This window comes from Pseudomonas sp. 31 R 17 (genome assembly GCF_900004915.1).
Lineage (GTDB): Bacteria > Pseudomonadota > Gammaproteobacteria > Pseudomonadales > Pseudomonadaceae > Aquipseudomonas > Aquipseudomonas orientalis_A.
Genome location: NZ_CVTN01000081.1, coordinates 130,330 through 179,543, shown reverse-complemented (window position 1 = coordinate 179,543; position 49,214 = coordinate 130,330). Strand labels below are relative to the sequence as shown.

Below are 49,214 nucleotides of genomic sequence, written 5' to 3'. Positions count from 1 at the left end.
CACCGAGCCTGGGCGAGGTGCCGAGTGGTGGGGCAAGAGCGTTTTGCTTACTTTTGCGCTTTTCAAAAGTGAGCCGCTGTAAAAGCGGAACCATCAGCAGCCGTTACCGCAGAAACGGATATGTACTCGGTCCAATCCAACACCCCAGTCGGCCATGAGGCCGCCATCGGGGGCAAGTCGAATCGTCGCACCGCCCCTCCCACATTTGGACCGAGGTGTATCAGATGGGTTGTGTAGAGACCTATGGCTATCGGGGACAAGCCCTACCGCCGTCTGTAGGAGCGAGCTTGCTCGCGAAAAACTCACAGGCACCGCGCTCATTCAGAAAGTACGCGTTATCGTTGACGTTTTTCGCGAGCAAGCTCGCTCCTACAGGGTTATGCGGGGTCTTCAGATGGCGCCGCCGGCAATTGCGGCCTTGGAGGCCACGTGATCGAAGGTGGCTTCGTCCAGCGCATCTTCCTGTTGATCCAGCACATGACGTGGATGGTGTTCGCCTGGAATTGAGCTGTCGATCAGGGAAAGCAGGCTTGAACCGCGCGGGGTCAAAATAAAATTCTCGCCATTGCCGCCCTCTTCCTGCGGACGCGATTCGATAAACCCGCGCTTGAGCAACAGTGCTTCGTAATCCGCAGCCGTCTTTTTAAGCGTATCCAGGTTGCCCACGGGCTCGCCCGCCGTGGCCTTCTCGGCGGCTTCCTGCTCGGCGTACTTGCGCGGAGCGAAGCTGCCCTCACCGTTTTGCACTTCATGCAGCAGACGTTCGATCAGATCCCAGTTGTAAGTCGTCATCCTGATTCCTCCTGCAGGCCCACGGAAAAGTAGCCCGTCCAGGGGTGTGACACGCCAGCTCAGCCGCCGTTCAGCCTGATCGACGGACGTCATTTCGCTGAACTTTCCCGACGTTCGCCCCCTCAACCGTACACAATCGCCAAGGAGGTCGCCCATGAAAACCCTGATGAACCTGGCCGTCGTCGCCACGCTGCTGAGCAGCGTGCCCGCTTGGGCCTGCACGCCGGAAGAAGCCACCGCCAAGCGCGAGCAACTGGCGCGGGAAGTCACCCAGCTCACCGAGCAGAACCCGACCAAGGCCAAAGAGATGAATGACGAGCTGCAGAAAATGGACCTGGACACCGAAAGCGCGGAATTTCCCGACAAGTGCCAGTTGATTGATGCGCGCCTCAAGGAACTCAAGGAAGCGGCGGCTAAAGCCAAAAGCTGAATGCAGGCGTGGACGCGGAGCGTCCCGGGAGGCGTTCCCACGCGGAGCGTGGGAACGATCGGTCAGACGGATGTTACTCGGCAGCCGGCGCTTCTGGCTTGCGACGCTTGAGCGGGGCCATGCCGTCCTTGCTGACGAGCGACAGGTTGTCGGTCTTCGGCCGGTTGGCGATCTTGCGCTTGGTCGGCGACTTGGCGCCGGCCTTCTTCTTTTCGCCCTTGGCGTCGGTCTTTTTCTTCTTCACCCCAACGGCCTTGCCCGAGGCCTTGACCTTCTTCGGCCCGGTGTAGGTGCCTTTGACTTCCTTGATGGTGCGGCGCTCGAACGATTGCTTGAGGTAGCGCTCGATGCTCGACATCAGGTTCCAGTCGCCGTGACAGATCAGCGAGATGGCCAGGCCATCGTTGCCGGCGCGCCCGGTACGGCCTATACGGTGCACGTATTCGTCGCCACTGCGCGGCATGTCGAAGTTGATCACCAGGTCCAGGCCATCCACGTCAAGGCCGCGCGCGGCGACGTCGGTGGCGACCAGGATCTTCACGCCGCCCGCCTTGAGGCGGTCGATGGCCAGTTTGCGATCCTTCTGGTCCTTTTCGCCGTGCAGCACGAACGCCTTGTATTCCTGCGCCACGAGGCGCCCGTAGATCCGGTCGGCAGCGGCGCGGGTATTGGTGAAGACGATCGCCTTCTGATAGGTCTCGTTGGCCAGCAGCCAATTGAGGATCTGTTCTTTATGCACGTTGTGGTCAGCGGTGACGATCTGCTGACGCGTGGTCGCGTTCAGGTCGCTGACGTTGTTGACCTGCAGGTGCTCGGGGTCGTTCAGCACCTTGGCGACCATGTCGCGCAGGGTCGAGCCACCGGTGGTGGCGGAGAACAGCATGGTCTGCTGGCGGTTGACGCATTCGGCCACCAGGCGCTGCACGTCGTCGGCAAAGCCCATGTCGAGCATGCGGTCGGCTTCGTCAAGCACCAGCACTTCGACTTCCTTGAGGTCGAGGTTGCCGGCATTGAGTTGCTCGATCATGCGGCCCGGGGTGCCGATCAGGATATCCGGGACCTTGCGCAGCATGGCGGCCTGGACCTTGAAGTCTTCGCCACCGGTAATGATGCCGGACTTGATGAAGGTGAACTGCGAGAAGCGCTCCACTTCCTTCAGGGTCTGCTGGGCCAGCTCGCGGGTCGGCAGCAGGATCAGGGTCTTGATGCTGACGCGGACCTTGGCCGGGCCGATCAGGCGGTTGAGAACCGGCAGGACGAAAGCAGCGGTCTTGCCGCTACCGGTCTGCGCCGTCACCCGCAGGTCACGCCCCTGGAGCGCGAGCGGGATGGCCGCTGCCTGCACAGGCGTAGGCTCGACAAATTTAAGCTCGGCCACGGCTTTGAGCAGGCGTTCGTGCAGGGCGAATTGGGAAAACACGGGTGCTACCTCGAAGAAATACAAAATATCAGCTGCATAGGTTACCGGTTTCGGGCGTCCAAACCGAGTTTCTTTACGCGAACGGTGCTAATCAGCTGGTTTTTTGTCAGCGATTTTGTCCGTGGCGTCAACTTTGTTGCACTTAAATGCTCTAATCGGCCCGTGTTGTCTTACAGAAGAATCGGTTAATCCATGGATATCAAACAGCTCTGGCTCAACGTCCAAGACCTCTGGGGCGCCCTCGATGAACACCCGGTCCTGCATTCCAGCCTCGGCTTGCTGGTATTGCTGGTGGTGGCCTTCGTCGTGGGGCGTGTGGCGCGTTACCTCATCCTGCACGCGGTCAAATTACTCGGCCGGCAACCGGCGCTGCATTGGCTCAACGATCTGCGGCATAACAAAGTCTTCCATCGCCTGGCGCAGATGACGCCGTCCCTGGTGATCCAGTTCGGCCTGTACCTGGTGCCGGACCTGAGCAAGACCGCCATCCTGTTCATCGGCAACGTGGCCCTGGCGATCACCATTCTGTTCATGGTGCTGGCGATAAGTGCCCTGCTCAACGCGCTGCTGGATATCTACGCGCGCACCGAACATGCGCGCACCCGCTCGATCAAGGGCTATGTGCAGCTGGCGAAGATGGTGCTGTTCGTGTTTGGCGCGATCATCATCGTCGCCACCCTGATCGACCGCTCGCCGCTGTTGCTGCTGTCGGGCCTGGGTGCCATGTCGGCGGTGATCCTGTTGGTGTACAAGGACACGCTGCTGTCGTTCGTCGCCAGCGTGCAATTGACCAGCAACGACATGCTGCGGGTCGGCGACTGGATCGAAATGCCCCAGGTCGGTGCCGACGGGGACGTGGTGGATATCACCCTGCACACGGTCAAGGTGCAGAACTTCGACAAGACCATCGTCTCCATTCCCACCTGGCGCCTGATGTCCGAGTCATTCAAGAACTGGCGCGGCATGCAGGCCTCCGGCGGCCGGCGCATCAAGCGCAGCCTGTTCATCGACGCCAGCGGCGTGCGTTTTCTGCGCGATGACGAAGAAGAACGCATGACCCAGGTGCACCTGCTCACCGGCTACATCGGGCGCAAGCAGGCCGAACTCAAGGCCTGGAACGAGGCCCAGGGCCACAGTGCGCAACTGTCGGCCAACCGCCGCCGCATGACCAACCTGGGGACCTTTCGCGCCTACGCCCTGGCGTACCTGCAAAGCCACCCGGACATCCAGCCCAACATGACCTGCATGGTGCGCCAGATGCAGACCACCGCCCAGGGCGTGCCGCTGGAAATCTACTGCTTCACCCGCACCACGGCGTGGGCGGACTACGAGCGCATCCAGGGGGATATTTTCGATTATTTATTGGCGGTGTTGCCGGAGTTCGGCTTGAGCCTGTATCAGCAGCCGAGCGGCACGGACCTGCGCGGCGGGCTGTTTGCGATGACGCAGAATGCCAAGGCCGTGGAAACCCTGGAACACTGACAACCTGAGCTGCGAGGGGCCTGGCCGGTCCCTCGCAGTGGCCGCTACTTCAGTTGGAACTGCGGGTCACCGGTCAATTGGTAAAGGTATTCCACACCCTTCGGCCAAGGCCCGTACCCCGAGTCGCCGTTGATATGGCCGGCGCCATGCACCCACACCAGTTCACTGCCCCATGCCTCGCCGAATGCTTTCGCCCGTTCCGGGGTGACGTAGGGATCGTTGGTGCTCGCCACCAGGATCGTGCGAAACGGCAGGCGCTGCATCGACATCGGCGTAAAACCAGTGGTGCCCGACGCATACGATTCCGCCTCGGTATCGCTTGGCGCCACCAGCAAGGCGCCCTTTACCTTGTTCGACTGCGGATACTGCGCCGCCCAGCGTGTGATCAGGGTAATCGCCAGGCTGTGCGCGACCAGCACAACCTCGCTGTCAGCCGCCTCTATCGCCTGATTCAGGCGCGCCACCCAATCGGCAGCGACCGGCGTTTGCCAGTCCTGCTGCTCGACCCTCTGCAACCCGTGGAACTGACGCTCCCATTGCGATTGCCAATGGGCTTCACCGGAGTTGAACAGGCCCGGCAGGATCAAAACGCTGACTGTCATCTTCCTTCTTCCTCAAGACTTTATTAGCCCGCATGCCGGAAAAAGCCGGCGAACATGTCTAGTCGTCGCCCTAAAATAAATCAACTCACCCAAATCACAAAGCAGACTCCACCTATTGATTTAGTGAAATTCACTATCTACGCGCCCAATTTTCAATCTGTTTTTAGAAAAACCAAATCTATAGCATCTGGCCATCGAACAAATCAGCCAGAAGGCACTTCTTATGTTATGGACAACTAAGCTGTCAGATGACGCGCCCCACTTCGCACTCAGTTCGGATGCCGAGGCGCTTACGCACTACGGTGATGCCCAGGCTTTTGCCCAACCGCGCAGTTTTTATACCAACAGCCCCTTCCAGCGCCCTTCTCGGCCGCAGGATATTTCAGATGTCATTATCAGCACCCGCCTGACCAGCGACCAACTTTCAGACAGCCAGCATTTATTGGCGCAACGCTTGTTATTGAATATCTATGAGCAGGACTTGGTATTCCTGCCAAAGCCGCCCATGGAACTCGATCTCAAGGCGTTCAAACAATTCTACGACCCCGAGCACGCCGCCAGCGGCAAGAAGATCCGGCCGTTGCTTGAGCAGTACCTGTACGACTGGCTCAAGCAGGAAGTGCATATCAACGGTTCGTGGTGCCTGGATTCGTTTGTCGCCCACACCGACAAAGTCCTGGAGGAAGTCGCACAGTCCGAGTCCAGGTTGCACCAGGTACTGACCACCAGCCGCAACCCTGAACGGGCCGCGCGTTTTTTCATGACCCAATGCGCCGGCGACTTCCTCAGTGAAGCCTCGGCGATGGCGCGTAACGTGCTGGGCAACTGCGGTGTGTACACCAGCGAGCTGTTCAAGATCCTGATCGATGAATATGGCTACGGCGTCGATAAAAAGAAGCACAGCACCATTTTTGAAGACATGCTCAAAGACATGGGCATGTCGCACCACGTGCACCATTACTGGCAGTTCTACACCGCAGGTTCCTTGTCGCTGACCAACTACTTCCATTATGTGTCCGCCAACCACGGCGAGCTGTTCCGCTACATTGGCGCGATGTATTACACCGAGGCCACCCTGGCCCTCACCACCAAGCATCAGTCGAGCGCCATCAAGGCGATTTTCGGCGACAGCGTCTCCACCGACTATTTCGATGAACATTCACACATCGATGTCCATCACGGAAGAATGGCCCTGCAGCGCCTCATCCTGCCGATGATCAAGCAATTTGGCAGCAAGATCATTCCCGACCTGGTCCGCGGTTTCGAAGAGTTCAGGTTGCTGCAGGACATCGCCGATGAAGAGCTCTACGCCCATATCAAATGGCATGACGAGCTGGATGAACACCGTGCACTGGCTGCCGCCCACCACGGCCAGAAGCCGGTGGACCAGCGCATTACCGAGGCCGAGCACGAACTCTCGGTGCCGCACACCCACCCCAATGACGAGCTGTTCTGGGTTGAAACCGGCGAGCTGGATTTTGTCGCAAGCCCCGAACTCAGCGTGCGCCTGAAGGCCGGGGAAGGCGTGGTGATTCCCAAGGGCATGCTGCATGGCACCCGCGTCGTCAGCCCCTCCTGCACCTATACCGTCACGGCACTTTGAGTAGGCACCCCATGAAAGCTATCCGCCTGAACCTGACCGACGCCAACTACGTGGCCGTGGAAGACACCACTTATTTTCTCAAGCGCCACACCTATTCGACGCAGTTGCTGCCGACCACTTGCCCCCATCGCGGCGGCCCGTTGCACATGGGTGAAACCAGCGGCGACGGGCAGAGTGTGATCTGCCCCTGGCACGACAACGCTTACAAGGTGTGCAACCTGGAAAAGAAGTCGCCACCCACCGTTCGCGTCAGAAACCAGTTCAGTACCGTCGTCGGTGACACCCAACGGTGCGTGCCTTTACTCAAACTTTCTCGTTACGACTGAGCCCTATGACCACTAAATCAACACTGACAGCGTTCTACTCGATCGTGACCCTGTTTACCGGCCTGGACATGGCGATTGTGATTGCCATGGTCTGGTTCGGCCTGGAAACCACCGGCTCGACATTCCTGGTGGGCGCCACGCTGTGCGTAGCGACGGTGGTGCCGTATGTGTGCGAACAATACATCGGCAAGTTTTTCACCATTGAACTGAGCATGAAACGCCTGCTGTACATCCGCCTGACCGCGTTCGCCGCCGTGCTTGGCCTGTCGTTCACGAACGCCGCCGTGTTGCCCATCGGCTTCCTGGCAATCGCGTTCGTGGTCGGTGTCACCGACTATTTCACCATCAGCACCCTCGAGTCGAAAAATACCAAGCTGGTATTGGCCGGCGCGACCGACAGCGACACCTCGGCGCGGCTGATGCAAACGTCAATCCAGATCGGCGCCTTCGGCGGCGCGCTGCTGGGCGGGGTGATCGTGGACGTGTTCTCGGTCAGCCAGACTCTCCAGATCATCAGCCTGGCGGCGATTGTCTCGCTGGCGGCGATCCTGTTCGTACAGGCCACGCCCGGCGCCGACAACACCGAGCAGGCCGGTGACAGCCCCGTGGCCCAGGCGCTGAACCTGCCGCGAAACCTCTACGTGCTGATCATTGTGTTAAGCATGATCGGGTTCCATATCGGCGCCTTCAACAGCCTGGTGCCGATCGTGTTTCAAAAGCTCAATGAGTGGAACGCCACCCTGTTCGGCGTGGCCAGCGGCCTGGCGGGCCTGGGTGCCTTCAGTGCGGCGGTGCTGCCACGTATCAAGCTAAACAGCTACAGCGCCATCCTCCTGGTGCTGCTGGCCGACGTGGCAATCGTGTATTTCCAGAACCTCTACGTGATGATGGTGGCCGCGTTCCTGCTGGGCTTTTGCATCAACAGCCTGCGCATCCAATTGCGCAAGAACCTGATCGAGTCGGCGCCCAACGCTCGGGTGGCCGACGTGATCGCTGCAAAGAGTTCGCTCTACTACCTGCTGGTCAGCGGTTCGGCGCCCATGATCCTGACGTTTTTCACCACCGCAGGATTCCTCGGGCTGGAAGGTGCGCGCCTGTTGATGATCGTCTCCGCCGGCCTGTTGGCCGCCGCCGTGCTGGCGTGGAACCTCACACCGGCGGTCCCGGCCACCGCGACCCTTGAATAAGGAATGCCTCAATTGCAAACCGTACTGATCGTCGACCCGTTTTCCACCGGCAAACTCTACGCCCCGTTGTTCAAGGCCCAGGGCGTGAAGTGCATCGCGGTGATCTCCACCAACACCTTGCCCAGGCACTTCACCGATGACCTGATCCGGGAAGATTTCGAAGAGGTCTACCACTGGGAAGAGAGCCTGCTGGAAACCCTCGAGAAGCTGTCATTGAGCGCGGTGATCGCAGGCTGCGAGACCGCGATCTATCTCACCGATTACCTCACCGAAGTGCTGCGTATTGCGGGCAACAGCCGCATCACCAGCGACCTGCGGCGCAACAAGTTTTCCATGCAGCAAGCGCTCAAGAAACACGGATTGGCGAACATTGCGTCGCAACTGTTGAGTTCGCAAACCCGCATCCGGGAAGTCGTCGACTCGTTGGACGAAGCGGCCACCTACGTGGTCAAGCCGCTGAATTCGGCCGCCACCGAAGGCGTGGTATTCGCCCGGGGCAAGCACGGAGTGCAAACCGCCCTGAACAATGCGGCCTGGCGGCAGAAAAACGACCTTGGGGAATTCAACCTCGGGTTTATCGTGCAGCCATTCGTGGCGGGGCCGGAGTACGTGGTGGACATGGTCGCCTTTGATGGCGAGTACACCATCGCCACGGTGTGCAAATACACCAAGATCCACAGAAACGGCAGCAAGTTTGTCTATGAAAGCCTGGACACCCTCGACCCCCAGGCACAAGAGCTGCAACCCTTGATCGACTACGCGCGCCAGGCAGCGGCGGCCCTGAGCATCGAGATCGGGCCGATTCATATGGAAATCATCTGGTCCGATGCGGGCCCGGTGATGATTGAAGCGGGCGGCCGCTTGCATGGCGGTATCGCCCCGCTGCTGTTTCAACAGGTGTACCAGCCGGACCTGTTATCGCTGGCCATCGACAGCTACCTCGGCCGGCCTCGCCCGCCGGCCGGAGTTGCACGTGAGATCAGCCATGGTCGTATCGGCTTTTTCTGTTCCGACGAGCGCCGCACCTTTACCGCGCCTTCACCCCAGGCGCTGCAGAGCGCAATGCTCGATGAAGCCTATTGCGGCCATCGCTTCTTTCTCAGCCCGGGCGACACCACGCCGGTCACGATCGACTTCGCCACCTGCCCAGGGCTGTTCTGGTTGCAGCACCCCAGCCTGCAACAGCTCGATGCCAGCACCGAACTGCTGCGCAACAAGCTATGGAGCTAAGGGCATGAAAAGTCGTTTGATCATTCAACAGTCAGCCCTTGACCTGGGCCTCAATAATGCGTGCGCCGCCGTTGTCGAAAACATCCGGGTGTCTGACGACCAGAGTTTCGTCAGTCTCTTGCAGAGCAACCTGAATCATGTGGCCTCGCACCTCAACGAACTGGATGCCAATCCCGTTTACGAAGGGTTTGCCCGCCAGCTTGAAAAGCTCGGCTATACCAACACGGTCAGCGCCAACGAAAAACTGCTGCGGCGGTTCATCGCCAACGGTGTGCGCCCGATCAATAACGTCGTCGATGCCTATAACGCCGTGGCGATCCGACACGGCGTCAGTATCGGCGTACACAGCTATCATCAGCGGGACGATATCCACGTCATGCGCTCGCCGGCGCCGAGGGCCTTCCGCCCGTTGTTTGCCAAGAAGGACGTCATGATCCCCGCGGGCGACATCGTCTATACCTGCGGCGACGTGCCTTTGGCGAGCATCGGCAAAGTCGACGCCGATGCCCATGACTTCAGACTGACGAACGCATCGTCCAGCCTGCTGGTGGTGGTACTGGGGCATGACCACACCACGCTGGCATTCAACCAGACGGTCATCGCAGAATTCGTGGACACCCTGCGCCAGACAATGCCGGCCCTGAATCACTACTTTCTCGAAACCTTCCACGACCACGCACCGGCCTGATCGGGCACCAGCCGCTGCCGTCCCGGACGGCAGCGGCTAGCGCCAGGCCTTGAGCACCGGATTGACCACCACCTCATTCACGTGCTCGATCTTGAGCAGGTTTTCCTTCAATACCATCAACTCTTCAAAATGGCGGTAGCGCACGTCGAGCATCATGTCCACGTCGCCAAACAATGAATAGGCCTGCACCACCTCGCGATACTGGTGGATTTTCGGGAACACCAGGTGGCAGGTGCTCCCGTTGAGCTTGAGCATCAAAAATGCCGATTGCCGGGCCTCATCACCCTCAGCGACGCTGATGGTGAAGCCCAGGATAATGCCCTTTTCGATCAGTTTTTGAACCCGCGACTCCACGGCGGTTCGAGACTTGTGAACCTGGCGCGCCAGTTCGGCCAGGCTGACGCGGGAGTCATCCTTCAAGGCAGCAATTATCAGTTCATCGACCTTGTCCACTCTGCCACCCCCACACCGTTCCTTTCGATAACACACTCTCATTGCCGCTCACACATCGCTGGCACCTTCAGGTCGCAGACTTTACGCCAGCGGCGGGCTTGATACCCAATCGACTCACCCAAACCGCCGCCAGAATCACCAGGCCGCCCAGGGCCAGCCTTCCCAGCGGTTCATGCTGGTTCCAGATCAGCAGGTTCAGCAGCAGCCCCACCGGCACATGCAGGTTATTCATCACCGCCAGGGTGCCACCATTGACCAGGCACGCCCCCTTGTTCCACCAGTACATGCCCAGCGCGGTACTGATCAACCCCAGGAACACCAGCACACCCCATTGCAGCGGCGCCTGTGGCAGAAAGTCTGCCTTGCCGAACAGCAGGAACGCGGGCAGCACCACCAGCAAGGCACCCAGGTAGAAATAACCGAAGCGTCGGTAATGCGGCTGATCGCTCGGATAGCGTGCCACCAGATGCTTGTACATGACTTGCCCGGCGGCGTAGGTGAAATTGGCCAGTTGCAGCAGCAGGAAGCCCATCAGGAAATTCGGCGTGATCTGGTCGAAGCGAATCACCGCCGCACCCGCCACCGCCACCAGTGCGGCGACCAGTGCCCAGGGATTGAACCGCCGGTTGAGCGCGTCTTCGATCAGGGTCACGTGCAACGGTGTGAGGATCGTGAACAGCAACACCTCCGGCACCGTCAGTACGCGAAAGCTCAGATACAGGCACACGTAGGTCACGCCGAACTGCAGCGCACCGATGACCAGCATGCCGCGCATGAAGGCCGGTGCCACCGAGCGCCAGCGGGTCAGTGGGATAAAGATCAGCCCGGCCAGTACCACGCGCACCAGCACTGCGAAGTAGCTGTCGACGTGACCGGCGAGGTATTCGCCGATCAAGCTGAAGGAAAATGCCTGAATCAGGGTGACAACCAGTAGATAGCCCATGTGCGCCTCGTTTCGAATGGGCGCGACATTAAAGCTTTTCGATGCTCGAAGAAACTCGAGGCAAAAAAAACCCGACCTCGCTGAAGCGGCAGTCGGGCAGGAGCACTCAGGAGCAAACAGTGCAAAGGGAGGTTCGGTACGCGTACTTGAAGGGATTGCTTGGGGCCAGATAAACACCGGGGGATTATCTGGCGATTAAAGGATCACGCCACCTGCACGAGCAGGGCGTTGGCGGACAGGGCCATGTAGGCTCTATCGGTAAATGCTGTGAGTCGATGCAGAAAAGATTAACCGTGGCCGCTTCGATTAAAAAGCGCAAAAAACTGCTATAACCCATCTATAAATTTGTTTATAAGCGGAGTCTGCCTGTCGCCGTGCTCCGCGCTTGCTTTATTTCGGCGCACACGCCAGGGCGATTCGCATCTTGATGATCGCGCGGTTGAACTTGACCGTGGTGTGGGTGCTTTTGCCTGCGGGCACGGTGACGGTGCGACGACGCGGCGCTTCCGGGCCATTGGTAAAGATTACAGAACACAGGGCATCCTGGGTGCCGTAGTTATTGAGCTGAATCGAGCTGATATCGCCGTCCACATCGGACGCGGTGTAGTCGATGCTTACGCCGTCGATCTTTTTAGTCACGTCGATCGGGTAGGCAAACGCGATCATCGGCAGCAGCGCCAGCAACACACAACAGAATTTTCTCATTCGGCAGTCTCCAATAAGGACCGCCAGCTTAGGACAAGAGGAGCTCATCTTGAAAGCGCCCCGCGTGACCCTTGATCAATGGCGCACATTGCAGGCTGTGGTCGACCATGGCGGCTTCGCCCAGGCGGCCGAAGCGCTGCACCGTTCGCAGTCCTCGGTGAGCTACACCGTGGCGCGCATGCAGGACCAGCTCGGCGTGCCGCTGCTGCGCATCGACGGGCGCAAGGCGGTACTCACCGATGCGGGTGAAGTGTTGCTGCGCCGCTCCCGGCAACTGGTGAAGAATGCCAGCCAACTGGAAGATCTTGCCCACCATATGGAACAAGGCTGGGAGGCCGAAGTACGGCTGGTCGTGGATGCGGCCTATCCCAACGCGCGCCTGGTACGCGCCCTGACCGCCTTTATGCCGCAGAGCCGAGGCTGCCGGGTGCGCTTGCGTGAGGAGGTATTGTCCGGCGTCGAAGAGCTTTTGATAGAAGGCGTGGCTGACCTGGCGATCTGCGGCTTCAGCATTCCCGGTTACCTGGGCACCGAAATGAGCGATGTGGAATTCGTCGCCGTGGCCCATCCCGAGCACGGGTTGCACCGCATGCACCGCGAGTTGAGCTTCCAGGACCTGGAAAGCCATATGCAGGTGGTCATCCGCGACTCCGGTCGCCAGCAACCGCGGGATGTGGGTTGGCTCGGCGCTGAACAGCGCTGGACCGTCGGCAGCCTGGCCACCGCCGCCGCGTTCGTGGGCAGCGGCCTGGGGTTTGCGTGGTTGCCCCGGCACATGATCGAGCGCGAACTCGCCGAAGGCCTGCTCAAGCAACTGCCGTTGGAACAGGGCGTCAGCCGCCATCCCACGTTCTATTTGTATTCGAACAAGGACAAACCCCTGGGGCCGGCGACGCAGATTCTCGTGGAACTGCTACGCACTTTTGATACCGCTCCGCTGGACGCGCCCTTCGCGGCCCCTCGGCAAGCCTGAAACGCAGTGAACCCATGGTCCGGAAAGAAATCTATGTAAAACTGCTGCCCAACGCGCGACCGGTGGTGATTGAAGATTCCCGCCACGCCCTTGGATCAAACTCGACACCATTACCCAGGATCACTGACCCATGCTGAAAAAAATTGCCTTCCTTGCCGGTTCCGTTCTGTTCGCTGCCAACCTGATGGCGGCCGAACCGGCCAAGGCGCCCCACGTACTGATTTCCACCACCAATGGCGACATTGAAATCGAACTCGACCCGGTCAAGGCGCCGATCAGCACCAAGAATTTCCTCGCCTATGTCGACAAAGGCTTCTACACCAACACGATTTTTCACCGTGTGATCCCGGGTTTCATGGTCCAGGGCGGCGGTTTTACCCAGCAAATGTCGCAAAAGCCGACCGAAGCACCGATCAAGAACGAAGCCAGCAACGGCCTGCATAACGTGCGCGGCACCTTGTCCATGGCCCGCACCAATGACCCGAACTCGGCCACCAGCCAATTCTTCATCAACGTGGCCGACAATGCCTTCCTCGACCCGGGTCGCGATGCCGGTTACGCGGTATTCGCCAAGGTGGTCAAGGGCATGGATGTGGTGGATGTGATCGTCAACTCGCAGACCACCACCAAGCAAGGCATGCAGAACGTGCCAATCGATCCTGTCCTGATCAAGTCGGCCAAGCGCATCGACTGAGGTCTGCAGGAACTTCCGCACGTTGCCCACAAGGCGACGTGCGCATTTGAAAGGAGAGCCCGCACGGCGGGCGTCAAGCCTAATGCTCTATCGTCGTTTTGAACAACTGATCGACATCTTCCGCGATGCTCCCAGCGCGGCCCCGCCCGATAAAGTCCTGCCCTTCTACCTCTACTACCTGCGCCAGGTGTGGCCGTGTTTTGCCGCGCTGTTGGTGGTGGGCCTGGTCGGTGCGCTGATCGAGGTCGCGCTGTTCAGCTACCTGAGCCGCATCATCGACCTGGCCCAGGGCACGCCGCCCGCGAATTTCTTCCAGGTGCACAGCACCGAGCTGATCTGGATGGCCGTGGTCGCCCTGCTGCTGCGGCCGATTTTCAACAGCCTGCATGACTTGCTCGTGCACCAGACCATCAACCCCGGCATGACCAGCCTGATCCGCTGGCAGAACCACAGCTACGTGCTCAAGCAGAGCCTGAATTTCTTCCAGAATGATTTCGCCGGGCGCATTGCCCAACGCATCATGCAGACCGGCAACTCGTTGCGTGACTCTGCGGTGGCAACGGCCGAAGCCATCTGGCACGTGTCGATCTATGCCATCACCTCGCTGGTGTTGTTTGCCGAGGCCGACTGGCGACTGATGATTCCGTTGATCATCTGGATCGTCTGCTACTGCCTGGCATTGCGTTACTTCGTACCGCGGGTCAAGGAGCGTTCGGTGATCTCTTCCGAAGCGCGCTCCAAACTCATGGGGCGCATCGTCGACGGCTACACCAACATCACCACCCTGAAGCTGTTTGCCCATACGCAGAATGAGCAGGAATACGCCAAGGAAGCGATTGTCGAGCAAACCGAAAAAACCCAACTGGCGGCGCGCGTGCTCACCAGCATGGACGCGGTCATCACCGTCCTGAACGGCCTGCTGATCGTCACCACCACAGGCCTGGCCCTGTGGCTGTGGACGCAGTCGCTGATTTCCGTCGGCGCCATTGCCCTGGCCACCGGCCTGGTGATTCGCATCGTCAATATGTCCGGCTGGATCATGTGGGTGGTCAACGGCATTTTCGAAAACATCGGCATCGTGCAGGATGGCCTCAAGACCATCGCCCAGCCGCTCGCGGTGGTCGACCGCGCCGACGCCCCGCGCCTGGAAGTGCCCCGCGGCCTGGTGCGCTTCGAGCAGGTGGATTTCCACTACGGCAAGCAGAGCGGGATCATTGGCGGCCTGAACCTTGAGATCAAGGCCGGGGAGAAGATCGGCCTGATCGGCCCGTCCGGCGCGGGCAAGTCGACCCTGGTCAACCTGCTGCTGCGCCTCTACGACCTGCAGGGCGGCCGTATCCTGATCGACGGCCAGGACATCGCCGAAGTCGCCCAGGAAAGCCTGCGCGCGCAGATCGGCATGATCACCCAGGACACCTCGCTGCTGCACCGCTCGATCCGCGACAACCTGCTGTACGGCAAGCCGCAGGCCACCGACGAAGAACTCTGGGCCGCCGTGCACAAGGCGCGCGCCGACGAGTTCATCCCGCTGCTGTCGGATTCCGAGGGCCGTACCGGGTTGGATGCCCATGTGGGCGAGCGTGGGGTGAAACTCTCCGGCGGCCAGCGTCAACGGATCGCCATCGCCCGCGTGCTGCTCAAGGATGCACCGATCCTGATCATGGACGAAGCCACCTCGGCACTGGACTCCGAAGTGGAAGCCGCGATCCAGGAAAGCCTGGAAACCCTGATGCAGGGCAAGACCGTGATTGCAATCGCGCATCGACTCTCGACCATCGCGCGCATGGACCGACTGGTCGTACTGGAAAAAGGCCGGATCGCCGAAAGCGGCAGCCACGCCCAATTGCTGGCCCATGGCGGGCTGTATGCGCGGTTGTGGCAGCACCAGACGGGTGGGTTCGTTGGCATCGATTAATGAGAGCCGGCCTTGATCGTTCCCACGCTCCGCGTGGGAATGCATCCTGTGACGCTCTGCGTCACGACTTCAAGCGCGGACGCAGAGCGTCCAAGGCGGCATTCCCACGCAGAGCGTGAGAACGATCTTACGGTCAGGCCTGCCGGTAAGGCAGGGCGGAACTTTTAACGTGTTGATCAACCTTGATGAGCCTGCATGTATTGGCGCAAAAGCTGGTTAATACGAGTCTGGTAGCCAGTGCCTTGACCTTTGAACCACTCTAGAACATCCGCATCAAGTCGAATGGTAACCGCTTGCTTCACAGGAACACGCAGTTCAGCACGTCGAAAAAACTCAGCATCCAGTTCAGGAATTTCACTGGTATCAATGTCTTTGTCACTCATCTTGGCCAGGCGCTCCCAATCAGTTTTCGATGTTTGCGTCATAATATTTGGCCTCCTTCTTGGTTGCTTTTCGGGCGGAAATGATACGGATCACATCGCCACGCCGTTCGGTGTATACGACCACACCTATCAATCAATAATTTGATCCAGCCAATACTGATCCAACGCTCTTCGCCATAATCCGCTCGATAATCGCGCAAGGCCAGCATTGGATGGCGAAAGATATCCGGAACGTCGTTGAAATCGATACCGTGCTTAGCAATGTTGGCCTTGTTTTTTGAATCATCCCACTCAAAATACATGGCACGCCATGTATGTACTTTTGTACATACAGAATAGCGATTTCGGCTTCTTTGACCAGTTCTGCCAGACCAGTGGCTCAGGCCTGCCGATAAGGCAGCGCCGACCTCGCCTCTTCGGCATACGCCAGAATGCCCACACGCTCGCGCTCGAGGAAATCCTCCACGGCGTTTTTCAGTCCCGGATGGCGCAGGTAATGCCACGAGCGGGTAATCACCGGTTCAAAGCCACGAATCAATTTGTGCTCGCCTTGAGCGCCGGCATCGAAGCGTTGCAGGCCGTGGGCGATGGCGTAGTCCATGCCCTGGTAGAAACAGGTCTCGAAATGCAGCCGGTCGAACTCCGCCAGGCAGCCCCAATAGCGGCCGTAGAAGCTGTCACCGCCGATCAGGCTGAACGCCATGGCCACCGGGCGTGAGCCCTGTTTGGCCAGGACCACGCGAATCGCCTCGGGCATGCGCTCGGCCAGCAGGCTGAAAAACGCCCGGGTCAGGTAGGGCGACTGGCGGCGTACCGCATAGGTGTTGGCGTAACAGGCGTAGACAAAATCCCACTGGGCTTCGCTCAGTTCATGGCCCTGCAACCACTCGAACTCGATACCCTGCCCCGCCACCTGTTCGCGCTCTTTGCGCATCTGTTTGCGCTTGCGTGAACTCAGGGCGTCGAGAAAATCCTGGAAGTCGCGGTAGCCACGGTTCTGCCAGTGGAACTGGCAGCCCAGGCGCTGCAACCAGCCGGGTTGCCGGGCCAATGCGTCATCGGCCAGCGCGTCGGTGAAATTGACATGGGCACTGGATAGCCCTTCGATTTCCAGGTAACCGGGCAGGCTGTTCAGCAGTTCGAAGCCGTCCTCGGCATTGGCTGCAAGCAAACGCGGGCCGCTGACCGGACTGAACGGCACGGCCGTCAGCAGCTTGGGGTAGTAGTCGATGCCGGCGCGTGCGCAGGCGTCGGCCCACCCATGATCGAACACGTACTCGCCATAGGAATGCCATTTGCGATAACCGGGCAATGCCGCCACCAGCCGCTCGCCTTCCCAATGCAGCAAATGCTCCGGTTGCCAGCCCGAATGGGGCCCCAGGCTGCCACTGTCTTCCAGCGCGCTCAGGAACGCATGCCGCACGAATGGCTGGGCCTGCGGCGCCAGGGCATCCCAGGCCTGCGGGGTGATGTCGGACAGGCTGTCCAGGCGTTGCAGCGGCATCGGCATCTTCTCTGTGTCTTGGGCGTGAAAGCCTGGCGAGTATCGCCTATCACAGCCGTGTGCACACCCGGAAAAAACCCGGGACACAACTCCAAATCAATAGTTCCGTGGGCAAACCAATTGTCATGGAGATGAAATCACTTAGCCACTACTCCGTCATAAACCGTCGCGATACTGACGCCTGTTTTTAGAGCACCCGGGTTTGCCAGGTGGCCTTTTTTCCGTCCGTCATCGGTCGGTTGTGTCCTGGAGGGTTTGTTACCCCTCCTCACTTTCGGAGATTGATATGCGTCTTGCTTCCACTAAAACTGCGGCGGTCCTGTGCGGCGGCCTGTTACTGGCCCTGAGCGTTCCGGCCAGCGCTGCAGTCGACGCTAAGTTGCTCGACATGCTCAAGGCCAACGGCCAGATCACTGCTTCGCAGTACACCGAATTGCAGAACGAGTTGGCCAAGGACCAGAAAGAACAGCAGATCGCACGCCAGGCTCAACAGGAAACCAACGAACAGATCGCCGCCACTGCGAAAAAGACCAACGAGCTGAGCAGCTTCGACCAGAAGCTGGCCTGGGCCGCCAAGACTCAGTTCAAGGGCGATGTGCGTTTTCGCCAGGAAACCATCAAGATCGACGGTGAGCCCAACAACGGTGGGCGTGACAAGGACCGTCAACGTATCCGCGCGCGCCTGGGTGCCTACACCGAGATCAACCCGCAGGTGGACACCGGTATCCGTATCGCCACGGGCGGCGGCGACGATGCGCGTTCCACCAACCAGGACCAGGATGGTTACTTCGATAAGAAATCGATCTGGCTGGACCTCGGCTACATCGACTACCACCCGGACCAGATCAAGAATCTGCACGTGATCGGCGGCAAGATGATGCAACCGTGGGTGAGCATGGGCGATGTGATCTGGGACAGCGATATCAACCCCGAAGGCCTGGCCGTCACCTACAAATACCCGCTGGGCGGCAGCGCCGAACTGTTCGGCAGCCTGGGCAACTACAACCTCAAGGACAACGTCGACGGCGACGGCGTGCAATTTCGCCACGACCTGCGCCTGACATCCGGCCAGTTGGGCACGCGTTTCTCGCTGACCGACAACCTGAAAATGACCCTGGGCGGCAGTGTCTACGCCTACCAGAACGATAAGGACAGCCGCTGCACGACCACCACCACGCCTTGCGCACTGGCGGTCAACGGCAACTCGGCCAATAACGAATTCCGCTTGTATGAAGGCTTTGCCCAGGCCGACATCGGCGGCCTGGCAGTGCCGCTGGCCTTCTACGGCCAATACGTGAAAAACAACGATGCCGTGACCGATCAGGACACCGCCTGGTTGGTGGGTGCCAAGTCCAAGGTGTTCGGTTTCAACCTCGACTACAACTACCGCGATACGCAACGTGACGCAGTGGTAGGCGCCTTCACCGATTCTGACTTCGCCAACGGCACCACCGGTTCGCGCGGTCACAAGATGAAGGTCAGCTACGACATCGACAAGAACTTCGCCCTGGGCGCCACGTACTTCCTGACCAAGGCTGACTACGCCAGCCGGACTCAGCGTGATGCCAACACCAACACCCTTCAGCTGGATGCTGAAGCCAAGTTCTAACCTCACCCTGTAGGAGCGAGCATGCTCGCGAAGAACGAACAGGCAGCGCGTTTATCCAGGATACCCGCGTTATCGTTGACGTTTTTCGCGAGCGAGCTCGCTCCTATACATCTTTACGCCGCTCGGCCGCGAGCCGCTCGGCCAGCGCATCCGCATCCTTCACCGGCTCGTCCGGCATGATCCGCAACGTCGCCTGCATCAGGCGCATCTGACGGATAAAGCGCCGGCAGTTCGGACAGAACATCAAGTGATGACGCACCAGCAGACGCTCACGAAAGGTCAATTGCCCATCGAGGTAGTCACTGGAACGCGCCACTTGCTCCTTACACGTCAACATTCGCCCGTTTCCTCAAAATGCTCCACTGTGGCAAAGACTTTAAGCCGTGCCCGATGCAGCAGCACACGCACATTGGAGAGTGAGAGTGTCAGAAGATTACAGATTTGCTCCAGCTCCAGGCCCTGGCGTTCACGCAGCACCAGCACGCTGCTTTGCAATTCGGACAGGCTCAGCAGGGTGTGCTCCAGGCAGTTGCGTAATTCCTCTTCGGTGAGCAAGGCTTCCGGCGTGTCCTGGTGCCAGGCATACGGGGCTACGGCCCAGTGCCCATCGTCAGGCGTAAAGCGTTCATCACCGATGGTTCCATGGGGAGAAGGCAGGTCGTCAAGCAACACCTCCCGACGATTTTGCTTGTAGCGGCCCTTGGCGGCGTTCGCGGTGATCGTCAACAGCCAGGTTTTCAGGCTGGAACGCCCTTCGAACCTGGCGAGGTTGCGGACCACTGACAGCCAGGCATCCTGCACCACCTCATCGGCATGCCGCTGGCCGACGATGGCATAGGCCACCGCGCGCATCGCACTCTGGTACGTGGTGACCAACTCCTTGTAGGCCCGCTGCTCGCCCTTGAGCAGGCGTTCAAGCAGATGCGTGTCGTCCGCTGCTGCCATTCAACACCTCACTGTAAACGCGCAGACCCGATCCGCCATCAGCGTTTGCGCAGGATCACGCTGCCGATGGAGTAGCCCGCCCCGAACGAGCTGAGCACCGCCACGGCGCCTTTGGGCAAGTCGTCCTGATACGTGTGGAACGCAATCACCGAGCCTGCCGAACTGGTATTGGCGTAGGTATCGAGGATCACCGGCGCCTCTTCCACCGACGCCTCGCGGCCCAGCAGTTTCTTCACGATCAAGTGGTTCATGCTCAGGTTGGCCTGGTGCAGCCAGAAGCGCTTCACATCGGTGACGCCCAGCTGGTTTTCCGCCAGGTGCTCGCCAATCAACTCGGCCACCATCGGGCAGACATCGCGGAACACTTTGCGGCCTTCCTGTACGAACAGTTTGTCCGGCGCGCCGACGCCCTCTTCCGCGGTGCGATTGAGAAAGCCGAAGTTGTTGCGGATGTTGTTGGAGAACTTGGTCAGCAGCTTGGTGCTCACCACGTCGAACTGGTGCTCGGAGGTCGCCAGGTCGGCCCGCTCGAGGATCACCGCCGTGGCGGCATCGCCAAAGATGAAGTGGCTGTCGCGGTCACGGAAATTCAGGTGACCGGTGCAGACTTCCGGGTTGACCATCAGGATCGCCCGGGCCTGGCCCAACTGGATGCTGTTGGCGGCATTCTGGATCCCGAAGGTGGCCGAGGAACACGCCACGTTCATATCAAAACCGAAGCCCTCAATACCCAGGGCTTCCTGCACCTCGATGGCGATGGCCGGGTAGGCACGCTGCAGGTTGGAACAGGCGACGATCACGCCATCGATATCGGCGGCGGTCTTGCCGGCGCGTTGCAGGGCCTGCTCGGCAGCGCCGACGGCCATCTGGCAGAGCACCGACCATTCGTCGTTGCTGCGCTCGGGCAAGCGTGGGGCCATGCGCCGAGGGTCAAGAATGCCGTCCTTGTCCATGACGAAGCGGCTCTTGATGCCCGAGGCCTTTTCAATGAACGCCGCACTGGACTCAGTCAACGCCTGCACGTCGCCGCGCTCGATGGCCGCAGCGTTTTCGCTGTTGAACTGCTGCACATAGGTATTGAAAGACTGCACCAGCTCTTCGTTGGAGATGCTGTTGGCCGGGGTGTACAGGCCAGTGCCGCTGATGACGACGTTATGCACGGTCGTTCCTCTAAATCTGTCAGGCAGAAGATATTGGTACCGTCGTACCAAACTTTAGGTCGTTTGATTCCGTCCAGCGGGCATCAAACTGGCAACGCTTTATTCCATCGCGTCGCTGCTACGACGATCCCGGCATTTATGGGCGCGAAGTTTGCCACAAACACCGGGGTTTGGCGCCACTTCCCGGACAGACACCGTTAAATGTGGGAGGAGGCTTGCTCCCGATGGCGGTGTATCAGCCAAGGCATCAGTGGCTGACACCCAGTCATCGGGGGCAAGCCCCCTCCCACAGTTGGACCCTGTTATCAGTTGCTTGCGGCGGTACTGAACCCAAATCCTTGTCGGAAATGTCCTCGATAGTCCGGCTGCACACAGCTCACAATGTGGGAGGGGGCTTGCCCCCGATGGCGGTGTATCAGTCAAGACATCAGTGGCTGACACTCAGTCATCGGGGGCAAGCCCCCTCCCACAGTTGACCCCTGCTCACTTGGGCAACCGGGAAGACCTCAAGGCTCTACCTGGCTCCATTGCTTGCTCAGTCGCTTGTCGGATATGGGCACCTTGGTCCCCAACTGCTGGCCGAACAACGACACCCGATATTCCTCCAGCCACCAGCGATAAAGCTCCAGCTGCGGATCGCGCTTGCCTTCCTGGGTGTGTTTGTTCAGGCGGTTCTGGTATTGGGCCCACAGGCCGCTCAGTTCAGTGCTCCACACACGGTCCTTCTGCACCTGGCTCGGCAGTTTTTCCAGGCGCAGCTCGATGGCCTTGAGGTAACGCGGCAGTTCCTTGAACCACTGCGCCGGGGTCTCGCGCACAAACCCTGGGTACACCAGATGACTCAGTTGCTGCTTGATATCGTTCAAGGCGACCGCCTGGGCCAGGTCGATCTTGCCCTTGAAGCGCTTTTGCAGGCCATGCCAGAGTTTCAGCACGTCCAGGGTCAGGCGCGCCAGGCGCTCGGCGTGTTCGGTCCAGCCGCCACGCTTGCGCTCGGCCAGCGCGGCCAGCCCGGCACCATCACGCGGCAGATTGGCTTCGCCTTCCAGTACGCAGGAGTCGAGACTGGCGAGCAGGATATCTTCCACCAGCGCATCAATGCGCCCCAGTTCGCGATACATCAGGCCCAATTCGGTCAGCCCCGGCAATTTGCCGCGCAGGAATTTCGCCGGTTCCGCCAGTTGCTGCATCAACAGGCGCTGCAAGGCACGGCGGTGCTGGAATTCGGCCTCGGCGGCCGTGGAGAAACGCCCTTCCTTGACCGTGCCGTTTTCCTCCACCAGCGCCGGGTATACCGTCATCGACAGGCCGGCGATGTTCTGCTGGGTCTTCTCAGCGACCGCCGCAAACACCTTGGCCTCCACCGGCTGCTGGCTTTTCGCAGTTTGCGGTACCGCCAGCGCCGCCTGGCTGGCCTCGGCGAAACGTGCCGTCAGCTCTGCCAAATCACGGCCTTCGCCAAGGAACTTGCCCTGGCCGTCAACCACTTCCAGGTTCATCTTCAGGTGGTTTTCTACCTGTTGCGCCGCCTCGGCCCAGGCTTCGTCGCTGACCCGCGCGCCGGTCATGCGCAGCAATTCACGGCCCAGCGCCTGGGGCAGCGAGCCCTGGCCAAACTCGATGCGCTGCAGCGCCGCCTTGACGAAATCCGGCACCGGCACGAAGTTTTTGCGCAGCGCCTTGGGCAGGTTGCGCACCAGAGCGATGCACTTGGCTTCGATCACCCCCGGCACCAGCCATTCCAGGCGCTCGGCCGGCAATGCCGGCAGCAATGGCGCCGGCACGCGCAGGGTGACGCCGTCACGCGGGTGGTTGGGCTCGAAGTGGTAACTCAAGGCCAGGGCCAGGTCGCCCAGGTGCAAGGTGTCCGGGTAATGCGCGGCGGTGACTTCACTGGCTTCGCGGGCCAGCACATCTTCCTCGCGCATGATCAGCAGTTGCGGGTCTTTCTGGCTGTTGACCTTGTACCAGCTGTCGAAGGTCGCCGTCTGGTGGATCTCTGCCGGCAGGCGCGCATCGTAGAAGGCGTAGAGGGTTTCTTCGTCGGCCAGGATGTCGCGTCGGCGCGCCTTGGCTTCCAGTTCGTCGAGCTGCTCCAGCAGTTGCTGGTTGGCCGCAAGGCACTTGGCTCGCGACTGGATTTCCCCACGCACCAGGCCTTCGCGGATAAACAGCTCGCGCGACACCACCGGATCGATCGGCCCGTAATGCACCGGCCGGCGTCCGACCACGATCAGCCCGAACAAGGTGATCTGTTCAAACGCCACCACCTGGCCGCGCTTTTTCTCCCAATGCGGTTCGAAATGGTTTTTCTTGATCAAGTGCCCGGCCAGCGGTTCGATCCAGTCGGCGTCGATCTTGGCCACCATGCGCGCATACAGCTTGGTGGTTTCCACCAGTTCGGCGGTCATCAGCCATTGCGGACGTTTCTTGCCGATGCCCGAAGAAGGGTGAATCCAGAAGCGCCGCTGACGTGCGCCCAGGTAGTCGCCGTCCTCGGTCTTCTGGCCGATCTGGCTGAGCAAGCCGGACAGCACCGCCTTGTGCAATTTCGGGAAATCCGCCGGTTCCTTGTTGATCGTCAGCTGCATGTCGCGGCAGATCAGGCTCAACTGGCGATGGGAATCGCGCCATTCGCGCAGGCGCAGGTAGTTGAGGAAATTCTTCCGACACCAGTTGCGCAGCGGGCTGGCGGTCAGTGCCTGGCGCTGTTCTTCGAAGCCGCGCCACAGATTGACCAGCCCGGCGAAGTCCGAATCCGCGTCTTTCCACTGCGCATGGGCCTGGTCGGCGGCTTGCTGGCGCTCCGGCGGACGCTCGCGCGGGTCCTGGATCGACATGGCGCTGGCGACGATCAGCACTTCCTGCAAGCTGCCCAGCTTGGCGGCTTCGAGCAGCATGCGGCCCATGCGCGGGTCCACCGGCAGGCGCGCCAGTTGGCGGCCCAACGGCGTGAGCTGGCTGTTGCGGTCCACCGCCGACAGCTCTTGCAGCAGGTTGAAACCGTCGCTGATGGCCTTGCCATCCGGCGGTTCGATAAACGGGAAGTCGGTGATTTCACCCAGGCGCAGGTGCAGCATCTGCAGGATCACTGCGGCGAGGTTGGTGCGCAGGATTTCCGGGTCGGTAAATTCCGGGCGCCCGATAAAGTCTTCTTCGCTGTACAACCGGATGCAGATGCCCGGCTCGACCCGGCCGCAACGGCCTTTACGCTGGTTGGCGCTGGCCTGGGAGATCGCCTCGATCGGCAGGCGCTGCACCTTGGCGCGGTAGCTGTAGCGGCTGATGCGCGCGGTGCCGCTGTCGATCACATAACGAATGCCCGGCACGGTCAACGAGGTTTCCGCGACGTTGGTCGCCAGTACCACGCGGCGGCCCGGGTGGGATTGGAAAATACGCTGTTGCTCGGCCGGTGACAGGCGCGCATACAACGGCAGGATCTCTGTGTGCTTGAGCTGGGCCTTGCGCAGCATCTCAGCGGCGTCGCGAATCTCGCGTTCGCCGGGCAGGAACACCAGCACATCGCCGGGGCTGCGCCGTTCGCTGCGCTCATAGGCGGCGATTTCATCGAGGGTGGCGAGGATCGCCTGGTCGACGGTGAGGTCGTCCTCGACGCGGTTGCCCTCCTCGTCCTGTTCCAGGGTCAGCGGGCGGTACCAGGTGTCGACCGGGAACGTGCGGCCCGAGACTTCGACAATCGGCGCATCGTCGAAGTGCTTGGAGAAACGTTCAAGGTCGATGGTGGCCGAGGTGATGATGACTTTCAGGTCGGGTCGGCGCGGCAACAGCGTCTTGAGGTAACCGAGCAGAAAGTCGATGTTCAGGCTGCGCTCGTGAGCTTCGTCGACGATGATCGTGTCATAGCGCTCCAGATAGCGGTCGTTCTGGGTTTCCGCCAGCAGGATACCGTCGGTCATCAGCTTGATCAGCGTATTGGAGTCGCTCTGGTCCTCGAAGCGCACCTGATAGCCGACCAACGCGCCGAGCGGGGTGGCCAGTTCTTCGGCGACACGGCTGGCAACGCTGCGCGCGGCGATCCGGCGTGGCTGGGTATGGCCGATCAGGCCGTATTGGCCACGGCCGATTTCCAGGCAGATCTTCGGCAACTGGGTGGTTTTACCCGAACCGGTTTCGCCGGCAATGATCAGCACCTGGTGCTTGTTCAGCGCAGCTTTGATCTCGTCACGCTTGGCTGCAATCGGCAGGCTGTCGTCGTAACGAATCACCGGCAGGCTCGCACGCCGCGCCGTGACCTGGGCGCAGGACGCCTGCATGCGCGCCACCCACTGCGCCAGCTTTTCCTCGTCAGGCTTCTTGCGCAGCTCAAGCAACTGCCGACGCAAGCGGTGGCGGTCGGCGAGCATGGCGTGATCGAGGGTGTTGAGCAGTTGGTCGAGGGTGGGGGCTTGGTCAGTCATCTGGGTGGCAAGGGTCTTTTGGTAAGGCAGGTCTGCCCTGCACAGCGTGGATCGATTGCATGGGGGAAAGATTGTCGCAGATTTCTTCCGGGCTTGAGACGGTCAATCAAAAATGAACGCGCGGGCTTAGGCGCTTTGGCGAAATTGACTACATGAATCGATAAACGATTCCGACTATTCAATAGCAGAAATCCGATTGGATGAACGCGATGCAACCGGCTCAATGAGGATGCACAGATCGAGGATTTGACGCCTGTCTCTACACGGGATTGAGCGCTCGACCTTTAACTTCCCACAACACAGTCAGGAGTCTTTATGCCGATAGATCGTATGTCTTACTCGCGAGCTGGCGGTTACGGCCATTCCTTTGCGCAAAAGCATCAACGCACTCCGGAATATACGTCCCAAGGTGCATCAAGTTCCTCAGACAGCTCATGGAAAACCATTGAAACGCTGAGAAGTCTTCCCAAAACCTTCCCGACTTCCGCCGTCAGCCAAGGTCACCTTGATAAACCTATCGGTCTGTTGCAACGAAAAATAGAACTGCAGAACAAAGGCCTCCCGACGGAAAACATCGATGCAGCCTATAAAGAGTCAATGCATGATCTCTATAAAGAGACAGCGACAGCGCAGAAGCATGCTCCGGACGAGATGGACCGCAACCGCACGAGCAACTGGAGCAATAAAATATTGGAGACCAATAAAGACAGCCCATTCGTAGCCATGCAGTAAAGCGGTCCAGACCAACAATCCTGTCGAACGATACATTCCCATGCCCAAGCTAGCGAAAACCTGGCCAGGTCTAGAAAATTAACGCGTCCCCTGTTGAAACTGGAGTTTAAAATGCCAATCGATTCCGTCACCCCACGCCCGCCAAGCTACACACAGTCCATGCAGGCTCAACCGCGCTCAAAAGAGTCGCTGCCACCACCCCAATATGAATTCCCCCCCGCCTACACAGAAAAGGCGTCTTCTACATCAAGCCCTCGAACCACGTCGGCGCCAGTCACCAGCCTGACAGCCCAAAGAATTGCGAATTACCACACAACCAGCCAGGCAGTACGCGGGATGAACTTCATGAGCGGGGTTTGACACTGCGATCGTGCCGGGACATCTGTCTCACCTCTTTCATCGATACGCCAACAAGATGTCTGACGCCACGCGGTTCAAACACCGCTGGTTCTTATGATTCATCGCATTGCTTGCGCCGGTAAGGGAAAACATCAATGACCTTACCGGCACGTATCGCCTCCTGCAGGCCCTTCCAGTAATCGGCGTCATACAACTCGCCATGCAACTCATCGAACAACCTGCGCTGGCCGGCGTCGGCAAACAGGAACGGTGGAAACTCCTCGGGGAACACATCCAGCGGACCGATGGAGTACCAGGGTTCCGATGCCATTTCATCCTCGGGAGTGCGCGGCGTGGGAATGTGGCGGAAGTTGGCTTCGGTGAGAAAACAGATTTCATCGTAGTCGTAGAACACCACCCGGCCGTGACGGGTGACGCCGAAGTTCTTGAGCAGCATATCGCCAGGGAAGATATTCGCTGCCGCCAGCTGCTTGATCGCCAGGCCGTAGTCTTCCAGGGCTTCGCGCACCTGGGCGGGGTTGGCGTTGTCGAGGTAGAGGTTGAGCGGGGTCATGCGCCGTTCGGTCCAGCAGTGGCGGATCAGGACGCTGTCGCCCTCCACTTCGACGGTGCCGGCGGCCACTTCCAGCAACTCGGCGAGGCACTCGGGCTCGAACTTGCTCAAGGGAAAGCGGAAGTCGGCGAACTCCTGGGTATCGGCCATGCGCCCTACCCGGTCGACACTTTTGACCAGCCGGTACTTCTCGATCACCGTGGCGCGGTTGACGTTTTTCGACGGTGAGAAACGGTCCTTGATGATCTTGAACACCGTGTTGAAACCCGGCAGGGTAAACACGCTCATGACCATGCCACGCACGCCCGGCGCCATGATGAATTGATCATCGGTGGTCGCCAGGTGGTTGATCAGTGCGCGGTAGAACTCCGACTTGCCGTGCTTGTAAAAGCCGATGGAGGTGTACAGCTCGGCAATGTGCTTGCCGGGCAGGATGCGTTTGAGAAAGCCGATGAATTCCGCAGGTACCGGCACATCGACCATGAAGTACGACCGGGTGAAGGAAAAGATGATCGACACGTCGGCCTCATCAGTGATCAACGCATCGATCTGGATTCCCCGCCCTTCGCGGTGCAGCAACGGGATCACCAACGGCCATTGTTCGTCGCGGGTGTAGATACGTCCGACGAGGTAGGCGCCTTTATTGCGGTAAAGCACCGAGCAAAACAGCTCGACGTGCAGGTCCGGGTCTTTGCACACCCAGTCCGGCAGGTTTTCCCGCAGTTGCGCTTCCAGGCGTCGCAGGTCGGCAGGCAAGTCGGCGTAAGGCTCACTGAAGCGGTAGTCGGCGAAAATCTGCGCGAGCATGTCCGCCATCTTGCCCGCAGGCGTGTAGGTGCGGGTTTGCGCAGCCCGCGCCCGCTGCTGGCTGGGCCGCGTGGTATGAATGAACATGCAGCCATCGCTGATCAGGTCATGGCTGAACAGGCTGCAAAACACCGAGTTGTACCAGGTCTCGGACAGCTCGTCGTCAAAGCGCAGGTCGATCAGGCCGATGTAGGCACTCTTTACCAGCGGCCAGCGTTCGATGTCCTGCAACACGCCCGCCTCGAACGCGGCGCGCAAACGCGCCGTGACCTCCCCCACCTTCTCTTCGTAGAGGTTGATGCGCGCCGCCGAAGCGGCCTGCCCTTGCTGCCACTGGGCCTTTTCGAAACGTTCGCGCGCGCCATCGGTGATCTGGCGAAAGTGCTCACGGTAGTCGTCGAAACCGTCGAGGATCATCCGGGCGATAGCGAGGGCGGGCTGCGACATGCGGAAAACCTCGAACGGGTTGCGGGAAGCCCTGAGCTTAGCCAGTGAACCGAGGCAGGAGAAGGCCGATTTTCATTGGCGACGCTACTTAGCGATTGTGCCAACCGTAACGCTGGGCAACACTCCGCCGCCTGATTGCGTAGGAGTTTTCCGTGAAACCTGTCGACACCCTGTACTTGCTGGGACTGGCCGCCATCTGGGGTGCGAGTTTCCTGTTCATGCGCATCATTGCGCCGGAAATCGGCAGCGTGCCGACTGCGTTTTTCCGCGTATCGATCGCTGCCGCCGGCTTGTTGGTGATCCTTTCGATGATGCGTGTGAGCTGGGACTTCCAGGGCAAGTTCAAGACCGTGCTGCTGTTGGGCGTGATCAACTCAGGGATTCCGGCCACGCTGTACTCGGTAGCCGCGCAGGTATTGCCGGCGGGTTACTCGGCCATTTTCAACGCCACTACGCCATTGATGGGCGTACTGATTGGCGGGATGTTTTTCAGTGAACGCCTGACGCCGTCGAAAATCGCCGGGGTGTGCCTGGGCCTGTTCGGCGTGGGCGTGCTGACCCGGGCGGGCCCGGTGGCATTTGACCTGGATTTGTTGACGGGGGCGCTGGCGTGCTTGCTGGCCACCACCTGCTATGGCTTTGCCGGGTTTCTCGCACGGCGCTGGCTGGATCAGCGCGGTGGGTTGGACAGTCGCCTGTCAGCCTTGGGCAGCATGCTCGGCGCAACGTTGTTTTTGCTGCCGCTGTTCGCTTACAGCGCCATCAGTCAGCCGCCGGCGAGCTGGGGTGGCTGGCAGGTGTGGATGTCGTTGCTGGGGTTGGGCCTGGTGTGTACGGCCTTCGCCTACATTCTGTATTTTCGCCTGCTGTCATCCATCGGCCCGGTCAAGTCGATGACCGTGACCTTCATGATCCCGCCATTCGGCGTACTGTGGGGCGCGTTGCTGCTGGACGAGCCGCTGTCGATGGCCCACGTGTATGGCGGGGTGTTGATTGCAGGGGCGTTGTGGCTGGTGTTGCGACCACAAAAAGCAGGCGCGAGCCGCGAGCATTCCTGATCTCCCGCGGCACTGGCCGCGGGATTATTACAAAAATAAGTTAAATAAACGCCCGCAATGGCCGATAACCCCTGAAAGCCTTGCGGATTGAACAATCATGCGTAATAACCAACCCGTTACCCAGCGCGAACGTACCTTCCCCGCCCAGCAACGGTTGATCTCCACCACAGACGCCAAGGGTGTGATTACCTACTGCAACGACGCCTTTGTCGAAATCAGTGGGTTCAGCCGCGACGAACTGGTCCGTGCCCCGCACAATCTGGTACGTCACCCGGATGTTCCGGCGGCGGTGTTCGCACACATGTGGTCGACGCTCAAACAAGGCTTGCCATGGATGGGCATTGTCAAGAATCGCTGCAAGACCGGTGATCACTACTGGGTTAACGCCTATGTGACGCCGATTTTCGACGGCAACCAGGTAATCGGCTACGAATCGGTGCGCATCAAGCCCACCGCCGAGCAGATCCGCCGGGCCGAAGCGCTCTATCAACGCATCAACCAGGGCAAGTCGGCCGTTCCCCGGCGGGACAAGTGGCTGCCGGTGCTGCAGGACTGGCTGCCGTTTATCCTGGTCAGCCAGTTGAGCTTCATGATCGGCGCCACCCTCACCTCCCAGTGGGGCTTTGCCTTGGCTGCATTGCTGTCGGTGCCGCTGGGCCTGCTCGGCCTGAGCTGGCAGCAGCGCGGCCTCAAGCGTTTGCTGCGCCTGGCCGAGCAGACCACCTCCGACCCGTTGATCGCGCAGATGTACACCGACAGCCGTGGCGCCCAGGCGCGCCTGGAGATGTCGATCCTCAGCCAGGAAGCGCGCCTGAAGACCTGCCTCACCCGCCTGCAGGACACCGCCGAGCACCTCAACGATCAGGCGGCGCAGTCCAACACCCTGGCGCACAACAGCTCCAGCGGCCTGGAGCGTCAACGCGTGGAGACCGAACAAGTCGCCACGGCGGTCAACCAGATGGCGGCGACCACCCAGGAAGTCGCCAGCCATGTGCAGCGCACGGCGGATGCCACCCAGGAAGCCAATCGCCTGACCGGCCGTGGCCGCGATATCGCCGGGGAAACCCGCGAGGCGATCCAGCGCCTGTCGGTGGCCGTAGGCGAGACGGGCGTCACCGTCACGCAACTGGCCAAGGACAGCGACGAAATCGGCGGTGTGGTGGATGTGATCAAAGGTATCGCCGACCAGACCAACCTGCTGGCGTTGAACGCCGCCATCGAAGCGGCGCGTGCCGGCGAGATGGGCCGTGGGTTTGCGGTGGTGGCGGATGAAGTGCGCCAGTTGGCGCAACGCACCACCGAGTCGACCGGGCAGATCCATGCCCTGATCGCCAAGCTGCAGCACACCGCCAGCGCTGCCGTGCAAACCATGGACGCCGGGCATCGCCAGGCCGAAGAAGGTGTGGCACGGGTGATGGAAGCGGATCAGGCGCTGGTGGGCATCAGTGAGGCGGTGGCCAATATTACCGACATGACCACTCAGATCGCCGCTGCGACCGAAGAGCAAAGCGCGGTTGCTGAAGAGATCAGCCGCAATATCAGCACCATTGCGCTGTTGGCGGACCAGACCTCGGAACAGGCGATGAACTCGGCGCAGTTGAGTGAAGAGCTGACGCATACCGCCAATACCCAGTACTCGCTGGTGGAGCGTTTTAACCGGTAGACCGCTATCGGGGGCAAGTCGAGTACATATCCGTTTCTGCGGTAACGGCCACTTAGGGTTCCGCCCTGACGGCGGCTCACTTTTGAAAAGCGCAAAAGTAAGCAAAACGCTCTTGCCCCACCACTCGGCACCTCGCCCAGGCTCGGTGTGCCCGAACGCAGGCTTGAATCCGTGGGCCGCCGCAATGGGCCATCCATGGCCCAGTGCGGCTAACCCGGCGTCCTGCCGGGTTGCCCACGGATTCAAGCCTGCGTTCGGCCAGCGTGGTTTAACGGGGCGCCTGAGATCAAGATCAAAAGCAGATCAAGATCAAGAGCGACTCGCTTCGCATTGTGGTTACGGTTGAGCGCTACAGAGTTGTGTAGATACCTATGCCCCGATAGGTCCCTAACAGGCACCCACAAACTCAGCCACGCGCACCGCAGCCGCCTCCAGATGCTGCTCATGGGTAAACCCCGACGCCTTCAGCGGCTTCAAGTCATGATCCCCCGCCACCAACCACATCACCTCGATGCTCGGCGACAACGTATACCCCTCCACCGCCGCCCGATTACCCAATGCATCCCGCTCGCCCTGCACAATCAGCGTCGGCGTCTTGAGCACAGCCAAATGCTCGACCCTGGGCTTCTCCGGCTTGCCCACCGCATAGAACGGATACCCCAGGCACACCAACCCAGCGGCGCCCAGTTCATCGGCCAATAGACTGGCCATGCGCCCGCCCATGGATTTACCGCCAATCGCCAGTTTCCCAGCGACATGACGTCGCACCTGCGCATACACCTCACGCCAGCATTCCAACAGTTTCGGCGCCGGATTCGGCGGGCGCTTGCCGCCGTCCGCACGGCGCTGGGCCATGTAGGGAAATTCGAAGCGCAATACATTGACGCCATGCCCGGCAAGGCGCGCAGCCATGTCGTTCATGAAGGCCGAGTCCATCGGCGCACCGGCGCCGTGGGCCAGGATCAAGGTGCCAGGCTGGCCCGAGCGGGTGCCCGTGGCGACATCCCACAGCCAGCCGCGTTCACGCACACAGTGCGCCCATTGATCCCCGTCAATACTGGCCTTGTGCTCTTTGCCCATGCTTGCCTCGCTTTTTAGTCTGCCTATAACTCCAGCCCAAGTGCCGCATCTGCTTGGGTTGAACCGTGGATGGGGAACCATGAACACTACTTTAAGTACCGCCTATAACTACAAGGTGGTCCGCCAATTCGCCATTATGACGGTGGTGTGGGGCATCGTCGGCATGGGGCTCGGGGTTTTTCTCGCGGCCCAATTGGTTTGGCCTGCGCTCAACTTCGATTTGCCCTGGACCAGCTTCGGTCGCCTGCGCCCGCTGCACACCAACGCGGTCATTTTCGCCTTCGGCGGCTGCGCGCTGTTCGCCAGCTCCTTCTACTCGGTGCAGCGCACCTGCCAGACAACGCTGTTCGCACCGAAAATCGCTGCGTTTTGCTTCTGGGGCTGGCAACTGGTCATCCTGCTGGCTGCAATCACCCTGCCGCTGGGCTACACCAGTTCCAAGGAATACGCCGAGCTGGAATGGCCGATCGACATCCTGATCACCATCGTCTGGGTCGCCTATGCCATCGTGTTCTTCGGCACGATCATGAAGCGCAACACCAAACACATCTACGTCGGTAACTGGTTTTTTGGCGCGTTCATCATCACCGTGGCCATTCTGCATATCGTCAACAACCTGGAAATCCCGGTCAGCCTGACCAAGTCCTACTCGCTGTACGGCGGTGCGACGGATGCCATGGTGCAGTGGTGGTACGGCCATAACGCTGTGGGCTTCTTCCTCACCGCAGGCTTTCTCGGGATGATGTACTACTTCGTGCCCAAGCAGGCCGAACGCCCGGTGTATTCCTATCGCTTGTCCATCGTGCACTTCTGGGCGCTGATCACCCTGTATATCTGGGCCGGCCCCCACCACCTGCACTACACCGCGCTGCCGGATTGGGCGCAGTCGCTGGGCATGGTGATGTCGCTGGTGCTGCTGGCCCCGAGCTGGGGCGGCATGATCAACGGCATGATGACGCTGTCCGGCGCCTGGCATAAGCTGCGCAGCGACCCGATCCTGCGCTTTCTCGTGGTGTCCCTGGCGTTCTACGGCATGTCGACCTTTGAGGGCCCGATGATGGCGATCAAGACCGTCAACGCTCTCTCTCACTACACCGACTGGACCATCGGCCACGTACACGCCGGGGCACTGGGTTGGGTGGCGATGATTTCCATCGGCGCGCTGTACCACATGATCCCGAAAGTCTTCGGTCGCGAGCAGATGTACAGCCTCGGCCTGATCAACGCGCATTTCTGGCTGGCCACCATCGGCACCGTGCTCTACATCGCCTCGATGTGGGTCAACGGCATCGCCCAGGGCCTGATGTGGCGTGCGGTCAACGAAGACGGCACCTTGACCTACTCCTTCGTCGAAACCCTGGTGGCCAGTCACCCTGGCTTCATCGTGCGACTGGTGGGCGGCGCGGTGTTCCTCAGCGGCATGCTGCTGATGGCTTACAACACCTGGCGCACCGTGCGCTCGGTGCAGCCTGTCGAAGCCGTCCCTGTCGCGCAGCTGGCCTGAGGAGTCTGTGATGAAACACGAAACGATTGAAAAGAACGTCGGCCTGTTGATGCTGCTGATGGTGCTCGCCGTGAGCATTGGTGGCCTGACCCAGATCGTCCCGCTGTTCTTCCAGGACGTGACCAACAAGCCGGTCGAAGGCATGAAGCCCTACACCGCGTTGCAACTGGAAGGCCGCGACATCTACATCCGCGAAGGTTGTGTGCAGTGTCACTCGCAGATGATCCGCCCGTTCCGCGCCGAGACCGAGCGCTACGGTCACTATTCGGTGGCCGGCGAAAGCGTGTGGGACCACCCGTTCCTGTGGGGTTCCAAGCGCACCGGCCCGGACCTGGCCCGCGTCGGCGCACGCTACTCGGACGACTGGCACCGCGCGCACCTGTACAACCCGCGCAACGTGGTGCCGGAGTCGAAAATGCCGGCTTATCCGTGGCTGGTCACCGCCGCCGTCGACAGCAGCCACACCGAGACCAAGTTGAGCGTGATGCGCACCCTCGGCGTGCCCTACACCGATGACGACATCGCGGGCGCGGTTGCCAGCCTCAAGGGCAAGACCGAGATGGACGCGCTGGTTTCCTACCTGCAAGTGCTCGGCACTGCCATCAAGAGCAAGAGGTGAGCCATGGGATTTGAATTCGATGCGGGCACCATTCGCGGCCTCGGCACGCTGGTGGTGGCCATCGCCTTTATCGGCCTGTCGCTGTGGGTGTTCAACAACCGGCGCAACGCGGAGTTCGAGCAGGCGCGCCTGCTGCCGTTCGCCGATGAGCCTTCTCCATCCGACGCTCAAGATGAGCCTGCAACAAGGAGCACTCGGCCATGACGATCTTCTGGAGTACATGGATCTGCGTATTGACCCTGGGCAGCTTGATCGGCCTGACCTGGCTGCTGATCGGCACCCGCAAGGGCGAAACCCGCGGCAGCGTCGACCAGACCATGGGCCACGCCTTCGATGGGATCGAGGAATACGACAACCCACTGCCTCAATGGTGGTTCATGCTGTTCGTCGGCACCCTGATATTTGCCGTCGGCTACCTGATCCTCTATCCGGGCCTGGGCAACTGGAAAGGCGTACTGCCGGGCTATGAAGACGGCTGGACGTCGGCCAAGGAGTGGGACAAGGAAATGGCCAGGGCCGACACTAAGTTCGGGCCGATCTTCGCCAAATTCGCGGCCATGCCCGTGGAAGAAGTGGCCAAAGACCCGCAGGCCTTGAAGATGGGCGGTCGCCTGTTCGCGTCCAACTGCGCGGTGTGCCACGGCTCGGATGCCAAGGGCGCGTATGGCTTCCCGAATCTTGCGGACAACAACTGGCGCTGGGGCGGTTCGGCCGAAGCGATCAAGGCCACCATCATGAACGGTCGCCATGCGGCGATGCCGGCCTGGGGCGAAGTGCTGGGCGAGGATGGGGTGAAAAATGTCGCCGCGTATGTGCGTCACGACCTGGCCAAGTTGCCCTTGCCGGCGAACAACAATGCCGATTTGGCCGCCGGCCAAGCCGCATTCAGCACCACGTGCGTCGCCTGCCACGGCCCACAAGGCCACGGCGTGGAAGCCATGGGCGCGCCGAACCTGACCGAGCCAGGCGGCTTTATCTACGGCACCAGCCTGGCGCAATTGCAGCAGACCATCCGCCATGGTCGCCAGGGCCAGATGCCGGCGCAGGAAGTGCTGCAGGGCAATGACAAGGTGCATTTGCTGGCGGCCTATGTGTATAGCCTGACCCACTAGCACCTGTAGGAGCGAGCTTGCTCGCGAAGAACGTCAACGATAATGCGGTCAGTCTGGTCTATCGCGTTGCCTTTACGTTTTTCGCGAGCAAGCTCGCTCCTACCGTGTGGCGACATTTGCGACCAAGTGTCACACCCCTTCAAAACCCAACTGTCCCCTCCTCGCTTTCGGGTCTACGCTTGTTCCTGCAGTGGGCCAATCCTGGCGTACGCGACGGTAGCCGTTGCGCCCTCGAAAATTCCTGTCCACTCGATCAGCTTTAGATTTCTGACTTTGTCCTTACACAAAACAGGGAAAGTGCGCAGAATCTGGCGTGGAACGCCTTGATACAGGTCAGTCATTGCGTTGCAATGGCCCCTCGCTTTCTACATACTTGCGGCCGATTTTACCTATAAAAATACTTAAACCGTGGAACCTTAGAATGAGCACAGCAATCAGTCCGACTGCTTATAACTATAAGGTGGTTCGCCAGTTCGCCATCATGACGGTGGTCTGGGGAATTCTTGGCATGGGGCTCGGGGTGTTCATCGCCTCGCAACTGGTCTGGCCGCAATTGAATTTCGACCTGCCCTGGACGACCTTCGGCCGCCTGCGACCGCTGCACACCAACCTGGTGATCTTCGCCTTCGGTGGCTGTGCATTATTTGCCACCTCCTATTACGTCGTGCAGCGCACCTGCCAGACGCGCTTGATCTCCGATGGCCTCGCCGCCTTCACCTTCTGGGGCTGGCAGGCGGTCATCGTCGGCGCCATCATCAGCCTGCCCCTGGGCTACACCACCACCAAGGAATACGCCGAGCTGGAATGGCCGATCGCCATTTTGCTCGCCATCGTGTGGGTGACCTATGCCGTGGTGTTCTTCGGCACCATCGTCAAGCGCAAGACCAAGCACATCTATGTCGGCAACTGGTTCTACGGGGCGTTCATCCTGGTCACGGCGATGCTGCATATCGTCAACCACGCGTCCTTGCCGGTGAGCCTGTTCAAGTCCTACTCGGCCTACTCCGGCGCGACGGATGCGATGATCCAGTGGTGGTACGGGCATAACGCCGTCGGCTTTTTCCTGACCACCGGGTTCCTCGGAATGATGTATTACTTCGTGCCGAAACAGGCCGAACGCCCCATCTATTCCTATCGCCTGTCCATCGTGCATTTCTGGGCGCTGATCACCCTGTATATCTGGGCAGGTCCGCACCACCTGCACTACACCGCGTTGCCGGACTGGGCACAGTCCCTGGGCATGGCGATGTCGATCATCCTGCTGGCGCCAAGCTGGGGCGGCATGATCAACGGCATGATGACCCTCTCGGGCGCCTGGCATAAGCTGCGCACCGACCCGATCCTGCGCTTTCTGGTGGTGTCCCTGGCGTTCTACGGCATGTCGACCTTCGAAGGGCCGATGATGGCGATCAAGACCGTCAACTCGCTTTCCCACTACACCGACTGGACCATCGGCCACGTACACGCCGGGGCACTCGGCTGGGTGGCGATGATTTCCATCGGCGCGCTGTATCACATGATCCCCAAGCTGTTCGGCCGCGCACAGATGCACAGCGTCGGGCTGATCAACACGCACTTCTGGCTGGCCACGATCGGCACCGTGCTCTACATCGCCTCGATGTGGGTCAACGGCATCACCCAGGGCCTGATGTGGCGTGCGATCAATGATGACGGCACCCTCACGTATTCCTTCGTCGAAGCGCTGCAAGCCAGCCACCCGGGCTATATCGTCCGCGCCCTGGGCGGTGCGTTCTTTGCCGCCGGCATGCTGTTCATGGCCTACAACGTCTGGCGCACCGTGCGTGCCTCCGACCCGGCGCAAGCTGAAGCCGCCGCCAAGATCGCCGTTGTGGGAGCCCACTGATGAAGCATGAAGTCGTCGAGAAGAATATCGGCCTGCTGGCCTTCTTCATGGTCATCGCTGTGAGCATCGGTGGCCTGACCCAGATCGTCCCGCTGTTTTTCCAGGACGTGACCAACAAGCCGGTCGAAGGCATGAAGCCGCGCACCGCCCTCGAACTGGAAGGCCGCGACGTCTACATCGCCAACGGCTGCGTGGGCTGCCACTCACAGATGATTCGCCCGTTCCGCGCCGAAACCGAACGCTACGGCCACTACTCGGTGGCCGGTGAAAGCGTGTGGGACCATCCGTTCCTGTGGGGCTCCAAGCGTACCGGCCCGGACCTGGCCCGTGTCGGCGGGCGTTACTCCGATGACTGGCAGCGTGCGCACCTGTACAACCCGCGCAACGTGGTGCCCGAGTCGAAAATGCCGGCGTACCCGTTCCTGGTGGAAAACAAGCTCGACGGCAAGGACACCGCGAAGAAGATGGAAGTCTTGCGCACCCTGGGCGTGCCCTACACCGACGAAGACATCGCCGGTGCGGCCGCAGCCGTAAAGGGCAAGACCGAAATGGACGCATTGGTGGCCTACCTGCAAGGCCTTGGCACCCTCATCAAAAGCAAACGGTGACTGGCATGGATATCGGCATGATTCGTGGCCTGGGCACCGTTGTGGTGATGGTGGCCTTTATCGGCCTGGCGCTGTGGGTGTTCAGCCCCCGGCGCAAATCGGAATTCGACGACGCGACCATGCTGCCCTTTGCAGATGATCCCGAAGCCATCAAGCACGTCGAGAAAGCGTCTAGGAGTAACAAAGAATGACTACGTTCTGGAGCCTGTATGTCACAGTCCTCAGTCTGGGTACCATCTTCGCCCTGACCTGGCTGCTGCTGTCGACCCGCAAGGGCCAGCGCGCCGAGCAGACGGACGAGACCGTCGGCCACTCGTTCGACGGTATCGAGGAATACGACAACCCGCTGCCCAAATGGTGGTTCATGCTGTTTGTCGGCACCATCATCTTCGCCCTCGGTTACCTTGCGCTCTACCCCGGCCTGGGCAACTGGAAAGGCCTGCTGCCAGGCTACAACTACCTCGACAACGACAAGCAAACCCCGTTTGCCAACGGCCAGACCGGCTGGACCGGCGTGCACGAATGGGAAAAGGAAATGGCCAGGTCGGAGGCCAGGTTCGGGCCGATTTTCGCCAAATTCGCCTCGATGCCGATTGAAGAAGTCGCCAGGGACCCGCAAGCCCTGAAGATGGGCGGTCGGCTGTTTGCCTCCAACTGCTCGGTGTGCCACGGTTCCGACGCCAAGGGCGCCTACGGTTTCCCCAACCTCACCGACGCCGACTGGCGCTGGGGCGGCGACCCGGCAACCATCAAGCAAACCATCATGCAAGGCCGCCACGCAGTGATGCCAGGCTGGGCTGAAGTGATCGGCGAACAAGGCGTGGCGGACGTAGCGGCCTTCGTGGTGACCAACCTCGACGGCCGCAAACTGCCGGAAGGCGCCAAGGCCGACGTGGCCAACGGCGAGAAACTCTTCGCCGCCAACTGCGTGGCCTGCCACGGCCCGGCCGGTAAAGGCACCCCCGCCATGGGCGCGCCGGACCTGACGCACCCGGGTGCGTTCATCTACGGCTCAAGCTTCGCCCAGTTGCAGCAGACCATCCGCTATGGTCGCCAGGGTCAGATGCCCGCGCAGGAGCAACTGCAGGGCAATGACAAGGTGCACTTGCTGGCGGCGTATGTGTACAGCTTGTCCCACGGGGACAAGAAGGCTGAAGAGCAGTAAGTCCTCGAACACAAAAAGCCCCGCTCAGCGAAAACTGACGGGGCTTTTTTGTTTCTCGCTGCCAGGGCCTCATGACTTGCCACGCGCAACCATCAAGTAGTAACGTAACTACATCAAGTCTAACGAAGGGGGATACCCCATGACCATCACGACCATTTCCAGCCGCGAATTCAATCAGGACACAAGTGGTGCCAAAAAAGCCGCGCGCAAGGGCCCGGTTTTTATCACCGATCGCGGCAAGCCCGCCCATGTACTGCTAAGCATTGAGGACTACCAGAAACTCACAGGCCTGAATGCCGATATCGTTGAGCTGCTAGTGATGCCGGAAGCGGCCGATATCGACTTCGAAACCGAACGTGCCGTGATCATTCATCGACCCGTGGACTTTTCTTGATGTATCTACTCGACACCAACGTAATCTCTGAACTGCGTAAACCTCAGGCTGATGCAAAAGTCGTTGCCTGGGCCAAAAGCGTGATAGCGCCGCGTATGTTTATCTCGGCGATCACGCTGAAGGAACTGGAAACCGGCGTCCTGCGCATTGAACGGCGAGACCCGGCTCAGGGGAAGGTATTGAGGACCTGGCTCAGGCGTCATGTGATGCCAGCTTTTGATGCGAGAATCCTGCCCGTCGACGCGGCCGTCGCGTTGCGTTGTGCGCACTTGCATGTTCCAGACAAGTCCAACGAGAGTGACTCGTTGATCGCCGCAACCGCTCTGGTTCATGGGCTTACTGTCGTCACACGTAACGTCAGCGATTTCAAATCCAGCGGCGTTGCGCTGATTAACCCATGGGACGAATGACCGTCCTGCGAGCAAAAACCGTCCATACTCAACAAGTCAATTGATCCAGGTCACTTACACCATCAATTGATTTGCCCCAACGCGACCAAAGGTCGCACCCTTTACGCACCGTCGGGGGCGTATCATTAGGCCACTGCAACACCCCCAATTTGACCGCGGTTGGCACGTACTGGCCGAGGCAAATCTCCACCGCCGTGGGATGCAATGATGAGCGACCAGATACCGGTACACGACGTTACCCCGCCTGCCAAAAGCGTCGACCTCTACGCTTCGCGAGAGAAGATTTATACCCGTGCCTTCACCGGCCTGTTTCGCAATCTGCGCATGCTCGGCGGTGCCGCACTGTTCCTGCTCTACTTCGGCACCGTGTGGCTGAACTGGGGCGGTCACCAGGCGGTGTGGTGGAACCTGCCGGAGCGTAAGTTCTTCATTTTTGGCGCCACCTTCTGGCCCCAGGATTTCATCCTGCTCTCGGGCATCCTTATCGTCGCGGCGTTCGGCCTGTTCTTTATCACCGTGTACGCCGGGCGCGTGTGGTGCGGTTACACCTGCCCGCAAAGCGTGTGGACGTGGATCTTCATGTGGTGCGAAAAGGTCACCGAAGGCGACCGCAACCAGCGTATCAAGCTCGACAAGGCGCCCATGGGCGCCGGCAAATTCCTGCGCAAGTTCAGCAAGCACACGCTGTGGCTGCTGATCGGCTTTGTCACCGGTATGACCTTCGTCGGCTACTTCTCGCCGATCCGCGAACTGGTACTGGACTTCTTCACCGGCCAGGCCGACGGCTGGTCGTACTTCTGGGTCGGTTTCTTCACCCTCGCCACCTACGGCAACGCCGGCTGGCTGCGCGAACAGGTGTGCATCTACATGTGCCCGTATGCGCGTTTCCAGAGCGTGATGTTCGACAAGGACACGCTGATCGTGTCCTACGACCCACGCCGTGGCGAAGTGCGCGGTCCGCGCAAGAAGGGGGTCGACTACAAGGCCCAGGGCCTGGGCGATTGCATCGACTGCACGATGTGCGTGCAAGTGTGCCCCACCGGTATCGACATCCGCGACGGCCTGCAGATCGAGTGCATCGGCTGCGCCGCCTGTATCGACGCGTGCGACACGATCATGGACAAGATGGACTACCCGCGCGGCCTGATCAGCTACACCACCGAGCACAATCTGTCCGGGCAGAAAACCCATAAATTGCGTCCGCGCCTGATCGGTTACGCCCTGGTGTTGCTGGCGATGATCAGCCTGCTGGTGGCCGCCTTCTTCATGCGTTCGCTGGTGGGCTTCGACGTGAGCAAGGACCGGGTGCTGTACCGCGAAAACGCCGAAGGCCGCATCGAGAACGTCTACAGCCTGAAGATCATGAACAAGGACCAGCGCGACCACACCTATGTGCTCGACGCCGCCGGCCTGCCCGACCTCAAGCTGCAAGGCCGACGCGAAATCAAGGTGGCCGCCGGCGACATCGTCAGCATGCCGGTGGAATTGTCGAGCGCCCCCGAGCAATTGCCGTCGAGCACCAACGAAGTGACGTTCATCCTCGAGGATGCCGACGACACCCGCGTTCACATTGAAGCCAAGAGCCGATTCATCGGCCCACAAGTTCGTTAGACAGGGAATACAAGAATGCCCGCAGCCACTGCCGCAAGCCCTTGGTACAAGCACCTCTGGCCCTGGATCATCATCGGCATCCTTGCCTGCTCGGTGACCCTGACCCTGTCCATGGTGACCATCGCGGTGAATAACCCGGACAACCTGGTCAACGACAATTATTACGAGGCCGGCAAAGGCATCAACCGCTCCCTGGACCGCGAACGCCTGGCCCAGACCCTCCAGTTGCGCGGCAAGCTGCACCTGGACGAACTGACCGGTGAAGTCGAACTGCGCCTGACCGGCTACAGCAACCCGAACACGCTGGAACTGAACCTGATTTCCCCGACCCAGCCAGAGAAGGATCGCAAGATCAACCTGACCCGCAGCGACAGCGAGCCCGGCCGCTATATCGGCCAGGTCACCGAGAAGGTCGAAGGCCGGCGCTTCGTGGAATTGCTCGGCGTGGAAGGCGACAAGACCTGGCGTCTGTTCGAAGAAGAAGAGGTCAGCCACGACAAGGACTTGCTGCTCGGAGACGAACCGTTGCAGGGTGCCGAAGACCTGAAAAAGTAAAAGATCGCGCTTCGCGGGCAAGCCCACTCCCACATTGGAACGCGTACCCCTGTGGGAGTGGGCTTGCCCGCGATGAGGCCCTTCCAGCCACCAAAGATCCCGACCATGACCACCCCCTGCTACCACTGCGCGCTGCCCGTCCCCGCCGGCAGCCGGTTCACCACCGACATCCTCGGCGAGCGTCGCGAGCTTTGCTGCCCGGGGTGCCAGGCGGTGGCCGAGGCGATTGTGGCGGGCGGGCTGGAAAGCTACTACCGGCACCGCAGCGAAGCCTCGGCCAACCCCGAGGCCTTGCCGGTGCAACTGCTCGATGAATTGGCGCTGTACGACCGCGCCGACGTGCAAAAGCCCTTCGTGCGCCACACAGGCGAACTCGCTGAAATCACCCTGCTCATGGAAGGCATCAGTTGCGCGGCCTGTGGCTGGTTGATCGAGAAACACCTGCGCGGCCTGCCCGCCGTGGCCGAAGCACGGCTGAACCTGTCCAACCACCGCCTGCATGTGCGCTGGGCCGACGGGCAGTTACCGTTGAGCCAAGTGCTCAGTGAACTGCGCCATATCGGTTATGCCGCCCACCCCTATCAAGCGGACCGTGCCGCCGAACAACTGGCCGGCGAGAATCGCCTGGCCCTGCGCCAGCTGGGTGTTGCCGGGCTGTTGTGGTTCCAGGCCATGATGGCGACCATGGCCACCTGGCCGGAATTCAATATCGACCTCAGCCCCGAACTGCATGTGATCCTGCGCTGGGTTGCGATGTTTCTGACAACTCCCATCGTGTTCTACAGCTGCGCACCGTTTTTCAAAGGCGCGCTGCGCGATCTGCGCACGCGTCACCTGACCATGGACGTGTCGGTGTCCCTGGCCATTGGCGGGGCTTATCTGGCGGGGATCTGGACGGCGATCACCGGCGTGGGTGAGCTGTACTTCGACGCGGTCGGCATGTTCGCGCTGTTCCTGCTGGCCGGACGCTACCTGGAACGGCGCGCTCGCGAGCGCACCGCCGCCGCCACCGCGCAGTTGGTCAACCTGCTGCCGGCCTCGTGCCTGCGCCTGGGCGCGGACGGCCAGAGCGAACGCATCCTGCTGGGCGAGTTGGCCGTGGGTGACCGGGTGCTGGTGCATCCTGGCGCGGTGCTGCCGGCGGACGGGGTGATTGTCGAAGGCCAGTCCAGCGTCGATGAATCCCTGCTCACCGGCGAATACCTGCCGCAGCCTAGGCATGTCAGCGATGCGGTCACCGCCGGCACCCTCAACGTGGAAGGCGTGCTGACCGTCGAGGTGCGCGCCCTCGGCCACGACACGCGCCTGTCCGCCATCGTGCGCCTGCTGGAGCGCGCCCAGGCCGAGAAACCGCGCCTGGCGCAGATCGCCGACCGCGCCGCACAGTGGTTTTTGCTGGCGTCCCTGATTGCGGCTGCAGTGATCGGCCTGGTGTGGTGGCAGCTGGATGCATCACGGGCGTTCTGGATCGTATTGGCCATGCTGGTCGCCACCTGCCCGTGCGCGCTGTCCCTGGCGACACCCACTGCCCTCACCGCCGCCACCGGCACCCTGCACAGCCTTGGGTTGCTGCTGACCCGCGGCCATGTGCTGGAGGGTCTGAACCAGATCGACACGGTGATTTTCGACAAGACCGGTACGCTCACCGAAGGACGCCTGGCGTTACGCGCCATCCGGCCTCTGGGCGAACTGGACAGCGACCAGTGCCTGAGCCTCGCCGCCGCACTGGAAAACCGCTCCGAACACCCGATTGCCCGCGCCTTTGGCCGTGCGCCCCTGGCGGCCCATGACGTATCCAGCAGCCCCGGCCTGGGCCTGCAAGGACGTGTGGGCGAACGCCTGTTGCGCATCGGCCAACCCGGGTTTGTCTGTGAACTCAGCGCCGGCCCGATCCCGGCGTCACCGGACGAAGCCGGGCAATGGCTGCTGCTGGGCGATCAACGCGGCGCGCTCGCCTGGTTCGTGCTCGACGACCGCCTGCGCAGCGACGCGCCTGCGCTGCTGGCGGCGTGCAAGGCGCGCGGCTGGCGCACCTTGCTGCTGTCGGGAGACAGCTCGCCGATGGTCGCCAGTGTCGCTGCCGAACTGGGCATCGATGAAGCCCATGGCGGCCTGCGTCCCGACGACAAGCTGCAGGTGCTGCAGCGCCTGCATCAAGAGGGCCGCACAGTGCTGATGCTCGGCGACGGCGTCAACGATGTGCCCGTACTGGCCGCCGCGGATATCAGCGTGGCAATGGGCTCGGCCACCGACCTGGCAAAGACCAGCGCCGATGCGGTGCTGTTGTCCAACCGCCTGGAGGCGCTGGTGCAGGCGTTCTCCCTGGCGCGACGCACACGTCGAGTCATCATCGAAAACCTGCTGTGGGCCGGTCTGTACAATGGCCTGATGCTGCCGTTCGCGGCCCTGGGGTGGATCACCCCGATCTGGGCGGCAATCGGCATGTCCCTCAGTTCGTTGACGGTGGTGCTCAATGCCCTGCGCCTGACGCGCCTGCCAAGCGCGCCGGCCGTTGGCGCCCCCTTGATCAATCGCCCGCTGCCGGCGTGAGCCGCGCGGGCATGGAGTGCAGATGCCAGCTCTATACGTGATGATTCCGGCGGCGCTGCTGTTAGTGGGCGTGGCCATCTACATCTTCTTCTGGGCCGTGGACAGCGGCCAGTACGAAGACCTCGACGGCCCGGCCCACAGTGTGCTGTTCGACGACCAGGACCCCAATCACCTGGCCGCCATCGACGAAGCCAACCGCGCCGAACAGCCGCCCAAGGAACCGCCCCATGCTTGAGCTGGCGCCTTTGCTGGCCTCTGCGCTGATCCTCGGCCTGCTCGGCGGTGGCCATTGCCTGGGCATGTGCGGCGGGCTGATGGGCGCGCTGACCCTGGCGATTCCCAGGGAACAGCGCAGCCGCCGTTTTCGCCTGCTGCTGGCGTACAACCTGGGACGCATCTTAAGTTATGCCGCAGCGGGGTTGCTGATCGGCCTGGCCGGGTGGGCCGTGGCCAACAGCCCGGCGGCGATGTTCATGCGGGTGCTCGCCGGGCTGCTGCTGATCAGCATGGGCCTGTACCTGGCCGGCTGGTGGAGCGGCCTGACCCGTCTCGAAAGCCTCGGGCGCGGCCTGTGGCGACATATCCAGCCGATGGCCAACCGCCTGCTGCCGGTGTCCAGCCTGCCCCGCGCTTTACTGCTGGGCGCGCTGTGGGGCTGGTTGCCGTGCGGGTTGGTCTACAGCACCCTGCTTTGGGCCGCAAGCCAGGGCAATGCGCTGGACAGCGCGCTGCTGATGCTCGCGTTCGGCCTGGGCACCTGGCCGGTATTGCTGGCGACCGGGCTGGCCGCCGAACGTGTCACCGCGCTGTTGCGCAGGCGCAGCGTGCGCATGGCCGGTGGTTTGCTGGTGGTGCTGTTCGGGCTCTGGACCCTGCCCGGGCCGCACCAGCATTGGCTGATGGGGCACTGACCGGCCCTGTGGCATAGCGCCGCTCCCCGTTGATGCAAATCAACATGCCCGCCCCACCCAGCCCCTAGACTCGGCCCACCAGCCAAACCGGGGGACCGCCCGCATGCTCGACGCCATTCGTTGGGACACCGATCTGATTCATCGCTACGACCTGGCGGGGCCGCGCTACACGTCCTACCCCACCGCCGTACAATTCGACAGCCAGGTCGGCACTTTCGACCTGCTCCATGCGCTGCGCGACAGTCGCAAAGCCACCCGGCCGTTGTCGCTGTATGTACACGTGCCGTTCTGCGCCAATATTTGTTACTACTGCGCCTGCAACAAGGTGATTACCAAGGACCGTGGTCGCGCCCAGGCCTATTTGCAACGCCTGATGCAGGAGATCCAGCAGGTCGCCTGCCACCTCGACCCGAAACAGCCGGTGGAACAACTGCATCTGGGCGGCGGCACGCCGACCTTTCTCAGCCATGACGAATTGCGCCAGGTGATGGCACACCTGCGCCAGCACTTTAATTTGCTCGAGGACGATTCGGGCGACTACGGCATCGAGATCGACCCTCGCGAAGCCGACTGGGCGACCATGGGCCTGCTGCGCGAACTGGGCTTCAACCGCGTCAGCATCGGGTTGCAGGACCTTGACCCCGAGGTGCAACGGGCGGTCAATCGCCTGCAAAGCCTGGAAGAAACCCGCGCGGTGATCGACGCGGCGCGCACCCTGCAATTTCGCTCGATCAATATCGACCTGATCTACGGCTTGCCCAAGCAGTCGCCGCTGAATTTTGCGCGCACCGTAGAAGAAGTCATCCGCCTGCAACCCGACCGCCTGTCGGTATTCAACTACGCACACCTGCCGGAGCGCTTCATGCCCCAGCGGCGGATCAACACCGACGATCTGCCCTCGCCGGCAGAAAAACTGTTGATGCTGCAAACCACCATCGAACAATTGACCCAGGCCGGCTACCGCTATATCGGCATGGACCACTTTGCCCTGCCGGACGACGAACTGGCCATCGCCCAGGAAGAAGGCACCCTGCAGCGCAACTTCCAGGGCTATACCACCCACGGGCACTGCGATCTGATTGGATTGGGCGTATCGGCGATCAGCCAGATCGGCGACCTGTACTGCCAGAACAGCAGTGATCTCAACGGCTACCAGAATGCCTTGGCGGGCGCGCAACTGGCCACCAGCCGTGGGTTGATCTGCACCACGGACGACCGTCTGCGACGGGCGGTGATTCAGCAGCTAATCTGCAATTTCAGCCTGGTGTTCGAGGACATCGAGCAGGCATTCAACATCGATTTTCGCGGCTATTTCGACGATATATGGCCGCAGTTGCAAATAATGGCCGCAGACGGCCTGATCGAACTGGACGCCCAGGGCCTTCGTGTGATGCCGGCCGGGCGCTTGCTGGTGCGTTCGGTGTGCATGGTGTTCGATGCCTACCTTGAGCACCAGAATCGCCAGCGTTTCTCGCGGGTGATCTGAGACTGCCTACGCCATCGCCAGGGAGGCGGCCTTCATCGCATCGGGGCCACTGAGCCCCTTCATGGCCTTGCCCAACGCAGTCTGCGCCGTGATGAGGCTCGCGTTCAGCACGGCAATCGCACCCTGCAGGTTATTGACCTTGACCCTGGCCTGCTCCGCAGAAAGCGTGTTATCGGCCATGACAGCGGTCAGTTCGGCCTGTTTTTCTGCAATCTGTTTCTTGATCTCGCGGATCATCTTCAAGACCTGCTGGACCTCGTTGGGCAGGCCGCTTTCCTCGATATCGCTGTTGGATTTTTTCGTGTCTCTGACCGCCTGCAAGGCTGCGCCCGAAAGGGTCACCTTCACACCTTCGTCCGTCTTGGTACTGAGGGGCGAAGAAGTGGCGTCCTTCAGCTCTTTGCCAGCCGCCGCCGACTTCGCTTCTGCCACCTGGTCTTTCGGCTCCGGCAAAGGCAGCGCGCTGAGGCTTGCCGGGGTATTTGCACCGATGGAAATCATGGGTCTGGCTCCGAATTCAAAAGGTATCGTTACTTTGTATCGGCCACGACACACGGACCTTTATAACGCCGAGGCTTTTCGTACCACGCTGGCCTCATCTACCCCCAGTGCGTTACCCTTACGTCTTATGTGTGTTTTCCCACAAGGATTTAAGAAATGTCCGAGCCAGTCAAACTGCGCGCTCACAGCCAGGCTCACTGCAAGGATTGCAGCCTGGCTCCCCTCTGCCTGCCACTTTCGCTGAATCTGGAAGACATGGAAGCGCTGGACGACATCGTTAAACGTGGCCGCCCGCTGAAAAAAGGCGAGTTTCTGTTTCGCCAGGGCGACAAGTTCGATTCCGTCTATGCAGTACGCTCGGGCGCATTAAAGACATTCAGCCTCAGCGACGGCGGCGAAGAGCAAATCACCGGCTTCCACTTGCCCAGTGAATTGGTCGGTTTGTCGGGGATGGACACCGAAATGCATCCCGTGTCGGCGCAGGCGCTGGAGACTACATCGGTGTGCGAAATTCCTTTCGAGCGCCTTGATGAACTGGCCCTGCAACTGCCACAGCTGCGCCGTCAGTTGATGCGCGTCATGAGCCGCGAGATTCGTGACGATCAACAGATGATGCTGCTGTTGTCGAAGAAAACCGCCGACGAGCGCATTGCGACCTTCCTGGTCAACCTGTCGGCGCGCTTTCGCGCCCGTGGTTTTTCGGCCAACCAGTTCCGCCTGAGCATGTCGCGCAATGAAATCGGCAATTACCTGGGCCTTGCGGTGGAAACCGTGTCCCGCGTGTTTACCCGCTTCCAGCAGAACGCATTGATTGCCGCCGAGGGCAAGGAAGTGCATATCCTCGACCCTATCCAACTGTGCGCACTGGCCGGTGGTTCCCTGGAAGGGTAATCCGCGCTCTGCGGCCGAGCGAACCGGCAAGGCCGCAGGTATACTTCGGGTCCGTTTTCCGCCCAGGACCCTTCGACGATGACTTTCGATTCGTTCGACATCAAATCCCTGATTCGCCCCGTCATCGACTTCCCCAAGCCTGGGGTGATCTTCCGTGACATCACGCCGTTGTTTCAGTCGCCCCGCGCCCTGCGCCTGGTCGCCGACAGCTTTGCCCAGCGTTATGTCGAAGCCGACTTCAGCCATATCGGCGCAATGGATGCCCGCGGTTTCCTGATCGGCTCGATCGTCGCCTACCAGCTCAACAAGCCACTGATCCTGTTTCGCAAGCAAGGCAAATTGCCGGCTGACGTGTTGGCCGAGGCCTACCAGACCGAATATGGCGAAGCGCTGCTTGAGGTGCATGCCGACAGCCTGTGCGAAGGCGACTCGGTGCTGATGTTCGATGACTTGATCGCCACCGGTGGCACCCTGATTGCGGCGGCGAACCTGGTGCGGCGCATGGGTGCGCAGATCTTTGAAGCGGCGGCGATTATTGATTTGCCGGAGCTGGGTGGGTCGCAGCGGTTGGAGGATATGGGGATTCCCACGTTCTGCCTGACGCAGTTTGGGTTGACCGAGCGGTAGTCGTTGTCAGGGCGGGCCTCATCGGGGGCAAGCCCCCTCCCACAGTTTTGACTGTGTTCACAAATCAAATGTGGGAGGGGGCTTGCCCCCGATGGCGGCCTCTGAGCCGACCAGGATGTTGGATCAGATCGAGTACATATCCATTATTTAGGTAACGGCCACTTAGGGTTCCGCCCTGACGGCGGCTCACTTTTGAAAAGCGCAAAAGTAAGCAAAACGCTCTTGCCCCACCACTCGGCACCTC

General features: G+C 60.7%; 47 protein-coding genes and 1 pseudogene. 32 read left to right on the top strand and 16 right to left on the bottom strand.

Annotated features, from left to right (window positions below):
• Positions 1-390: 390 nt before the first annotated feature.
• Positions 391-792, bottom strand: coding sequence for a transcriptional regulator (locus BFP89_RS23865; RefSeq protein WP_065887923.1), 402 nt, complete (start codon positions 790-792; stop codon positions 391-393).
• A gap of 154 nt (positions 793-946) precedes the next feature.
• Between BFP89_RS23865 and BFP89_RS23860 the strand changes: the two genes are divergently transcribed.
• Entirely contained in the window at positions 947-1,222 is a 276-nt protein-coding gene (locus BFP89_RS23860; protein WP_065887922.1) for a hypothetical protein, read from the top strand.
• Between the two features lie 73 nt (positions 1,223-1,295).
• Here the strand turns inward: BFP89_RS23860 and BFP89_RS23855 are convergent, their stop codons facing one another.
• The gene (locus BFP89_RS23855; protein WP_065887921.1) at positions 1,296-2,642 is read right to left on the bottom strand and encodes a DEAD/DEAH box helicase; all 1,347 of its coding nucleotides are present in this window, start codon (positions 2,640-2,642) and stop codon (positions 1,296-1,298) included.
• 192 nt (positions 2,643-2,834) lie between these two features.
• Here BFP89_RS23855 and BFP89_RS23850 point away from each other — a divergent pair, with 192 nt between their 5' ends.
• The gene (locus BFP89_RS23850; protein WP_065887920.1) at positions 2,835-4,124 is read left to right on the top strand and encodes a mechanosensitive ion channel family protein; all 1,290 of its coding nucleotides are present in this window, start codon (positions 2,835-2,837) and stop codon (positions 4,122-4,124) included.
• A gap of 44 nt (positions 4,125-4,168) precedes the next feature.
• On the opposite strand, the gene BFP89_RS23845 is transcribed toward BFP89_RS23850, so the two are convergent.
• Positions 4,169-4,726 (bottom strand): RBBP9/YdeN family alpha/beta hydrolase, encoded by a 558-nt coding sequence (locus BFP89_RS23845; RefSeq protein ID WP_065887919.1) that lies wholly within the window; start codon positions 4,724-4,726, stop codon positions 4,169-4,171.
• Positions 4,727-4,949: 223 nt separating this feature from the next.
• On the opposite strand from BFP89_RS23845, the gene BFP89_RS23840 reads away from it, so the two are divergent.
• The 5 genes from BFP89_RS23840 to BFP89_RS23820 are packed head-to-tail and all read left to right on the top strand — an operon-like array spanning position 4,950 to position 9,760.
• Positions 4,950-6,329 (top strand): iron-containing redox enzyme family protein, encoded by a 1,380-nt coding sequence (locus BFP89_RS23840; protein WP_256097376.1) that lies wholly within the window; start codon positions 4,950-4,952, stop codon positions 6,327-6,329.
• Positions 6,330-6,340: 11 nt separating this feature from the next.
• Positions 6,341-6,655 carry a Rieske 2Fe-2S domain-containing protein gene (locus tag BFP89_RS23835; RefSeq protein WP_065887918.1) on the top strand — a complete coding sequence of 105 codons (315 nt, stop codon included), beginning with the start codon at positions 6,341-6,343 and terminating at the stop codon, positions 6,653-6,655.
• 5 nt (positions 6,656-6,660) lie between these two features.
• Positions 6,661-7,842 (top strand): MFS transporter, encoded by a 1,182-nt coding sequence (locus BFP89_RS23830; protein ID WP_065887917.1) that lies wholly within the window; start codon positions 6,661-6,663, stop codon positions 7,840-7,842.
• A 3-nt stretch (positions 7,843-7,845) separates the two neighbouring features.
• Positions 7,846-9,072: an ATP-grasp domain-containing protein gene (locus BFP89_RS23825; RefSeq protein ID WP_065887916.1), complete on the top strand. Its 1,227-nt coding sequence runs from the start codon at positions 7,846-7,848 to the stop codon at positions 9,070-9,072.
• Between the two features lie 4 nt (positions 9,073-9,076).
• Complete coding sequence (locus BFP89_RS23820; protein WP_065887915.1) at positions 9,077-9,760, top strand: phenylalanine--tRNA ligase beta subunit-related protein; 684 nt, start codon at positions 9,077-9,079, stop codon at positions 9,758-9,760.
• 36 nt (positions 9,761-9,796) lie between these two features.
• On the opposite strand, the gene BFP89_RS23815 is transcribed toward BFP89_RS23820, so the two are convergent.
• The 3 genes from BFP89_RS23815 to BFP89_RS23805 all read right to left on the bottom strand — a co-directional run bounded on the left by BFP89_RS23815 (position 9,797) and on the right by BFP89_RS23805 (position 11,861).
• Positions 9,797-10,213 (bottom strand): Lrp/AsnC family transcriptional regulator, encoded by a 417-nt coding sequence (locus BFP89_RS23815; RefSeq protein WP_065887914.1) that lies wholly within the window; start codon positions 10,211-10,213, stop codon positions 9,797-9,799.
• Between the two features lie 67 nt (positions 10,214-10,280).
• Complete coding sequence (locus tag BFP89_RS23810) at positions 10,281-11,156, bottom strand: carboxylate/amino acid/amine transporter (protein WP_065887913.1); 876 nt, start codon at positions 11,154-11,156, stop codon at positions 10,281-10,283.
• Positions 11,157-11,546: 390 nt separating this feature from the next.
• Entirely contained in the window at positions 11,547-11,861 is a 315-nt protein-coding gene (locus BFP89_RS23805) for a 3-phosphoglycerate kinase (RefSeq protein ID WP_065887912.1), read from the bottom strand.
• Between the two features lie 49 nt (positions 11,862-11,910).
• Here BFP89_RS23805 and BFP89_RS23800 point away from each other — a divergent pair, with 49 nt between their 5' ends.
• The 3 genes from BFP89_RS23800 (at position 11,911) to BFP89_RS23790 (ending at position 15,443) form a co-directional block, all read left to right on the top strand.
• Complete coding sequence (locus BFP89_RS23800) at positions 11,911-12,834, top strand: LysR family transcriptional regulator (RefSeq protein ID WP_065887911.1); 924 nt, start codon at positions 11,911-11,913, stop codon at positions 12,832-12,834.
• 130 nt (positions 12,835-12,964) lie between these two features.
• Positions 12,965-13,528: a peptidylprolyl isomerase gene (locus BFP89_RS23795; RefSeq protein WP_065887910.1), complete on the top strand. Its 564-nt coding sequence runs from the start codon at positions 12,965-12,967 to the stop codon at positions 13,526-13,528.
• A gap of 82 nt (positions 13,529-13,610) precedes the next feature.
• Entirely contained in the window at positions 13,611-15,443 is a 1,833-nt protein-coding gene (locus BFP89_RS23790; protein WP_065887909.1) for an ABC transporter ATP-binding protein, read from the top strand.
• A 176-nt stretch (positions 15,444-15,619) separates the two neighbouring features.
• Here BFP89_RS23790 and BFP89_RS23785 read toward each other — a convergent pair whose 3' ends face one another.
• From BFP89_RS23785 to BFP89_RS23780, 3 genes and pseudogenes are all read right to left on the bottom strand, one after another.
• Entirely contained in the window at positions 15,620-15,868 is a 249-nt protein-coding gene (locus BFP89_RS23785) for a BrnA antitoxin family protein (RefSeq protein WP_065887908.1), read from the bottom strand.
• A pseudogene (locus BFP89_RS27965) lies at positions 15,846-16,128 on the bottom strand (BrnT family toxin). Before BFP89_RS27965 ends, BFP89_RS23785 begins: the two are co-directional and overlap by 23 nt.
• A 77-nt stretch (positions 16,129-16,205) precedes the next feature.
• A complete protein-coding gene (locus BFP89_RS23780; protein ID WP_065887933.1) occupies positions 16,206-17,330 on the bottom strand; it encodes a GNAT family N-acetyltransferase in 1,125 nt (374 codons plus the stop codon).
• A gap of 286 nt (positions 17,331-17,616) precedes the next feature.
• On the opposite strand from BFP89_RS23780, the gene BFP89_RS23775 reads away from it, so the two are divergent.
• Positions 17,617-18,939 (top strand): putative porin, encoded by a 1,323-nt coding sequence (locus BFP89_RS23775; RefSeq protein ID WP_065887907.1) that lies wholly within the window; start codon positions 17,617-17,619, stop codon positions 18,937-18,939.
• A 103-nt stretch (positions 18,940-19,042) separates the two neighbouring features.
• Here BFP89_RS23775 and BFP89_RS23770 read toward each other — a convergent pair whose 3' ends face one another.
• The 4 genes from BFP89_RS23770 to hrpA form a co-directional block, all read right to left on the bottom strand.
• Positions 19,043-19,276 (bottom strand): anti-sigma factor family protein, encoded by a 234-nt coding sequence (locus tag BFP89_RS23770; protein ID WP_065887906.1) that lies wholly within the window; start codon positions 19,274-19,276, stop codon positions 19,043-19,045.
• Positions 19,270-19,884 carry an RNA polymerase sigma factor gene (locus BFP89_RS23765; RefSeq protein WP_065887905.1) on the bottom strand — a complete coding sequence of 205 codons (615 nt, stop codon included), beginning with the start codon at positions 19,882-19,884 and terminating at the stop codon, positions 19,270-19,272. The genes BFP89_RS23770 and BFP89_RS23765 overlap by 7 nt, the downstream gene beginning before the upstream one ends.
• A 38-nt stretch (positions 19,885-19,922) precedes the next feature.
• The gene (locus tag BFP89_RS23760) at positions 19,923-21,044 is read right to left on the bottom strand and encodes a beta-ketoacyl-ACP synthase III (protein ID WP_065887904.1); all 1,122 of its coding nucleotides are present in this window, start codon (positions 21,042-21,044) and stop codon (positions 19,923-19,925) included.
• Positions 21,045-21,550: 506 nt separating this feature from the next.
• Positions 21,551-25,462 (bottom strand): ATP-dependent RNA helicase HrpA, encoded by a 3,912-nt coding sequence (gene hrpA / locus BFP89_RS23755; protein WP_065887903.1) that lies wholly within the window; start codon positions 25,460-25,462, stop codon positions 21,551-21,553.
• Between the two features lie 315 nt (positions 25,463-25,777).
• Here hrpA and BFP89_RS23750 point away from each other — a divergent pair, with 315 nt between their 5' ends.
• Positions 25,778-26,194, top strand: a complete 417-nt coding sequence (locus BFP89_RS23750) for a hypothetical protein (protein WP_065887902.1) — start codon at positions 25,778-25,780, stop codon at positions 26,192-26,194.
• 451 nt (positions 26,195-26,645) lie between these two features.
• Here BFP89_RS23750 and aceK read toward each other — a convergent pair whose 3' ends face one another.
• The gene (gene aceK / locus BFP89_RS23745) at positions 26,646-28,361 is read right to left on the bottom strand and encodes a bifunctional isocitrate dehydrogenase kinase/phosphatase (protein ID WP_065887901.1); all 1,716 of its coding nucleotides are present in this window, start codon (positions 28,359-28,361) and stop codon (positions 26,646-26,648) included.
• A 152-nt stretch (positions 28,362-28,513) separates the two neighbouring features.
• On the opposite strand from aceK, the gene BFP89_RS23740 reads away from it, so the two are divergent.
• On the top strand, positions 28,514-29,419 hold the full coding sequence (locus BFP89_RS23740) for a DMT family transporter (RefSeq protein WP_065887900.1): 906 nt from the start codon (positions 28,514-28,516) through the stop codon (positions 29,417-29,419).
• Positions 29,420-29,516: 97 nt separating this feature from the next.
• Positions 29,517-31,082, top strand: a complete 1,566-nt coding sequence (locus BFP89_RS23735) for a methyl-accepting chemotaxis protein (protein ID WP_065887899.1) — start codon at positions 29,517-29,519, stop codon at positions 31,080-31,082.
• Positions 31,083-31,469: 387 nt separating this feature from the next.
• On the opposite strand, the gene BFP89_RS23730 is transcribed toward BFP89_RS23735, so the two are convergent.
• Complete coding sequence (locus BFP89_RS23730; protein ID WP_065887898.1) at positions 31,470-32,162, bottom strand: alpha/beta family hydrolase; 693 nt, start codon at positions 32,160-32,162, stop codon at positions 31,470-31,472.
• A 79-nt stretch (positions 32,163-32,241) separates the two neighbouring features.
• On the opposite strand from BFP89_RS23730, the gene ccoN (BFP89_RS23725) reads away from it, so the two are divergent.
• The 16 genes from ccoN (BFP89_RS23725) to hemN all read left to right on the top strand — a co-directional run bounded on the left by ccoN (BFP89_RS23725) (position 32,242) and on the right by hemN (position 46,951).
• Complete coding sequence (gene ccoN / locus BFP89_RS23725) at positions 32,242-33,666, top strand: cytochrome-c oxidase, cbb3-type subunit I (RefSeq protein ID WP_065887897.1); 1,425 nt, start codon at positions 32,242-32,244, stop codon at positions 33,664-33,666.
• Between the two features lie 10 nt (positions 33,667-33,676).
• Positions 33,677-34,285 (top strand): cytochrome-c oxidase, cbb3-type subunit II, encoded by a 609-nt coding sequence (gene ccoO, locus BFP89_RS23720; RefSeq protein WP_065887896.1) that lies wholly within the window; start codon positions 33,677-33,679, stop codon positions 34,283-34,285.
• Between the two features lie 3 nt (positions 34,286-34,288).
• Positions 34,289-34,489: a cbb3-type cytochrome oxidase subunit 3 gene (locus tag BFP89_RS23715; RefSeq protein WP_065887895.1), complete on the top strand. Its 201-nt coding sequence runs from the start codon at positions 34,289-34,291 to the stop codon at positions 34,487-34,489.
• Positions 34,486-35,397: a cytochrome-c oxidase, cbb3-type subunit III gene (gene ccoP, locus BFP89_RS23710; RefSeq protein ID WP_065887894.1), complete on the top strand. Its 912-nt coding sequence runs from the start codon at positions 34,486-34,488 to the stop codon at positions 35,395-35,397. The genes BFP89_RS23715 and ccoP (BFP89_RS23710) overlap by 4 nt, the downstream gene beginning before the upstream one ends.
• Before the next feature lie 421 nt (positions 35,398-35,818).
• Positions 35,819-37,261 carry a cytochrome-c oxidase, cbb3-type subunit I gene (gene ccoN, locus BFP89_RS23705; RefSeq protein ID WP_065887893.1) on the top strand — a complete coding sequence of 481 codons (1,443 nt, stop codon included), beginning with the start codon at positions 35,819-35,821 and terminating at the stop codon, positions 37,259-37,261.
• The gene (ccoO, locus tag BFP89_RS23700) at positions 37,261-37,869 is read left to right on the top strand and encodes a cytochrome-c oxidase, cbb3-type subunit II (protein ID WP_025854274.1); all 609 of its coding nucleotides are present in this window, start codon (positions 37,261-37,263) and stop codon (positions 37,867-37,869) included. The genes ccoN (BFP89_RS23705) and ccoO (BFP89_RS23700) overlap by 1 nt, the downstream gene beginning before the upstream one ends.
• A 5-nt stretch (positions 37,870-37,874) precedes the next feature.
• Positions 37,875-38,060 (top strand): CcoQ/FixQ family Cbb3-type cytochrome c oxidase assembly chaperone, encoded by a 186-nt coding sequence (locus BFP89_RS23695; RefSeq protein ID WP_065887892.1) that lies wholly within the window; start codon positions 37,875-37,877, stop codon positions 38,058-38,060.
• Positions 38,057-39,034: a cytochrome-c oxidase, cbb3-type subunit III gene (ccoP, locus tag BFP89_RS23690; protein WP_065887891.1), complete on the top strand. Its 978-nt coding sequence runs from the start codon at positions 38,057-38,059 to the stop codon at positions 39,032-39,034. The genes BFP89_RS23695 and ccoP (BFP89_RS23690) overlap by 4 nt, the downstream gene beginning before the upstream one ends.
• Before the next feature lie 139 nt (positions 39,035-39,173).
• On the top strand, positions 39,174-39,428 hold the full coding sequence (locus tag BFP89_RS23685) for a type II toxin-antitoxin system Phd/YefM family antitoxin (RefSeq protein ID WP_065887890.1): 255 nt from the start codon (positions 39,174-39,176) through the stop codon (positions 39,426-39,428).
• Positions 39,428-39,838, top strand: a complete 411-nt coding sequence (locus tag BFP89_RS23680) for a type II toxin-antitoxin system VapC family toxin (protein WP_065887889.1) — start codon at positions 39,428-39,430, stop codon at positions 39,836-39,838. The genes BFP89_RS23685 and BFP89_RS23680 overlap by 1 nt, the downstream gene beginning before the upstream one ends.
• A gap of 207 nt (positions 39,839-40,045) precedes the next feature.
• Positions 40,046-41,449: a cytochrome c oxidase accessory protein CcoG gene (gene ccoG / locus BFP89_RS23675; RefSeq protein ID WP_065887888.1), complete on the top strand. Its 1,404-nt coding sequence runs from the start codon at positions 40,046-40,048 to the stop codon at positions 41,447-41,449.
• Between the two features lie 15 nt (positions 41,450-41,464).
• Positions 41,465-42,004, top strand: coding sequence for a FixH family protein (locus tag BFP89_RS23670; RefSeq protein ID WP_065887887.1), 540 nt, complete (start codon positions 41,465-41,467; stop codon positions 42,002-42,004).
• Between the two features lie 105 nt (positions 42,005-42,109).
• A complete protein-coding gene (locus BFP89_RS23665) occupies positions 42,110-44,554 on the top strand; it encodes a heavy metal translocating P-type ATPase (RefSeq protein ID WP_065887886.1) in 2,445 nt (814 codons plus the stop codon).
• A gap of 22 nt (positions 44,555-44,576) precedes the next feature.
• A complete protein-coding gene (gene ccoS, locus BFP89_RS23660) occupies positions 44,577-44,789 on the top strand; it encodes a cbb3-type cytochrome oxidase assembly protein CcoS (RefSeq protein WP_057721235.1) in 213 nt (70 codons plus the stop codon).
• On the top strand, positions 44,782-45,465 hold the full coding sequence (locus BFP89_RS23655; RefSeq protein WP_065887885.1) for a sulfite exporter TauE/SafE family protein: 684 nt from the start codon (positions 44,782-44,784) through the stop codon (positions 45,463-45,465). The genes ccoS and BFP89_RS23655 overlap by 8 nt, the downstream gene beginning before the upstream one ends.
• Before the next feature lie 103 nt (positions 45,466-45,568).
• The gene (hemN, locus tag BFP89_RS23650) at positions 45,569-46,951 is read left to right on the top strand and encodes an oxygen-independent coproporphyrinogen III oxidase (RefSeq protein ID WP_065887884.1); all 1,383 of its coding nucleotides are present in this window, start codon (positions 45,569-45,571) and stop codon (positions 46,949-46,951) included.
• Positions 46,952-46,957: 6 nt separating this feature from the next.
• Here the strand turns inward: hemN and BFP89_RS23645 are convergent, their stop codons facing one another.
• A complete protein-coding gene (locus BFP89_RS23645) occupies positions 46,958-47,452 on the bottom strand; it encodes a hypothetical protein (protein ID WP_170827590.1) in 495 nt (164 codons plus the stop codon).
• A gap of 156 nt (positions 47,453-47,608) precedes the next feature.
• Between BFP89_RS23645 and fnr the strand changes: the two genes are divergently transcribed.
• Complete coding sequence (fnr, locus tag BFP89_RS23640) at positions 47,609-48,343, top strand: fumarate/nitrate reduction transcriptional regulator Fnr (RefSeq protein ID WP_065887883.1); 735 nt, start codon at positions 47,609-47,611, stop codon at positions 48,341-48,343.
• A gap of 78 nt (positions 48,344-48,421) precedes the next feature.
• Positions 48,422-48,970, top strand: a complete 549-nt coding sequence (locus tag BFP89_RS23635) for an adenine phosphoribosyltransferase (protein ID WP_065887882.1) — start codon at positions 48,422-48,424, stop codon at positions 48,968-48,970.
• Positions 48,971-49,214: the final 244 nt, after the last annotated feature.

What these genes read in the sequence shown, in the direction of transcription:
- aceK (WP_065887901.1), bottom strand. Translation starts at nt 28,361, where the DNA reads ATGTCGCAGCCCGCCCTCGCTATCGCCCGGATGATCCTCGACGGTTTC.
- BFP89_RS23820 (WP_065887915.1), top strand. Translation starts at nt 9,077, where the DNA reads ATGAAAAGTCGTTTGATCATTCAACAGTCAGCCCTTGACCTGGGCCTC.
- BFP89_RS23805 (WP_065887912.1), bottom strand. Translation starts at nt 11,861, where the DNA reads ATGAGAAAATTCTGTTGTGTGTTGCTGGCGCTGCTGCCGATGATCGCG.
- BFP89_RS23865 (WP_065887923.1), bottom strand. Translation starts at nt 792, where the DNA reads ATGACGACTTACAACTGGGATCTGATCGAACGTCTGCTGCATGAAGTG.
- BFP89_RS23775 (WP_065887907.1), top strand. Translation starts at nt 17,617, where the DNA reads ATGCGTCTTGCTTCCACTAAAACTGCGGCGGTCCTGTGCGGCGGCCTG.
- BFP89_RS23850 (WP_065887920.1), top strand. Translation starts at nt 2,835, where the DNA reads ATGGATATCAAACAGCTCTGGCTCAACGTCCAAGACCTCTGGGGCGCC.
- BFP89_RS23830 (WP_065887917.1), top strand. Translation starts at nt 6,661, where the DNA reads ATGACCACTAAATCAACACTGACAGCGTTCTACTCGATCGTGACCCTG.
- BFP89_RS23780 (WP_065887933.1), bottom strand. Translation starts at nt 17,330, where the DNA reads ATGCCGCTGCAACGCCTGGACAGCCTGTCCGACATCACCCCGCAGGCC.
- BFP89_RS23810 (WP_065887913.1), bottom strand. Translation starts at nt 11,156, where the DNA reads ATGGGCTATCTACTGGTTGTCACCCTGATTCAGGCATTTTCCTTCAGC.
- BFP89_RS23835 (WP_065887918.1), top strand. Translation starts at nt 6,341, where the DNA reads ATGAAAGCTATCCGCCTGAACCTGACCGACGCCAACTACGTGGCCGTG.
- ccoP (WP_065887894.1), top strand. Translation starts at nt 34,486, where the DNA reads ATGACGATCTTCTGGAGTACATGGATCTGCGTATTGACCCTGGGCAGC.
- ccoS (WP_057721235.1), top strand. Translation starts at nt 44,577, where the DNA reads ATGCCAGCTCTATACGTGATGATTCCGGCGGCGCTGCTGTTAGTGGGC.
- BFP89_RS23730 (WP_065887898.1), bottom strand. Translation starts at nt 32,162, where the DNA reads ATGGGCAAAGAGCACAAGGCCAGTATTGACGGGGATCAATGGGCGCAC.
- BFP89_RS23655 (WP_065887885.1), top strand. Translation starts at nt 44,782, where the DNA reads ATGCTTGAGCTGGCGCCTTTGCTGGCCTCTGCGCTGATCCTCGGCCTG.
- BFP89_RS23715 (WP_065887895.1), top strand. Translation starts at nt 34,289, where the DNA reads ATGGGATTTGAATTCGATGCGGGCACCATTCGCGGCCTCGGCACGCTG.
- BFP89_RS23670 (WP_065887887.1), top strand. Translation starts at nt 41,465, where the DNA reads ATGCCCGCAGCCACTGCCGCAAGCCCTTGGTACAAGCACCTCTGGCCC.
- BFP89_RS23845 (WP_065887919.1), bottom strand. Translation starts at nt 4,726, where the DNA reads ATGACAGTCAGCGTTTTGATCCTGCCGGGCCTGTTCAACTCCGGTGAA.
- BFP89_RS23770 (WP_065887906.1), bottom strand. Translation starts at nt 19,276, where the DNA reads ATGTTGACGTGTAAGGAGCAAGTGGCGCGTTCCAGTGACTACCTCGAT.
- BFP89_RS23765 (WP_065887905.1), bottom strand. Translation starts at nt 19,884, where the DNA reads ATGGCAGCAGCGGACGACACGCATCTGCTTGAACGCCTGCTCAAGGGC.
- BFP89_RS23785 (WP_065887908.1), bottom strand. Translation starts at nt 15,868, where the DNA reads ATGACGCAAACATCGAAAACTGATTGGGAGCGCCTGGCCAAGATGAGT.
- BFP89_RS23735 (WP_065887899.1), top strand. Translation starts at nt 29,517, where the DNA reads ATGCGTAATAACCAACCCGTTACCCAGCGCGAACGTACCTTCCCCGCC.
- BFP89_RS23635 (WP_065887882.1), top strand. Translation starts at nt 48,422, where the DNA reads ATGACTTTCGATTCGTTCGACATCAAATCCCTGATTCGCCCCGTCATC.
- ccoP (WP_065887891.1), top strand. Translation starts at nt 38,057, where the DNA reads ATGACTACGTTCTGGAGCCTGTATGTCACAGTCCTCAGTCTGGGTACC.
- ccoG (WP_065887888.1), top strand. Translation starts at nt 40,046, where the DNA reads ATGAGCGACCAGATACCGGTACACGACGTTACCCCGCCTGCCAAAAGC.
- fnr (WP_065887883.1), top strand. Translation starts at nt 47,609, where the DNA reads ATGTCCGAGCCAGTCAAACTGCGCGCTCACAGCCAGGCTCACTGCAAG.
- BFP89_RS23790 (WP_065887909.1), top strand. Translation starts at nt 13,611, where the DNA reads ATGCTCTATCGTCGTTTTGAACAACTGATCGACATCTTCCGCGATGCT.
- ccoO (WP_065887896.1), top strand. Translation starts at nt 33,677, where the DNA reads ATGAAACACGAAACGATTGAAAAGAACGTCGGCCTGTTGATGCTGCTG.
- BFP89_RS23750 (WP_065887902.1), top strand. Translation starts at nt 25,778, where the DNA reads ATGCCGATAGATCGTATGTCTTACTCGCGAGCTGGCGGTTACGGCCAT.
- BFP89_RS23695 (WP_065887892.1), top strand. Translation starts at nt 37,875, where the DNA reads ATGGATATCGGCATGATTCGTGGCCTGGGCACCGTTGTGGTGATGGTG.
- BFP89_RS23680 (WP_065887889.1), top strand. Translation starts at nt 39,428, where the DNA reads ATGTATCTACTCGACACCAACGTAATCTCTGAACTGCGTAAACCTCAG.
- BFP89_RS23645 (WP_170827590.1), bottom strand. Translation starts at nt 47,452, where the DNA reads ATGATTTCCATCGGTGCAAATACCCCGGCAAGCCTCAGCGCGCTGCCT.
- hrpA (WP_065887903.1), bottom strand. Translation starts at nt 25,462, where the DNA reads ATGACTGACCAAGCCCCCACCCTCGACCAACTGCTCAACACCCTCGAT.
- BFP89_RS23825 (WP_065887916.1), top strand. Translation starts at nt 7,846, where the DNA reads ATGCCTCAATTGCAAACCGTACTGATCGTCGACCCGTTTTCCACCGGC.
- hemN (WP_065887884.1), top strand. Translation starts at nt 45,569, where the DNA reads ATGCTCGACGCCATTCGTTGGGACACCGATCTGATTCATCGCTACGAC.
- BFP89_RS23685 (WP_065887890.1), top strand. Translation starts at nt 39,174, where the DNA reads ATGACCATCACGACCATTTCCAGCCGCGAATTCAATCAGGACACAAGT.
- BFP89_RS23860 (WP_065887922.1), top strand. Translation starts at nt 947, where the DNA reads ATGAAAACCCTGATGAACCTGGCCGTCGTCGCCACGCTGCTGAGCAGC.
- BFP89_RS23840 (WP_256097376.1), top strand. Translation starts at nt 4,950, where the DNA reads ATGTTATGGACAACTAAGCTGTCAGATGACGCGCCCCACTTCGCACTC.
- ccoN (WP_065887893.1), top strand. Translation starts at nt 35,819, where the DNA reads ATGAGCACAGCAATCAGTCCGACTGCTTATAACTATAAGGTGGTTCGC.
- BFP89_RS23795 (WP_065887910.1), top strand. Translation starts at nt 12,965, where the DNA reads ATGCTGAAAAAAATTGCCTTCCTTGCCGGTTCCGTTCTGTTCGCTGCC.
- ccoN (WP_065887897.1), top strand. Translation starts at nt 32,242, where the DNA reads ATGAACACTACTTTAAGTACCGCCTATAACTACAAGGTGGTCCGCCAA.
- ccoO (WP_025854274.1), top strand. Translation starts at nt 37,261, where the DNA reads ATGAAGCATGAAGTCGTCGAGAAGAATATCGGCCTGCTGGCCTTCTTC.
- BFP89_RS23665 (WP_065887886.1), top strand. Translation starts at nt 42,110, where the DNA reads ATGACCACCCCCTGCTACCACTGCGCGCTGCCCGTCCCCGCCGGCAGC.